Origin of the sequence: Faecalitalea cylindroides (genome assembly GCF_028321995.1) — a bacterium.
GTDB classification, from domain to species: Bacteria; Bacillota_I; Bacilli_A; order Erysipelotrichales; family Erysipelotrichaceae; genus Faecalitalea; species Faecalitalea cylindroides.
On record NZ_JAQLXG010000004.1, the window covers coordinates 1 to 57,671 of the forward strand.

A 57,671-nucleotide genomic window follows, 5' to 3' on the forward strand; every position below is an offset into this window, starting at 1 on the left:
ATATGGCAATCGATCCAGTCGCCGATCTTCATGCTCGGACAGGCACGGACAAAGCTGCACATACTGAATGGAAGGGTGGCTTCAAATAGATAAGCAGTGATTCTTTCACCGGTGTACCGATCATAAATGTACATACATGTTCCATTCCAATCCACCATCATCTTATCACCTGGCTTGTGATTGATATGCATGGTCAGGTTGTGCTTTTTCACGTGATCACGATATCTTTCACAAAAGTAACTGTACTGATAAAAAGGGACATTGATGGACCGACAAGCATCTGCATATTCTTCCCACAACAGTTTGATCGTCGTGCCGGGTTTCAACAATTCCTTATGAACATAGTCGAAATCCGGCTGCTTGATTGACAGATTGATTTTCACCTCTTCTTCGAACAATAATTTTTGGACATCGTATTCACTAAGATCTTGAATAGATGACCAACAGATTTTTTTAGAGTCAGCGGCATTGAATATTTTTCTAACTGTATCTCTTGATACTTTTGTGGCGCGCGCAATATCTCGCTGACTATGGTTTTGAGATCTCATTTCCAAAACCCTTTTAACATCTCGCATAAAAAAACACCTCCGATTCCACAAGATATTAAAATGCGATAAGCATCGCATACATATCTTATAGAACAAGAGGATAGAATAAAACCAGGCTACGCCACTTATAAATGATCATGATAAAAAATTTAATTTCTGATGGACTTGTATAACGAATCAAGTGGACTTCGTCACCGTAATACATGGACTTATTTTGCCGTATTGAGTGGACTTCTCACTCCGTAATAATCAAATAAATCAATGTTTTTGCGAAGTATATATACTGGAGGAAACCACCAATATGTTATTGTTAGAAAATTTACAAATTGTTTGATGTAGTAATCATGGTTTTCAATATGTTTGATTTCATGCATTAAAATGATTTGAAGCTTATCCTCTTCGAAATGTATGTTTGGAAGAATGATTACTTTTTTTGAACCAAGAACTTTTGGTGAATCACAATATGAGGTTATAAGCACATCATAATTATTGCCGTTATAGTCAGGTAATAAGTTTTTTATCTTACATATTTCAGATTGTTCTTCCAATTTCTTAAGCATTCTGTTTAGATACAATAATTCACGAATATATCGCACTAGATTAAAAAGTATACCTAAGATCCATAATGAAATCAGTATGACATAAATAGGAATATCTAATATCAGTGGATATGTTAGAAATGTCATTAAAGGATTCATTAAAAAGGGAATAGGAATAGTTTTTGTAAATCGATATTCAATAGGAAGACAAAGACGGGCAATAATAATGAATGATAAAGCGATAATGACATTGGATCGCACGAATCGATAATTCTTTTTTGTCGTAAGCAGAAAATTTAATAAAACGATCAATAGTGTTGAGACAATACAAGTAATAAGCAGAGAGGATATTGAAAAATTCATAAATTAATATCTTACTAATTCTTTTTGCTTTGTCTCTAATATATTGACTATATATAGATTAGTGCTTTTGTTGTATTGTCTTTCAAAGGTTTTTTTATTCTGCTTGGATTGGATGTTTTGAGATAATAAACGTAATAAGATTTGCTTAGTAGAATGTGTTCTTGAATCAGGGCTTGTCAAAAATTGGTCTATATGTTTAAGAACATTTATTTTATCATCTTGTTTTTTGTATAGTTTGATCATATTGTTCCCCTTTCTTGAAGATTATATCAAAAATAAAGAAAAAGATTAAATGATAGAAAATAAAAAAATACAGAAAGACATAAAAAAAACTTACCGATCATTAATCGATAAGTTCTATGTTATGTATAACTATAAATTATTGCGATTACGATTTTTACGTTCTTTAACAGCTTTGGTCAAGATATATTCAATTTGCGAGTTAATGCTTCGAAAGTCATCGTTTGCCCAGGTGGCAATATCTTGCCAAAGGCTTGGGGCTAATCGTAAGATAATTTGTTTCTTTTGTTTTTCTTTTTGTTTGAGTGCTTTTTCTTTTTCCTGGATCTCTTTTTCTAGTTCTTCAAGTCGTTTTGCACGTTCTTGTAAAGCTTTTTCTTTGATATCTAAATCATTCATTAGTAGATAGATCCACTATTTACAACAGGTTGTGTATCCTTATTGGAACATAAAACAACTAAAAGATTAGAGACCATAGTAGCTTTTCTTTCCTCATCTAATACCACTACTTCTTCTTCACCTAATTTATCGATAGCCATTTTAACCATGCCCACGGCCCCATCAACGATTTTTTGTCTAGCGGCAATAATGGCAGAAGCCTGCTGTCTTTGTAACATGGCAGCGGCAATTTCTTCAGCATAGGCTAGATGAGTGATTCGAACTTCTTCAATATCTAATCCAGCAATCTGCACACGTTTGATCAATTCATCTTTCATGTCGTTGGCAATTTCTAAAGAACTTGAACGCAGCGTTTTTTCGTTCATGTTTTCATCTTCACAGTCTAAATCATCATATGGATATTTTCTAGCGATGTTGCGAATAGTAGAATCAGTTTGGATTGATAAAAACTCAGCATAGTTATCAACATTAAAAACGGCTTTTGTTGGATCGGTAACTTTCCAAATCACAACTGCACCAATGATGATGGGATTTCCTAATACATCATTAACTTTTTGTGTTCCATTGTTTAAGGTAATACTTTTTAATGAGACAGTTTTTTTGGGCGTAATATCTGGAATTACGGTTGTTTTGTCATTGTTTTCGATCTTATTTCGATTTATATAAGCTTTATTAAAGATAGGGTTATTATAAGATACAAAAGGATTTACGTAGTAATAACCTGGTTTTAAAATAGTTCCATAATGGTTTCCAAATAAAGTTAAGACCAGGGCTTCATTTGGCCCTACGATTTTTAATCCACCATACATGATTGGGAAAATGACAACTAAAATGATACCTATCGCAAGAATGATTCCTCCTAAGACCGAATTGTTTTGTTCTAATAAAATAGAACCGAGTATAATCAAACCTACAGATAGAATCAATCCAATGGTAATTACGACTAGCATGATCATTCCATTTATTGGATGAATCTCTTTTTGTTCAATGTTTTGTAACATAGACAATCCTCCTTTGATATTTAAATGATATCAAAACGATATCATTACGTCAAAAATAAATTTAAAAAATTAAAAAAATAATAGTTAATGATGTAAACTATACTTGTTTTATGAAAATATAAGGTATATAGTAAAATTATAAGAAAGGAAGTATTCAAAATGGAAAAGTGGACACAAGAACAGTATGCAGCTCGTTTACAGGAAATGAAACAAGAAGCACACGATAAGATGTGGTTATACATTGAGCTTAATGCAAAAGAGTTTATGGAAGAATGTGAACCTGGCGTTAAGAATTTAACAGCTTGTTGCAAAGCAATGTTGGATGCAATGCTTGAAGGTGATGGATTCATTGTTGAACCTAAATCTCGTTCAAAAGTTGCAGGCGCATTGACTGTTAGATATTATGTAGATAATCTACATCCAGGACGTAGAAAATATTCAGAAGTAAATCAGTAAACGAAAAAGAGGTATTCCTTATTTTGTCGGAATACCTTTTTAGTCGATAAGACCAAAATGTTTAAATGCATTTTTTAATCCATCTTCGTCTATATTTGTTGTTATATAATCTGAAATCTTTTTTACATGATCATTTCCGTTGCCCATCGCAATACTGATGTCTGCTTCTTTTAACATCGTAATATCATTTTCGGAGTCGCCAACAGCCATTGTCTTTTCATCGCTTTGATAATATGATTTTACAAATTGAATGGCTGTAGCTTTATTATAAGTGCAGTTTGTAATTTCTCCGCCAGTGTTTTTAAATGGGGTAAACACCAAGCCTTCTGGTAAGTTATCAATTAAGTTGGAAATATCAGATTCTTCTGGATAATGAATTGAAACTTTCATGATTTGATGGTAATCTTCTTCGGTGATTTCACTTAAATGATGATGTACCATCATACCAGCACCGGTTCTATCATCTTTGGCGAATTTTTTGAATATTTCATAATTTACTTCGTTTTGAAAGGTTTTTTGGGATCCTTCTAAAGACATTCCAAGATTCATAGGTTCGATTCGTTCAATTAGTGCTTTTACAATTTGTGGACTCAAAGGTTTATATAAAACCTGTTTATTTTCAATCAATATTTCACTTCCAGCTGAAAAACAATATCCATCAATAGGGAGACCTTCTAAAGGTTTTAAAGGAACTTCGCATTTTGTCCTGCCTGTATTGATAAATATTTTGTGACCGTTTCTGTGTGCTTGAATAATGGACTCTTTGGCGCTGGAACATACTTGGTGCCATCTCCAAAGGGTGTCATCTAAATCTAAAAATACTATCATATCAAAAATCCTCCTTTCGCAAAAATGAGTTTATCATTTATTTTATTGGATTTCCATTGTAGAATATAAATAGAGGAAAAAGATTATGAAGAAAACAATCACGATAACAATTTCTCGTCAATTTGGATCAAATGGACGAGAAATTGGCAGAAAATTGGCAGAATACTTGGATATTGGTTACTATAATAAAGAAATTATGGAAAAGATTGCCAAGGATATGGGTGTTAGCTCAGATTTTTTTAATGAGGACAATCAAAATGAAGATGGTCTATATTCTATATCCAACCGTAAGCTTAGAAGTTTTGGTAGCATTGCAGAATTAAGTGTGAATTCACAAGTTTTTGAAAGAGCAACAGATTTAATTTGTGGTATAGCTCAAAGAGAGAGCTCTGTCATTGTAGGAAGATGTGCAGATTATATTTTAAAAGATAATCCAGATACGATATCTGTGTTCTGTTTTAGCGATCTCGAGGAGAGAATTCGATTTTCAATTAATGAATATGATGTTCCTGCTAAAAAAGCGAAGAAAATCGTTCAGGAAAAAGATATGAAACGTGCTCGCTTTTATGAGTTTCATACGAATCAAAAATGGGGCGATGCGAAAAACTATAGCTTATTGATCAATACTTCAAAAATGAGTACGGATGAAGTTGTAGAAACAATTGCTGCTCTCTATGATAAAAAAGCAGGACTTACTACATTTAAAGGCGCTTTTCAGGATCAATATATCGAGCATAAGAGCTTTAAAATATAAGAAAACCGGGTCAATCAATTTGATACCCGGCTTTTTTATTGATTTTATATCATGTAAGGAGTCGCGAAATATACCACAAATATGATCATTAATACCCAGACAGTAGGATGGATTGCTTTAGCTTTACCTGCTGCGATCATTGCGATTGTATAAACAATAAAACCACAAGCAATACCATTAGAGATAGAATACATCAAGATCATCATAACAATCGTAACAAATCCACTTGCCGCAAAAATCATATCGTCCCAATCAATGCCTTTAAGCTGCTGAGCCATCATAATGCCCACAACGATCAAAGCAGGGGCGGTCACGGCATTTGTAACAGCGCTTAAGATAATTGGAGAAATGAAGATCGATAACAAGAAACAAATACCTGTAGTAATAGCTGTAAGACCTGTACGACCGCCAACTCCTACACCGGAGCTGGATTCGACAAAGCTGGTAACTGTACTTGTACCAATAGCGGCACCAAATACTGTCCCAATCGCATCAGCTAGAAGAGCTCTTTCAGCATTTTCTAATTCCCCATCTTTGTTTACCAAACCGATACGATTGCCAATTGCAACTAACGTACCAGCTGTATCAAAGAAATCAACAAACAAGAAAGAAAAAATCGCAACGAATGCATTGAAAGGATTCGAAAATAATTCACCAAAACCATTCATGAATGCACCGACAGCCTCCATTTCAAAGCTGGTTGTGAAAAAAGTTTCGGGCAATGTAGGCATGCCTTCAATATGGCCCAAGCTTCCAGCAATGATGCCAATTATAGCAGTGATGACCATTCCAACAAATACGGCAGCAGGAATTTTTTTGATAACTAATGCAATTGTGATCAATAGTCCAAAAACCGCTAATAATACAGTAGGATCTGCAAGATTACCGATTCCTACAAATGTAGATTCATTGGCAACGATGATTCCAGCGTTTTTAAGTCCTACAAAAGCGATGAAGAATCCAATGCCGGAACCAATTGCAAGTTTGAGCTGAACAGGAATTGCGTTGATGATAGCTTTACGAATTCCTGTAACCGAAATGATCACAAAGATAACACCTGAAATAAATACAGCACATAATGCAGCGGCCCAGCTGAATCCCATAGCTCCGCAAATCGTATATGAAAATAAAGCATTGACTCCCATACCGGCTGCCAGGGCAACAGGATAGTTTGCGATAAGTCCCATTACGATAGAAGCGAAAGCAGCTGAAATTGCTGTAGCCATGAAGACAGAAGGTATATCCATTCCGGCATCTGCCAGGATAATTGGATTTACACCTAAGATATAGGCCATCGCAAGGAAAGTTGTGATTCCGGCAATGATTTCTGTCTTGACGGTTGTATGTTTTTCTTTTAGTTTAAATAATTTTTCCATATATTCTCTCCTCTTGTCTATAAAAAAGACCATTTCATTGTACACAATGAAACGGTCGGTTTCAAATGATTTACTGATCTAGATAAATGATTTTTCTTAAATGAAAAGAATAAATATATGTTTTAATTTTCTTGTCGGGCTCAATTGTATGAATAGCTTTTTTATATGCATCAAGTTGAGCATGGTATTTGTCAATCAGTTCTGTTTCGTTTTGAACAGTATCTGTTTTAAAATCTAATATACTGATATGCTCAGGATGCCATGCGATCAAGTCAATAAAACCATGATAGATCTTTTCGTTTTCTCTTATGATGTAGCTGCATTCAAATTCATGTTTATTTTGCATCATTTCTTTATATATGTGACACTCATTTAAACTTAACAGTTGTTTAATGTCTGTAGCTTGTAAAGTGAAGTTATGTTTATGTGCATAATTGATGCAATCTTCTTTCTGGTATGGAAATGCACGGTTGGCGACAATTTCGTGGAATAAAGTACCACGAGTTGTTGAAATTTTTTTGTTTAGATCTATGATAGGCCATTCTAAAGATTGCTTGGCAGCTGAAGCAGTTTGTCCACTTATACTTGAAATACTACCTTGATAGAATTGATTTGTTTCTATGTCATCATCTTTTTTTAGTGGCAATGGACGTTTGTATAACTGATTCTTTTTATCCAGTTTAAATAAAGATGAAGGTTTGTTTAAGTATGTGTGCAAAAGCCACCCTGTATAACTTGATTTTTCTAAAAGCGATGAAGTATTTAAACTTGAGGAGTAACTTTTGATATCATCGATGTAATCAACAATAACCAGCTCTTTTTCAGCACGGGTCGTTGCAACATAGAAGACGCGCATTTCTTCTTTTAGATCATCGTGATTTTTCTTGGTGACAAAGGCAAGATGACTTAAAGATGTTCTTTTAAATTTTAAGCTTGGATCTAATGCGTTTAAAGATATTCCTAAAACAGGATCAACCAGAACGGGATTGTTTGAATATTTATCTTTAGTTGCGTGAGAGGAAAGAATATATACGATAGGAAATTGAAGACCTTTAGAATGATGCATAGTTTTTATTTTTACGACATTGGCATCTTTTCCATAAGGGTATGCTTCTCCTACAGCATCCTGATTAGAGTCATTGATGATTTGTTCAAGGAATAAGTCTAAATCATTTTGTACTTCAAACTGACTGGCCATTTCTAAGAATTGATCAAGGTTGGTCTTGTCTTGATTGGTTGTATAATTAAAATAAAAATCATTATGACTGTAAATGTGACGTATTAAATCACTGATGGGTTCGTTTTTATATTGTCTAAGTTGTTGCCATGACTGCATAAATGGTTTGTCTTTAACTAAAGAATAAAGGGATGTATTTTTTTCTTTATTGATGCAGCAGCCGGCAATATCATTGTACAAAACATTACCTATTGGAGAACAAAGGCTTGCCATAAGAGCGATATCATCGTTTGGATCATTTAATGAAATAAGAGTAGATAATACAATCTGGATAGCATGATTTGTATAGAATCCATGATCAATTTCAGCAAGTACAGGTATTTCATATGCTTCAAGGACTTTTTTAAGTTCTTCTTGAGGGGAGTGTGTTCTAGTTAAGATGCATATGGAACTATACGGAATTCCCTGTTCATGTTTTGTCAGGATGTCATTGGCAATAAGGTCATAGACATTATTTTTATGAAGACTTTTTGCCTGAATCTTATTGAAACTTTCTTCCTGAGTTTCCATCCAGCTTAGATATTCGGTATAAAGAAAACGGACAGGATGCTGCTCTGCATCTTTTTGCCTGGCTGTTCCAACTTTGGCAATATCGTCTTGGCGAAAGTTTTTCCCTAATAAAGTTGTGTTCATTATATGATCGTAAAATTCATTATTAAATTCAACAATACTTTGGTTTGAGCGATAATTTTCATCTAGGACGATCAAACAAGAGTTTTCATCTTCTTTGTCCATGTGTCCTTGCATGATTTCTGGTCTAGCTTGGCGGAATCCATAAATAGATTGCTTGATGTCGCCAACACGGAAAACATTGTCTTTTCGTGCAAAACACTGAATGATGTTTTCCTGCAGTTCATTTGTGTCCTGAAATTCATCAACAAGGATCATCTGATATTTATTGCGAACTTCTTCCTGGATCATAGGCTGTTTTAATAGTTTGTAGGCAAAATGCTCCATGTCGGTAAAGTCAATGATTTCCATTTCTTTTTTCTTTTTCGCAAAGATATCCATTGTTAATAAGGATAGAGTACAGAAAGTGTTGATTCTCTCTATATTGTTGTTTAAATCTTGATCATATTCTTCTTTTTCATATAAGACGTTAAGAATATTTCCTTCAATCTTTTTAAATTCACCTTGTTCTTTTTCATAGCTCACTTTATTGATTGTTTTCTTGAAACCTGGGGTATTGTTGAAATAAATTTCGAATTGTTTTTTAAAAAAGGCATAGTCCTTTTTATACAAAAAATCTAAACATGTGTTTAAACTTTCTTCTTTTAAAGAAAACAGCTGTTCATCGGCTTCTTTCATATTTTTACATATTTCGATCATCGATTCGATTTGTTCAATAAAATATTGAAAGAACCAGTTAAATGTTTTTTCACTGCAAGGCTTGTTCATTAGTGAACGGATCCATTCATTAGAGTCTGGTTTTGACATTGCAACATTTATTAAATCTCGAATATTTGAAAGGATGTCATCTTCTGTTTTTCCCAATGAACTAAAGAAAAGTTTTAATTTGACAAAGTCATTTGTGTTTATGCTGTTACAAGCTTCATTATAGGCATCTAAAAAAGCTTTATTGGCTTGAGCGCTGCTTGCTACAGATTTAGACATTTTATAAGAAATAGGAATCTTATAATAGTAGTTTTTAACGATGGATAGACAGAATCCATCAATCGTGCATATGCTCGCCGTCTCTAGTAAAGCTAATTGCGATTGGATATAGTCTGTTTGTGTTTCAGCTTGTAGACGCTTTTTTAAGCGATTTTTCATTTCGTTAGCAGCATCTTCAGTAAATGTCATAGCTAAGATACGATCAATAGAGATCTTATCTACCAAAACAAGTTTACAGAGTCTTTCGACAAGTACGCTGGTTTTTCCGCTGCCGGCACTGGCACTGACAAGGATGTTCTTGTTGCGCAGATCGATGGCTTGTTGTTGAGCTTTAGAAAATGGCATTATTGATCCTCCTTGTTCGTTCTATTTGGCTTGATAACTTCATTGCGAGCGTTGCGGCAAATCATGCGATATGCACAATAATCACAGGCGTTAGTATCATGATCCGGACGGATATTTCCGGAAAGAATATCTTCAGTAAGGTTGGTTACGATTTCAGTGTGCTCATGTCTTAGTACTTCAAAAGAAGGATTCTCTTTTTTTGTGGTGAAAAGATTATCCTTGTCACAATATGTCGTAATATCCTGATAGGCCCATCCTTTAAGTTTCTTTTGTTGGGTGAAAGTATCCAATGTTTCCTTGATTTCAATTCTAGTGCTTTCAGGTATCTTTTTTCGATAATTTAAAGATAATGGTTTATGCAAGACAGGAGCACTTTTTAAAGAGATATAAAAACTACCTGTTGGAATCAAGTTGCTTTGTGCTTGCGTAGCAATTGTATAGGTTGCCAGTTGAAGCGATGTTCCGTTTTCAAAGTCAGCAACTCTAAGGTCTTTATCACTGGATTTATAGTCAAAGATACAAAATGAGGTCTTAGAAGTATCAATACGATCAATATAACCATATAATTCAATGCTCATATCATGCCATGGAATGGAATACGAAAATTTTTGTTCTTGTTTGAAAATATTCATATGCCAATTTTTTTCGAAATAAGCTAATTGTTCTAAAATAAGTTCTGTTTTAGCTTGAAGTTCCTGGATTTGAGCATCGATCCATTTTTCTTTATTTGGGAAAATCATTTTGGCGAATTGAAATTCGTTTTCGATAACTTCGTGTATTTGTTCAACATTCACTTTAACGTAATCTTTTTTATATTTTAATGTCAATGTTTCTAAAATGTGATGAAGGATTGTGCCTCTAATGCGAATATCCTGCCAATCTTGATTTTCTTTAAGATAGAGGCCATAACGAATGAAGTGCTTTAAAGGACATTTCGCAAAGGTTTCGAGTCGAGAAATTGAGCCGACAAATGTTTTATGTTTTAAATAGAGTTTGTCGGCAAACTCTTGGCTTAATTCAAATTGAGGTGTTTTAAATCGTGAATGTTCATGGACGGCTATAAATTCACAAGGCATGTTCATATAGGTTTCAATCTGCATGTTTTTTTCAAGTGTTTTAGATTGATATGTGGATTGAGGAGAGATGACATACAGTTCTGTTATCTGATCAAGCGTTTTGTAAAACTGTTCAATTTGAAAATCGATACGCTCTCTAAGACTAGGAAGTTTTGTGTCTTGAATGTATGCTTCATCAAAAATGCCTGTTTTTAAAGATAATACGTTTAGATCTTTAGCTTCTGCGCTCAAAATAAATATAGTCTTTTTTAAAGGTGTAATATCCTTTAGTGTGCCGATTAAAACACCTTGATAGGTTTCGGGGGATTCACATTCTTGGATTTTGTTTAGAGAATCAATTAATATATCAAGATCTTTGTCTTGTTTTAAAAAAGGTTTTGCCTGTGTGATCAAATCAATGCTTTGCTTTATCGTGGTAAGGTCTTTAGAAGATAGCTGCGGATACTGCTCTTTAAGCTCGTTGATCATGTCTAGAATGTTTTTGTGATTCCAGGTGAAGATTTGATTATGTTCATTCAGCCATTTTTTAGTATATACTTCTAGATTTTGATAGGTTTGATAAGTAAATTCATCAATCAAAGAGTTTTTGTGATATTCAATTTGATTGATTGGATATGTTTCTGGATAGGCAAAAGGAAAAAGATCAAAATATTTTTTGACTAGTTCTTCTTGATAGAATTTAAGGACAAAATCTTTAAAATTATCTAACGATTTGTCTTTTAACCAAGTCAAACCAAGAATTAGTTTTTGACTTAGGTTGGAAGGAGTTTTTTTGTTTAGTATGGTGTAAGGTATTTTGTGATGATCAAACATTTGGCACAATACCTGAGTATCGCTCAAAGAAGTAACGGCTATTTGAATATCATCGGCATTCATCTTGTTTTCAAGGATGACTTTTGCGACAATGGATGCCTGCGTTCTTGCGTTAGAACATGTGAAGTAGTGTTTGTTTGGTAATGAATCGTTTTCCAGCATATGGGCGTTATTTTCCAAAAGAAAACGAATCCAGATGTATTCGGTATCCGTGAACATTCTTCTTAAAATATATACATTAGAGAAATTCTGCTTTTTTAGTTCATTGATCGTTTTGGAGGTGTATGACTCTTTTAATGGAATATCTTTGATTAAATTGATAACCTCTTTGAGGTCTTTTTCTTTTTGGGTCTCATCTTTCAGTGTTGAAAAATCAAAATTGAACGAATAAGCCCATGCGATAAAACTTAAACACGCATTTAAAAAATCAGGCGCCTCTTTGCTAGAGAAAAAAGCATTTTTTTTAGATAGAGATTGCAACCTTTCTTTATACTGGTATAAGATTTCTATATGTGAAGGTAAATTATCTGGGTAATAGTTAGCTGTAAAAGCGTTCAAGCTCATAACTTTTATAGAAAGGGTATTACCTTTCATTTTAAGGATTTTATCGTATAAAGGAAGATGCAGGTTAGCATCGGCTAGAATAATAGAATTATCGACAATATCAAACATAGTAATCACCTTTACTCATTATAGCAGAAATAAGCTGTAATGACTTTAGTTAGTCGATAGTTTAAACTCTACTAAGATCGTGGCGAACAATACGATCAACATTATAAAGAGAGATGTATCTTTTTGGGTGATATATAATCGGCGTTTAGAATCTTGCGTATTATTTTTAAATACAATTATTGATTTTTTTTCATTGTATTACTTTATTTATAAATGTTGGTATCGGAATTAGAATAAAAAGTCAAGATAAGTTGATTAAATGGTATAAATTTATAAATTATAGGTAATTATCTTTCAAAAATGTTCGAAATTGTTTGTTAATTTTATTGATTTTGACTGAAATTTTTCTAAAAAAACAATTTTTTGACAGTTATAGTTATAAAATTCTTGTTTATGTTATAAATTTTTGTTAAATTAATAGTATATATTAGATTATAACGTTTTATATACCTAATATGGAAATCGGATTGGAGGTCCTAGATCATGGCAACAAAACATTTAACGGTTCGAGAAAACGAAATTATGGAGATTTTCTGGCATTCTGATAAGCCTTTAAGTGCTAATGACGTATATAATGTTCAACCCGAATTAAGTAAAAATACGATTCAGGCTGTGTTAAGAAAACTTCTTAAAATGAATTATCTAGAAGTAGCAGGCATTGGCTATAATAAAAATTCTTTAACCAGAGAATTTAAGGCTTCTATTTCTCAGAGTCAGTATTTCAGTAATTTCTTAGTAGAAAGTGAGTCTTTTCAATTGGCTTGTCAGTTTGTCAAGAAAACAAAAGACACAAAATCACTTGAAGAACTTGAGAACTTGATTCAGGAAAGAATTAAAAAATTATCTTAATTTATTAGGGTTTGATCTTAGTATCAGATCTTTTTTTGTCAAAAAAAAGCCATAGATTTCTATGACTTTTCGATTTTATAGGTTTTCGGCAATTGTTCTTGCGACATACACCCCAGAAGCACTTGCGTGACTTAATGAGTGTGTAACTCCTGAGCAGTCTCCAATAACATACAAACCTTTATGTTTTGTTTCAAGATGTTTATCTACTTTTACCTGCATGTTATAAAACTTAACTTCAACACCATACAATAAAGTATCATCGCTTGCCGTTGAAGGACATACTTTATCTAAAGCATAGATCATTTCGATGATGTCATCTAATTGACGTTTAGGGATAACTAAAGATAGATCTCCTGGTGTCGCTTTTAAAGTAGGAGTTACAAAGCCTGATTCAATACGACTAGGTGTTGATCTTTGACCTCGAATCAAATCGCCAAAACGTTGTACGATAACTCCGCCTCCTAACATATTAGAAAGACGAGCGATGCTTTCTCCATACTGGTTACTGCTGGAGAAAGGCTCTGTGAAATGATTTGATACCAATAAGGCAAAGTTTGTGTTATTGGTAAAACGCGCAGGATCTTCATAGCTGTGTCCATTTACTGTAACGATACCATTTGTATTTTCGTTAACGACAACACCTTTAGGGTTCATACAGAAAGTACGAACACGGTCTTGATATTTTTTAGAACGATATACGATCTTTGATTCATATAAAGAATCTGTTAATTCACTGAATGTATCAGCTGAAAGTTCAACGCGAACTCCAATATCAACACGATCACTTTTAGTCTCAATTCCTAGATTAGAGCAGATAGATTCCATCCACTTGCTGCCAGAACGACCGGTAGAGATGATACATTGTTTTGAGGTAAAGGATTTATTTTCACTTTTTACCTGATAGCCATCATCTAGTTTATCAACACTTTGGATTGCTGTATAGAAATGGAAATCAACACAATCTTTTAACTGGTTATAGAGATTTTCTAAAACAATGTAGTTGATATCCGTTCCTAAGTGACGGACTTTTGCTTTTAAAAGATGAAGATCATTTTGCAGACACTTTTTGGCAATGGTTGGATCCTGGTTGGCATAAAGTCGAGTTTTGGATCCTCCGTATTTGCAGTTGATCTCATCAACATATTCCATTAGATCAATGGCTTCTTGTTTTCCAACATAGGCATATAAATCACCACCGAATTCATTTGTGATGTTGTATTTTCCATCACTAAATGCTCCGGCTCCACCAAAACCATTCATGATGGCACAAGTCTTACAATTGATGCAGGACTTAATTTTTTTTCCGTCAATTGGGCATTTTCTTTTTTCTAATGGTCCTCCGGTTTCGAAGATACCAATTTTCAATTCTGGTTTTAGTTTGATAAGTTCATAAGCGGAAAAGATTCCACCGGGACCAGCCCCGATGATAATGATGTCATAATCGTGCATGTTTTTTCCTCCAAAAGGCCATGTTTTTAATTTTGATCAGTTAGCCGGAATAATTATACGGATGGTCAAACTATTTTACAAGCGAAAAACTATATTCTTAATGTTGTTTCTAATGCCAGTTTGATCATAGTATCAAAACTGTTTTCTCTTTGTTTGCTGGTGAGGTTTTCATCGTGGACAAAGGAATCAGAAACAGTACAGATGCAGGCTGCTTTTTTATTTAAGACATGGGCATTATGAAATAAGGCAAAGCTTTCCATTTCCACGGCTGCACATCCATTTTTAATGGCGATGTCTTGTGCTTGATTTGTTTCATGATAGAATACGTCACTAGAATGAAGGCGATATTCTTTTAGATCGATGTTCATGATTTTAGCAGTATCTTTGATTGCTTGGTTGATTGAAGGGGATGGATATTGAACATCACTTCCTTCACCGGATTGAACTTTGGCAAATGTGGATTCAGACCAGCAGGATTTAGCTAATAATACATCCATGGCATGAAGTTCTGGTATATATCCGCCACATGAACCAACGCGTATGATGGTATCTACATCATAGAATTTATACAGTTCATAGGAATAGATACCAATGCTTGGCATACCCATCCCAGATGCCATAACAGAAATTCTTTTGTTTTTGTATGCTCCCGTATAGCCTAAAACATTGCGTACAGTGTTAAAACAAATTGGATCATCTAAATAGTTTTCAGCAATGAATTTTGCACGTAAAGGATCGCCGGGCATTAATACGATTTTGGCAATTTCATCATTTTGTGCAGTATTGTGTGGTGTACTCATAAAGGACCTCCTCTTAATATAAGAATATCATATTCATTGGTTTTATTGACAGAAAAAGAAACAAAGGATATTATTCGTAATATAAAAGAGGATACCGATCATGGAGCGAAAACAAAACTATCTAAAAGATTTGATTTATATATTAATAGGAAACCTCATTGTCGCATGTGGTGTTTCATTTTTTGTATTACCTAATAATATATTAACAGGTGGGGTATCTGGTGTTGCGGTAGCTTTGGAACCTTTGATTCATACTGATCCAGTATGGATGATCAATGGGTTGACAATCGGTTTATATTTGTTGGGGGCTTTGCTGCTGGGTAAGACTTTTGCACTTAAATCACTGGTCTCTGCTATTTGTTATCCTGTGTTCATTACTTTAACTTCATATATCTCTAGTTTGTTGGAACCAGGAACCTTTATTATGGAAGAATACTTAGCTGCTATATATTCTGGATTAATCATGGGTGTAGGCGTTGGACTTGTTTTTCGTGTAAATGCATCTACAGGTGGGATGGATATTCCAGCACTGATTCTGCATAAGTATGCCAAGATTCCAAGTGGAGATGCAGTTATGATCATTGATTGTTTAACAGTCTTGCTGGGAGTTTATACATATGGCTTGAGTGCAGCTCTTGTTGGTGTGATTTCTGTTTTTGTTTCAGGTCAAGCCATAAATAAAACAGTAATGCTGGAGTCTCAATCGGCTAAGAATGTTTTGATTGTTTCAGAAAAATGGGAAGAGATTCGAGACTATCTATTGAATAAGATGGAAAGAGGCGTTACGGTCTTGAATGCAACCGGTGCTTATACTAAAAGTAATCGACCGGTATTGATGTGCGTTATTTCAACAAAACAATATCCTTTATTTGAAAAGGATGTAATGTGTTTTGATCCTAAAGCCTTTATTATCGTGCAGGATGTACATGAAGTAAGAGGTTATGGATTTACTTTTGAGGATGAGGATCTACAATGAAAGAACATATAAAAGAAGTAATTGTCGTGGAAGGTAAAAATGATACCAATGTTTTACAGAGTTATTTTGATTGTGATACGATCGAAACAAGCGGAGACAGTACAAACCCTTTGGTATTGGAAAGAATCAAAGAAGCTCAAAGAGTAAGAGGTGTAATCGTTTTTACAGATCCCGATAGGCCAGGAGAACATATTCGTCGCTGGATCCAGGACAATGTGCCGGGCATCAAGCATGCCTTTATTGCCAAAGATAAGGCAAAAACAGAGAAAAAAGTTGGTGTAGAGCATGCAAATAAAGAAGATTTATGGCAGGCACTAAATCAAATAGTGAGTTTTGAAAACAATGAAGAAAGCCTGTCTTGGCAGGATTATATAGATCTAGGTTTTGTGGGGAATGCAATATTTCGCAATCGCGTGTGTGAAATGGTTCATATTGGTCCGTGCAATGCCAAAACATGCTTTAAAAGATTAAATCAAATGCATATAACACGAGATGAAATTGAAAAATTATTAGAGGATGAAAAGAATGGATAGACCGATTGCGACGATCAAACGAACGAAAGAAATTCAGGAAAAATATAATGTTTTCACAAAAAAAAGCTATGGGCAAAACTTTATCATTGAACCACGGGTGGTTGAGAAAATTGCGGATGCGGCTATAAAATCTAAAGATGAACTGGTGTTCGAAATAGGGCCGGGTATTGGTGCTTTAACGCAATATCTAACGATGAAGTCGGATCAGGTCATCGCTTTTGAAATTGATGATCGCTTGCCTGAAGTGTTGGAAAATGAAATAGGGTATGATCACTTAAAAATCGTTTTAAAAGATATATTAAAAGTAGATATCAACGAAGAGATAAAAAAATATAGAAAACCGGATCAGAAGGTTGTATTTGCTTCAAATCTTCCTTATTATATTACAACGCCAATCTTGTTTAAGCTTTTTGAAGCAACCGAGCCTATTGAAAGAATTACGGTGATGATGCAAAAGGAAGTGGCGGATCGTTTTTTGGCAAGTCAAAACGATAAGGAATATAATGCGCTGAGCGTTATTACTCAATATCGATGCGATATCAAAAAAGTTATGGATGTATCTAGACATGTTTTCTGGCCAAGTCCTAATGTGGATTCGGCTGTCTTACAGTTTACATTTCATCACAAGTACAATTTAAAAGATGAAGAGCTTTTCTTTAAGATGGTAAAAGCTTGTTTTGTGCAACGTAGAAAGACGATCTACAATAATTTCCAGACTTTATTCAAAGATAAAGAAGAAGCTTTGCAGCTGCTTGAGAAGGCACAATTAAAAAGTTCAATCAGAGCGCAACAATGCACTCTAGAGGATTTTATTAGATTATATGAGGTAAGTTATGAAAATTTATGCACCGGCAAAAGTTAATTTGGGCCTGGATGTAGTCAGGACCATGGAAAATGGATATCATGAGTTGGATATGATCATGGCTCCAATTTCTTTATATGATGAATTAGATATCGAATATGCAGATCAAGATAAGATCGAAATTGAAAATATGGAACTTAGTGAAGATAATACGATTTCTAAAACACTTGGCTTATTAAGAGATTGTTATGATATTAAACATCACTATTTGATTCGTGTTAAAAAAAATATTCCTAGTCAAGCTGGACTTGCCGGAGGAAGTGCGGATGCGGCAGCGGTATTGAAAACTGTTTTAGAACTTGAAGGGATAGAGGTTGAAATGGAAGAAAAATTGAATTTGGCTAAGCAAATTGGTGCTGATGTCCCATTTTGTCTAGTTAATCAGTTTTCTAGAGTAAAAGGAATTGGTGAGAAGATTGAAATTTTGGATACCAATTGGAAATTCAACATCTTACTTGTAAAACCTGATTTTGGGGTTTCCACACCAGAAGCATTTCGGTTGTGGGAAAATCAGGAGAAATTCCATCCGGATATTGACTATGTTCAAATGGCTTGTGAGAATCAGATATTGGATTTATTGGTGCAGGCTATGGGGAATGCCTTAGAGCCCGTAGCATTTGAATTAAGGCCGGAACTTGCCAAAATTAAAGAAGAAATGTTGGATTTAGGTATGGTTCGCGTCATGATGTCTGGATCTGGTTCCAGCATGATGGGCTTTTGTATTGATGAAGATGTCTTACAAAAGGCAAAGAGTGTATTAGAAAAACGATATGATTTTGTTGATGTCGTAAGTGTGGGGGCGAAATTATGATAGCTTCTTTGATAAATTATATTGTTTTTTTTGCGTGTTTTGGTTTGAGTTTTTATGCGCTCAGTGTTATTAAGTTTGAAGATTTCTGTAAAATCAAACAGCCCGGAAAAGTTACCTTGTTGATGTTCTTATTGTCATTGGCTTTGGCATATCTTAGCTCACAGGCTATATTGAGCTTGACGATTTATAATGGGTTAGGGGTGTAGAGATGTTTGCTCACTGGATTGCGCTGGATCCTGGTTCGAATTCCTTACGTCTTTATGATTACTTCAATGATAGAGAAGTTTGTTTAAAGACTTGTATTGCGTATGATAAGCAAAAAATGATTGCCATGGCTGAACAGGCGCTTGCTTATGTTTACCAGAATAAAAAAGATATAAAAGTAAGATACCCGATCAAACAAGGTGATATATTAAATGATATTACTCCTTTGATTCGTCAAGCACTCAAAGAGCTAAAGGTCTCTCAAAATGTATTTAAACCGTGTTTTTTGGTGTGCTTGAATGAAGATGTTAGTGATGAACAAAAGTTAAAGTGGCAGCAACAACTTGCAGCTTGTAAGGTCCGTAAAGTTGAATTCATTACGCCAATGGAAGTTTTACAGACAGAGCAAGCTTGTTTTATCATCCATGCTGGTCATTCTTATACTGAGATGGGAATTTATGCTCATGGACATGAATTTGCCCATAAGATCATTTATTTTGGTGGTATGGGAATGGATGAAAAAATCAAGATGACCATCGCACAAAAACAGAATTGTCTTATTTCCAATGAAGATGCCAGCGCTTTAAAAGAAGCTGTTTCACAAGCTTTTAAGATGAATAAGAATCCTATGCTGCAGTGTATGGCAATGGATCGATATGGAAAACTTGTCAATATACAAATAAGGGCATCTGATTTATGGCCAGCCATGGAAGAGCAGATACTTCAAGTTGTTTTGTGGGCAAAACATTGCTACATGAATATGGGAAGCGAGATGAAGCAACGCTTGATGAATAATGGAATCATGTTAAGTGGTGGATTAGCAAACTGTTTTGGACTCAAGGAAGCTTTAAAACATGAGTTTGACTGCCCAATTATTTGCACAACTAAGCCTGAATGCGATATTATAGAACAAATGAAAGGATTGAAGTAATTTGTTTGATATCACAATGCTGATCGTGCCTTTTTTCATTTCTCTTGGATTGACACCACTTATAAAAAAATACTCAGTGATTGCCAAAACATATGCTAAGGAAAATGAAAGAACGATCCATCATGGAAAAATATCACGTATCGGAGGGGTTGCCATCTATGTTTCTTTTATCATCTCAATGGCTTTGTTTGTGAAGGCGGATATGGCTGTTAATGGAATGATCTTAGGTGGAAGTTTGATGTTTTTTGCAGGCTTGATCGACGATCTGATTGATATGAAACCTTTGGTAAAACTGGCATTTGAAGTATGTGCAGCTTTCATTTTGGTAGCTTTTGGTGTTGGTGTCGATGTTTTACGTTTGCCTTTTGGTATCACAATAGATTCTATTGCTCTTTCTATTGTGTTTACGATCATATGGATCGTGGGTATTACCAATGCGGTCAATTTGATTGATGGATTAGATGGTTTATGTGGCGGTATGAGCGTTGTGATCTTTGTGGTTATTGGTTGTATTGCCATTGTTGAAAGAAGAATGGATATTACGATCATTACTTTTCTTTTGGCAGCCAGTACATTTGGCTTTTTGGTTTATAATGCACATCCTGCCAGCATTTTCATGGGGGATTGCGGATCTTTGTTTTTAGGATTTATGATTTCGGCAATTAGCTTGTTAGGGTTCAAAAGTTCAACAATCGTAACTTTGGCTTTACCAATGCTTTTATTGATGCTGCCAATCATAGATACTTTATCAGCTATCTTACGAAGGACCTTAAAAGGAAGAAAGTTTTTAGAGGCAGATAAAAGTCATATTCACCATTTATTGATGAAGCAGTTCGGCCATAGAAACACGGTCATTATCATGTGTGGTATTACGACTTTATTTGGCTTTAGTGCTTTTGTCTATATGTTGAATGAGATGTTTGGCTTGTTGGCAATCATGATCATTTTGTTAGCCGTAGAAATATTTATTGAAAAATCAGCGATGATTTCAGAACATTTTCATCCTATCCTGGGGATTTGTCGAAGGGTTCTGAATAGGATAAAGTTGATCGCAAAAATAATAAAAGAACATAAAGAGAAGAAATCTGCAAAATAGCAGATTTTTCTTTATTTTGTCAGGATTTTGTCACTTTTTTTTGTTTCAATAAAATTATGGAACCAAAAAAATGGATGAGTGAAAAGGAAATCATATTGAAATCCAAACATCTTGGGCCGATGGTTGAAGATGCTTTCTATCAAGAAAGAATGATGATCCTAAAACTAACTGATAAAGAAAAATTTGATTATATGGTATCTAAGATGAATTACTGTAAACGTAAAGAGTATTCATCAGGGAAGGCTTTGGATCTTAATGTGAATAAGGGCGACCTTGCCTATATAGATTTCGGTCAAGCCTACCAGCATGAAATAGGATATTTGCATTTTGGCTTGGTCATGACAGTAAAAAGAGGGAAAGCCTTTGTAGTGCCGTTAAGTGGAAAATACAAAGCGTATTTAGAAGCTTATGATAATAAGGGAAATCCTACTGGAAAAAGACATTTGATGCGTTTAGGGTATATAGAAGGGTTGACTAAAGTATCTGTGTTGTTTATCAATGATTCAAAATGGATCAATACATCTCGTATTATAGAAATTAAGGCACATATTGATGTGAATGGAGAGATATTTAAAGAAGTTCAAAAACGTATTATAGAGATGATCATTGAATAAAAGATTTATAAGTTTCCTTTGATTTTTTGTTGGGGATGTGGTAAACACTTATCTGTGCAACGAGCAGATCAAAACGTAAGTCCAGTTGTTTTGAATCGGCTCGTTTTTTGTTTGATAGGAGGAGAAATATGCCAAAAACAAAATTTCAAGATTTGACTTTTACGGTAATCATGGTATTGATCTTTGTTTACGTCATGACTTTTTACAATGCTGGAATGGAAAATGGAGTTACTTTTTCTACATTTGGATATGCGCTAAAGAATATGTGGGTGGAAGTAATAGGGGCCTTTATTGCCCAGAGGTACATTGCTTCTAAAATTGTGAAAAAATTAGTTGCAAGAATCTTTGATGAAAATGATAAACCTGTTTTTAAGCTCCTGGCGACAGCGGGATTTACTGTATCTTTAATGGCTCCAATTATGACTTTTTATGTATCGTTTTATCGTTTGGGATTTTCGTCTGAATTTCTAGGCCATTGGCTAAGTAAGCTGGTACTTAATTTTCCTTTTGCCCTATGTGCTCAAGTATTTTATGTTGGACCTTTGGTGCGCTGGATATTTAGATCATTGTTTAAAAAGCAGTTGGCAACCAATTAGAAGATTTATTCAAAGGAGATGGATCATCCTAATATAAATGCTTCATCTTTTTTTCAAAAAGACTTGACTTAAAGTTAACTTTAGGGATTAGTATAAGGCCTGCGTTATGTAGGAGGTCAAATATGTATATAGAAAATCAAACATTTGATGAAGAAAGAGCTCTATATGGGATAAAAAATGCAACTGTTCGAAATTGTCTTTTCGATGGTCCTAAGGATGGGGAGAGTGCATTTAAGGAATGTGAAAATATAACAGTAGAACAAACAAAATTTAAGCTGCGTTATCCATTTTGGCATGATCATGGTTTAAAAATCAAAGAATGTGAATTAACAGAAAACTGTCGAGCTGCTTTATGGTATGGAGATCATATTGAAATTGAAAAGACAAAAATGCATGGAATCAAGGCATTAAGAGAATGTAATGATATAGTCATCAAAGATTGTCAAATTAATTCCAGTGAATTTGGCTGGATGTCAAGAAATATCCAGGTAAAAGATGCAAAAGCAATAAGTGAATATTTTATGATGCGAGCAGAAAATGTTCGGTTTGAAAATGTAGAGTTTACAGGGAAATATTCATTTCAATATTTGAAAGATGCATATTTTGAAAACTGTGTACTAGATACAAAAGATGCTTTTTGGCATAGCGAAAATGTATGGGTCAGAAACAGTGTGGTCAAAGGAGAGTATTTGGCATGGTATTCTCATGGTCTGGTTTTGGAAAACTGCAAGATCATTGGGACACAACCATTATGCTATTGTGAAAATCTAAAGTTGATCAATTGCGAAATGATCGATACGAATCTAGCCTTCGAAAAATCCACAGTAAAGGCAACAATTAAGAATTCTGTTCTCAGTATTAAGAATCCAAAAGAAGGGGAAATTATCGTGCCTGCAGTAAAAGAAATCATTATGGATGATCCATTCGCTAAGGCAAACATCATACAAAATAGATAGTATAAGGTTTAAAAATGATAAATTGACTGGAAAAGATAGACAGAGCTTCTTAAAATAAATACAGAAAGAATATTGTCAATATAGAAAGGGTCGTATGAATAATCAATATTTATTGAAATTACGCAATGGAGAAAAGTTATCTACCTCTCAACAAGTCAAGATGATATTGCTTCTGTCTTTGCCGGCAATTCTCTCACAGGTTTCTAGTACAGTGATGCAATATATTGATGCCAGTATGGTTGGAAGCCTGGGAGCTGATGCGTCAGCAAGTATTGGCTTGGTCTCTTCGACAACTTGGATGTTTGGCGGAGTAGCTTTTGCTGCAATAACAGGGTTTACGGTTCAAGTTGCTCATGCAATTGGGGCAAAAGATTTATTGCATGCTAGAAATATCATGAAACAAGGTTTTATCGTGGGAGAAATCTTTGTTTTTATCTTAATGATCATCGGGGTATCCATTTCTTTTCAGTTGCCAATCTGGCTAAAAGGAACAGAATCGATTCAATATTCAGCTTCAATGTATTTCTTGTTTTTTGCGCTGTTTCTTCCTTTTCAACAACTAAATTATTTGTCAACAGGAATGTTGCAGGCATCAGGGAATATGAAGATACCTAGTTTATTAAATATTTGTATGTGTTTTTTAGATGTAGTCTTTAATCTATTCTTTATTTTTTACATGGATTTAGGTGTTATGGGAGCAAGTATTGGAACAGGCTGTTCTCAATTGGTCATTTCACTATGTTTATGCGCATTTCTCTTCTTTAAAAGTGATTCCTTGTCACTGCATAAAAACGAGAAGATGTCGTGGGAACAAGATACGCTAAAGCAAGCATTAAGGATTGGTCTTCCTGTTGGTTTAGATCGACTTGTAACAAGTAGTGCTTATGTGGCTTTTACGCGTATTGTTTCTCCTTTAGGGACGATTGCCATAGCTGCCAATAGTTTTGGTATAACGGCAGAGAGTCTATGTTATATGCCGGGATATGGTGTACAAAGTGCTGCTGTAACTTTGATTGGGCAGAGCATTGGAGCAAAACGTCATGATCTTACATATCGACTTGGTGTTTTGACGACGATCCTAGGTATAGGATTGATGACATGTTCTGGATTGTTTATGTATTTTGGGTCTCCCTTAATGATGAGCTTATTATCACCAGATCCATCTATTGTTATCCTGGGCGTTCAAATTTTGCAAATTGAAGCTTTTGCCGAACCTATGTATGGGGCAAGTATTGTTGTTGCTGGTGTGCTGCAGGGAGCCGGCGACACATTATCATCTTCTTTGATGAATCTTATCAGTATGTGGTGTGTTCGTATTCCTTTAGCTGCTTTATTGGCAGGAAATTATGGTCTTACGGGTGTTTGGTTTGCGATGGCCTTGGAATTAAATGTTCGTGGAATTTTATTTTTGTATCGATTGTTTAAAAAGAAATGGATGTCAAAGTTGGCAAATTAAAAAAGAAGCTTGCGAGCTTCTTTATTTGTTTTCTTTGGTTTTTTCGTAAATGATCTTTAGACCTTTAAAAATCAAATTTGGATCGTATACATCAATGAGTTTTGTGTGGTTACATACGATCCTTCCTAGACCGCCTGTTGCAATGACTTTAAAGTCTTTTCCAACTTCTTTACGGAATTGCTTGATCGTATATTCAATGCCACCTAGATATTGATAGAAAATGCCGGCCTGCATTTCAGTTTGAGTGTTTTTAGCTAATATTGTCTTAGGCGGTTTGATCTCGATTTCAGGTAACTGAGCTGTTTGTCCCCAAAGAGCATTGGCGCCAGTTTCAATTCCAACACCAATTGTTCCTGCCTTAAAACATCCGTTTTCGTCTACATAATCATATGTAGTGGCAGTACCAAAATCTACGATTAGAACGGGACCTCCGTATTCATAAAAAGCTCCGGCACAATCCGCAATTCGATCAGATCCAACGCTTTTTGGGTTTTCTAATTGAACACTGATACCGCTCTTGATTCCAGGTGCTACCATAATTGGCTCGATTTCCATGAATTTTTTTATACCATTACGAAAGGAATGCATAACTTTAGGAACAACGCTTGAGACGATTACATCATCTACATCCGCTTTATGAATGTTGGAGTTATCCAAAAATGTTTTTAACATAAATCCATATTCATCGCTTGTACGTCTTACTTTTGTCGTTAATCGATAATTTCCAATCAATTCATCTTTATCAAAGATACCAATTGTAATGTTTGTATTTCCAATGTCGATTGCAACTAACATTTTGTTTTACCTTCTTCTATCTTCATCATTGTTTCTAATATTTTTTGTCCAAGCTCTTCTTTAGAAAGCTTAGGCAGGTGCTCAATCGAATCTTTTGTTAGTAAAGATACAATGTTTGTATCGGTTTGAAATCCTGCGCCAGAAACAAACAGATTATTTGCGATCAACATATCGCAGTTCTTCTTTTCTAGTTTTTCTTTGGCATTTTTATCAAGATCCTGTGTTTCCATTGCAAATCCGCAGATGATTTGTTTTTTTGTCTTGCATTGTCCTAAATAGGCTAGGATATCTGGATTTTTGACAAAAGTCATTTCAATTGTATCGTCACTTTTCTTGATTTTATGTTCTGCAATATTTTCTGGGCGATAGTCCGAAACAGCAGCAGCCATAATGATGTAATCGGCTTTATCTGCGTTTTGTTTGATGGCTTCAAACATATCTAAAGCACTGGTAACATCGATTGTTTGTATTCCTTCTATCTTTTCTAATTGAACTGGACCACTGACAAGAATTACATTTGCCCCCATGGCTTTAGCCGCTTTTGCGATTGCATATCCTTGCTTTCCGCTTGAGTGATTCGATATAAAGCGAACAGGATCCATGGCTTCCTGTGTCGGTCCGGCACTGATCAATACGGTTTTCCCGCTTAACTTATTTGATGTATTAAAGTAGTTGTCAATGGCTTCAACAATATCTGCAGGCTCTATCATCTTTCCTCTTCCGGTGTCGTTGCAGGCAAGGTGACCAACTACAGGATCAAGGATCTGATATCCAAGATCTTTACATGCCTGAATATTCTTTTGAGTAATTGGGTTTTCATACATCTGTGTGTTCATGGCTGGACAAATCATCTTGTGTTTGTTGCAGGCAAGAAATGTTGTACTTAAAAGGTCATCACTGATACCATGTGTTACCTTGGCAATGATATTTGCAGTTGCCGGCACGATGATCATGAGATCGGCCCACTTGGCAAGTGTAATATGTGCAATTGGATCTTCATTTGATTCATCAAATAAATCGGTCTCTACATAATTATGGCATAACGCTTCAAAAGTGAGTTTTGAAACAAACTTTTCGGCGTGTTTTGTGAGGATCACTTTAACTTCATAATCTTTCTTGGAAAGTTTGCTGACAAGATCGCAGGCTTTATAGGCAGCGATTCCACCGCTAACTCCCACTACTATTCTTTTTTTTGACATAGAATCTTTCCTTTCAGTGCTTTTAATATTATATATTAACTAGTTTTTGAACTCAATAAGGATAAATGTTAAAATATGTACATGAAATTCGTTGTTGCATGCGATTCGTTTAAAGGCTGTATGACATCAAAAGAAGTCGGTCAAACGATCGAAAAAGGCATATTAAAAGCTAATTTCCAACACCGAGTCAAAGTATTTTCCATGGCGGATGGAGGAGAAGGCACGGCTCAGGCTTTTTGTGATGTAATCAATGGTAAGATGGTTGATGTAAATACTTTAGATGCTTATCACAGAAAGATTCGTGCTGGAATCTGTCTTTCACAAGAGGAAGATATTGCGATCATAGATGTTGCCAGCTGTATTGGTTTAAGCATGGTAGATAAAAAAGATCGCAATCCCATGATTACTTCCAGTAAAGGTGTTGGCATATTAATCAAACAGGCACTGTCTTTTGGTGTGTCAAAAATCATCATTGGTCTTGGCGGCAGCAGTACCAATGATGGAGGTATGGGACTTTTGAGTGAGTTTGGAGTGCGGTTTTATGATTCCAATCGAGAATTGCTGCGTCCCAATACATATGCTTTAGGAAAGATTGCTTTCATTGACAAACGTGCTTTCTCGATTCCAAGTAATGTAGAGTTTATCGTTGCCTGTGATGTAAAAAATCATCTTTTAGGTCAAGAAGGCGCTACCTATATCTTTGGGAAACAAAAAGGTATTTACGAGAATCAAATGGAAGAAATTGATAGTTGGTTAAGACACTATCGCGATAAACTGGATCAGACCTTTCATGTGGATGTCAATGAGTTTGAAGCTTCTGGCGCTGCAGGTGGGATTGGTGCTGTGCTTTTAGGCATGTTTCATGCAAGAATGGTCCCGGGAATTCAACTTTTGACAGAATATGCCCATTTAGAAGACGAAATTTCAAAATGTGATATAGTCATTACAGGAGAAGGACAAACGGACCGGCAGACTGTATATGGCAAGGTTCCTTATGGAATTGCTCAATTAGCAAAAAAATATGATAAACCGGTTATTTGTTTGAGTGGGGCTCTAGGGCTTGGTTATGAAGAACTTTACAAAGAAGGCGTAATTGGAATTTTTTCAAGTGCAGATAGAGCAATGAGTTTTCAAACTGCTTTGAAGACAGCTTCTGCAAAGTTGGAAGCTTTGGCGTTTTCTGTTGTACGACTGATAGAAGGAGTAATTAAATATGAAGAAAATAAGTAAAATGATCCTGGCATTTTTTGTAGGGATAAGTTTGGTGGCTTGTTCTGTGCCGCAAGATGATTTTAAAGAAGTGGATATCACTGTTGCCGAAATTCAAGAAAAAATTGATAACAAAGAAGATTTTGTAATGATCGTTGAAAGGGATGAGTGTTCTTTTTGTGAAGCGATTGAGGAATATATTAATCAAACAGAAGGTGAACACCCAGGAATTACCTTATATAAATTAGATTCAACAGATTTTGGTTTTACATCTAAGGATGATGGTTCACAGACATTGGATTCGTCTACAGATGAAGGTAAGGCTTTCTTAGAAATTGCCCCATATTTTTATTACACACCAACGATGTATGTATTTAAAGATGGCAAGATTACCAGTTCAGCTGTTGGATTTGGTGATACAAATAAAACTGTTAGCTTAGGTGGCTTAGATGCTCCGATTGATTTTGATACGGCTGAAACACAGGATTTATGGGAGTTTATATCACAATGAAAAACATTGTGATAATTGCAACTGGTGGAACAATTGCAGGGAGTGGCAAAATTGGCGAAAGTGCCTCATATCAGGCCGGTACAATCAATGTAAAACAAATTGTTGATTCAATTCCTCAAATTGATACCCTTGCCAATTTAACAATGATCCAATTGTGTAATTTGGATTCTAATGACATAGGAATATCACATTGGAAAAAGCTTAGAGAATATTGTGAACGTTATGATAAAGATGATTCGATTGACGGAATCGTAATCACGCACGGAACGGATACATTGGAAGAGACAGCTTTCTTTTTGAATTTGACTTTAAATTGTCATAAACCGGTTGTTTTAACAGGATCGATGCGTCCGGCAACATCAACAAGTGCTGATGGGCCGATGAATCTTTATCAGGCTGTAGCATTAGCTTGTTCAACTGATGCCTATGATGCTGGTGTATTGGCTTTATTTTCAGATACTATATATTCAGGAAGAGATCTACAGAAAACAAACAGTTATAAAACGGATGCTTTTAAGATGGGGGAATTTGGAAGTTTAGGTTATATGCGAGATGATCAAGTATATTTGTTGAGTGAACCACATAAAAAACATACCCATCAGACGATATTTGCAAATTTATCTATTGATATTCTTCCTAAAGTTGGTATTTATTATGTGCACAGCGATTGTGATCCTCAGCTTTTAGAAGACATGATGAAACGTTATGATGGAGTTGTTATTGCGGGAACTGGTTCAGGGAACTATCCTTCTGCGATAAAAGATGTAATCGAGAAAAATGATGATTGTATACTTGTTCGTTCATCGAGAGTTATAGAGGGTGCAGTCTTTGATTCAAAGTATTTTGACCCGGAACTAAAAACCATACCGGCTCTAAAATTTTCTCCTCAGAAAGCAAGGATATTATTACAATTATCGCTTTTGGTCACGAAGGAGCCTAAAAAAATAAAAGAGATTTTCTCAATATATTGAAAATTGTTTCACAGATTTGAAAAATATTTCTTAAATGGTATAATAGTTACATGCTGGGAGGTTTTTCTATGAAAGAATTAGAAAACAATGCGTTTTTTTGGCAGAAACTAGATACGCTGATGTTTTCAAGTGATTGCACGATCGACAGACCGAAAGGCTCGACACATTTCAAATATTCAAATTTAGTATATCCAGTTGATTATGGATTCTTGTCTGATACAACAGCAGGATCTGATCAAGATCCAATTGATCTTTTTAAGGGATCTATTCCAACACATACTGTTGATGCGATTGCGGTTTCTGCAGATATCTTGAAAAAAGATTGTGAAGTTAAACTGCTTGTTGGATGTACAGAAGAAGAAATACTGGATATTTTGAGATTCTTAAACCAAACAGAGTTTCAGAAAGCAATTTTGATCCGAAGAGGTGATGAAACACCTATTTGGTCTACTAATGATTAATTAGTAGATCTTTTTTGTATGGATTATCGTTTGTGTTATCAAACGTTTTGTCAGAAGTTAATTCTAACAAAGTACTTTAATTAAAAAGAGCTGTAAACTTTTTTGTTTATAGCTCTTTAAAATATTTTCGGATAATTCTTTTTATCCAAAGATATCCTATTATGTAAAAAAGAAAGAATAAAAGTAAGATCCATATTGTATATTCTTTGAAAAGATCATAAAAAACTTGATAGTTAAATGGAGTGTATCGTGTAATAAAAGGTGTTAATGTAAACAAAATAATGGCAGGAAAATATGCCTGTCTTCTCCAATATTCACTTTTTGAAAAGCGTAAGAACAAGCAGAAACTATAGAGTAAGATAGAGAGTGAACTGGATAACCAATACATAAGACTGGCAGGCAATATCATCACAGGTGTGTGATTAAATATACTATGTAGTATCCAAATGAAAAGAAGAACAATGTAGAGAATGAAGGTCTTAAATAGGAAAAGCATTAGCAAGGTTATTGGAATATTATTTGTTTCTTCGAGTATTTGAATCGTTGATTTGTTCTTTGTAGGAGTACAAAGTGGTAGAATGTTTATCCATGTTATGGCAAAAAGAGAAAAAATAAGGAATCCATATCCATTATTCATCGGATTTGTGGCATCTCCAGAGACTGAAAAGACATAGAGAATCCATAAGGCAAAAATAAATAAAAGTATGTTCCATTTTGAGTCATTTTTGACCCATAGAGAGATAGTTTTTATCATAAAACTCACCTCCTGTTTATATATCTATGTTGTATATTTCTACTTTAATCATATTATGAATGGAGACTTGAATCAATTTAAACATGTAAATGATTTTAAAATTCAAATTTCTTTTATCTTGTTCGCTCTATGATATAATTAGACGCATAGAGAGGCAAATTCATGAAAAATAAGTTTTACGGAAAAAGATTAACTGTAGTTTTGTGGATCGTTTTGATTTTGATCATCGCGATTTTATGGTCTTTATTTATAAGTGGACCTAGTCGTGTTCATGAAGTTACGCTTCAAAATGATCTTGATCAGATTACAGAAGAAAATAAAGGAATTACAGGATTAACTGTACATCAATTTGACTATACAACTTATCAGGGATATACAGAGACAACGTTATATTGGTTTGACGAGAATTGCGAAGTTATTACTACTAGAGAAATTGCAACATTGGATTATGAAGCTGCTAAAGAAAAGGCTTCTACAGATTATGGAATCGAATGTGATACGATTGAGCTTGGATATGGTTATGATAATCCAGTTTATGAAATTCGTGGCAGCAATAAGATAATTCTTTTAGACTATGATACATTGGAACGAGTTTATCAGCGAGAGGTATAAAATATGGAAAAGATTTCTTGGGATGCACCGTATTTGGATCGAAAAGTATGGCTTCTAGAACATTTAGAAACACTTCATTTAGATGCTAAGGAAGCTTTAGTGTTGTTGTTAATCGATCACTTTAATACGATTCATGTCAATATTCATCATGAGTTATTGGCAACAAAACTAAAAATCAATGAAGAAGAAGTGGAAGATATCTTTAATGCTTTAGCAGAAAAAGGATATTTAAATTTAGATTTTAAAGATGGAAATATGGTTTTTGACATCAGTGGAGTTTATGCATTAGAAAATACATCTGAAGTGAATTATGCGAAATCTTTATTGGAAGAATTTGAAGATGAATTTAAACGTTCTTTAAGTCCTTCGGAAATGGATAGGATCTTAAATTTGGCATCAATTTATAGTGAACGAATGGTTATCGTGGCTTTGAATGAGGCAGCTTCTTATGATAAGCGAGATCTTAACTATATTGAAAGAATCTTGATTTCATGGACGGATAAGGGATTAAGTGTGGAAGATGTGGAGAATGGTAAACGATGAATGCGAATGAAATCTTGGATGAAATGGAAAAACTATATCCAAATGCAGAGTGTGAATTAAAGCACGAAACACCTTTTCAGCTTTTGGTTGCGGTTGTATTAAGTGCACAGACCACAGATGAATCCGTTAATAAAGTAACCCCTGCTCTATTTGCGGCATATCCAACTTCAAAAGCGATGGCTCAAGCATCTTTAAGTGATATTGAGTCTTATATTCGACGAATTGGTTTATATCGCAATAAAGCACGTTCTATTCTTAAACTTTCTCAAGATCTAGAAGAAAAATTTCATGGAGAGGTCCCTAGCTCTTACAAAGATTTGATGTCTTTGGCAGGAGTAGGAAGAAAGACGGCGAATGTAGTCCGCAGTGTGGCCTTTGATATTCCAAGTTTTGCGGTCGATACGCACGTGGATCGTATCAGTAAACGTCTAGGTCTTGCCAAGCCATACGATTCAGTTGAAAAAGTGGAAGAAAAATTAAAAAGAAAGATCGATCGAGATCGGTGGAATCGAGGACATCATGAATTTATCTTTTTTGGGCGATATCTCTGTCATTCAAGAAATCCTGAATGTTATCGATGCCCGTTTATAGACATTTGTAAAAAGGATAAGGTAGATGCTTATTTAAAGAAGAAGGCATAATATGAGAATTACAGTATTGGTGGAAAATACAGGACCCAGCGAATTCAAAATTGAACATGGGCTAAGCTTATATATTGAATTTAATGATAAAAAGTATTTACTGGATGCTGGTCCGAGTGATAGCTTTTTTAAAAATGCTCATGCTTTGAGTATAGATTTAGGTCGTGTTGATAAAGCAGTTCTTTCGCATGGGCATTATGATCACGGAGATGGCTTTATGGTATTTCTAAATCAATATAAAGATAAAGTGGTTTATGGGGCTAAAAATATTTTTGATGATTATTATTCAGGTTCAGGTGGAAGTGTTCATTATATTGGTTTAAGTTCGAAACTAAAACAAATGAAAAATCGTTTTAATACTATTTCAAAGGATACAAAAATTGATGAAAAAATATATTTGATACTTGATGATGTATCAAACACAAAAGAAATAGGTGTGCAGAAAAAATTATATAAAAAAGTAGATGACGTACTTCAGCCAGATAATTTTAATCATGAATTGAGCTTAGTATTTGATACCCCAAAGGGACTTGTGATTTGTAACAGTTGTTCTCATGCGGGACTGGAATCGATTGTAGACAATATAAAGAAAAGATTGAACAAGCCAGTTTATGCATATGTTGGTGGTCTGCATATGAAATCCACTAAAAACCATATTGAAACATCAAGTTTTACTGAGGAACAGATTCAAAATTTATGTATCTTTATCGAGAAGAATATACAATATGTTCTTACAGGTCATTGTACGGGGAATGTATCGTATGATTTATTAAAAAAATATCTAAAAGATCGTATTGATTTTTTGACAACAGGGAAAACAATTGAAATTTAAATCGTATAGAATTGTATGATAAAAGTGAAGTATATATCGCTTTTTTGTATATCGTGATGAAACGTGACAAAAAAGCTTTTTTTACGTCTTTTTTTAGCTTTATAGTTAAATGACAAGTACTTTCTTTTAACATATAATGAAAGCATAAAACAAATCAAAAATACCGCGGATCGATTTGTTTAAAGAAGGAGATGAATTTGCATGTACCCAAGGGTCGATAAGATCGAAACAGGAAAAAGAATTCGAAACTTAATGAAAGTTCGTGGACTGAAACCAACAGATATTCAAGACAAACTTTCATTATGCTGTGTGCAAACGGTTTATAAATGGATGCGTGGGGAAAGTATTCCGTCTATAGATATTTTGTATTCTTTGTGCGCCTTGTTACGTGTTAATATGGATTCTCTTCTTGTAGGAAATAAGGAACAGATCGTATTGGAAAATATGAATCGAGGCTTATGAGGAGAATAGCAGAATGGAAAACAAACTTTTAATTACACAAGCTTTGGATGAGCGGGATTTATTGGTGAAAAAAATTAATTCTAAAATAGAAAGAATTGATTTTGTGGATGGTAAGAAACGAAATGAAGAAAAAGTGATTCAACAAGTAATTACCAAAGAAGAATTTTGTAAGAAAGTTAAGACAAGTTATCAACAGATTCAGGATTTGATCAAACGATATCAAAAGATTGATGAAGCTATCATTACTTCAAATGCCAATACATATATTGAAACGTCATTTGGTACTTATTCTGTTGCGGTTGCTTTATCTATGCGTAATCGTTTACGAGAATTAAATGCTATGGATTTTGAAACCATACTTCGAAATAAAATGGAAGAAAATTATTATGAAGTCCTTGAGTTGAAAGATCTAAGAAATCGACGGTTGGAAGAAGATGCCGAGAAAATGCGACTTTCCATTTTAGGAAAAGATGGGAAATATAAAGATGATAAACCATTAAGTGTTGTTGATGCTTATATTAGCGAAAACACGGTCGAGTTGATTGATCCTTTAAATGTTTTAGACGAGATTGAATCTCTAAAAGATAAGCATACAACCTTGTTGAGTGAATTAGAGACTAAGATCAAAATCTCTAATGCGACAACCTTTATTGAAATCCACTAAGTGTCGCGCCTGTTATACGAAAACGTGAACTCAGCTTTTCCCGTAAAGGGGAGTTTAAAAGCGATTCAAAGTAGCTCAATGGTAGAGCACATAATTGATAATTATGTGGTTTAAGGTTCGATTCCTTACTTTGAATGAATGTGTTTTGTCATTGTTTGTTGAGTTACATGCTAGATAAATATTAATTTGGTTATTTGAATCTTTACCCTCCATATTTATTTAACGAATTTAAAAATCCATGATCAAGGTTTGGTGATAAGCTGATTGACCATCGGGTTCCCTCATGGCTGTATAACAGGCTTTTTGTTTAAAATGTTTTTTCTTTTCTTTACTAACGTTTTTTCAAAGACTAAAATAAACGATAGTGGAGGAATAAGATATGAATTCATTTGATTTACATATGCATTCTATGTATAGCGGGGACGGTCAGTTCTCACCAAAAGAATTGATTGACATTGCGGATAAAAAAGGTTTAAAGATTATTTCCTTAACAGACCATGATGCTGTAAAAGGTGTTAAAGAAATCACTGAACTTGGAAAAGAAAAAGGGATTCGAGTGATTCCAGGTATTGAGTGTTCAACAATTTTGGAGGGAAATGATGTTCATTTGTTAGGGTATGGAATTGATATTGAAAACTCATATTTTGTGAATTTAGCAGATCGATTGAATAAGTTAATGTATGATGCGTTTTATCTACGTGTTGAAAAGATCCAAAATAAATACGGAATCGAATTGGACGCTGATGAGTTGATTGAGGCAAGTTGTGGTAAGAATCCGTGGTTTTTGATGTGGACGAGAATTTTTAATGATCCTCGTTATCAGGGTATTGAAGATTTCAAAGATTATATTCCTGGAGGAAAAAGAAGTGATCCTGCTCCAGTAAACTTTTTCTGGGATAAATGCCAGGCCGGCAGCGATTTGTATGTTTATGTTGAGAATCCTAGCTTTGAAGATTCTGTCAAAAAAATTCATGAAGCTGGAGGAATTGCCGTAGTTGCACATCCTTTTAAAACTTTTTATCATAAGAAAGATTTGTTACAAAAAGCTCTTGACGCAGGCATCGATGGAGTAGAGGTTTTCAGCAATTATCATGCGCCAGAACACATTGAATATTATGAAGAATTTGCGAAAAAACATAATTTGTTGATAACATGTGGAAGTGATTTTCATGGTGAAAAGAAACCTAGTATTGAAATGGGTTCATATGGTTTAGAAAAAGATGGAAGTGAGTATATTAACCGATTCTTAAAAGCTTTGGAAGAATAATTCTTCCTTTTTTTTGAATTTGAAAATAAATTAGGCGCTGTCAGTTAATTGCTAAAAAATATGTGAAGTGTTAAACAAGTTAAAATCTAGAAGAAGTAGAATATTACTTTTAGAAATGATCCAGATAACTATATAGTTGTCTGGATTTCTTTCTATTTATATAGGTGCAGAATTTTTAGCTTTTTATGAATAAACTATCGTGATGTGGCTTTAAAAAGTCTAAATTCAAATGAATTTGTAAGTTAAAGTTATCCTATTTTCATCAAGCGTAAACAATAAAGATGACTTATTTTAACAACAAGCCATCCTTATCTATGTTGGAATTTTTTTATGATTTTAATTTAATCCTTGTTTAGCTTTTATCAATAGTTCAGAAGAAACACCGGTTATCTCTAAGATATAAGAATCCGATATTCCTTTCTTTAATAAGTTTTTTAAAATCATTAAAATACCATCTTCTTTTCCAATTTGTATACCTTCGGTTTTACCTTGGATTAATCCATCTCTTCTGCCTAAGATCATGCCCTCTGCTCTTGCTTCCTCTCTCATTCTGTCTAATGATTCACACATTACAATAACCTCCTTTTCTTCTTCCTTGATCTGTTGATACAGTTCTTCATCTTTTGCCATGCTGGCAATAACCAGTGCTACCTGCTTGGGTATGCCTTGTTTATATTTATTCCTTATCGTATTAAAATTGGCATTCAATATGTCTCTTGTGATGGAAAAGACCAGATCCAATTCCTTGTCCTTGTATTGATGTGTATCACTATGCACTTCAAGTAAATTCATCTTGTATTCGTTCAAGTGTTCTACATCTTTCACATCGAACATATCTTTCATGCTGAAATTGGTCTGCCATGGTCTTGTTCCATAATAGATCACGATGGTGATGCATGGGATCAATCTATCACTTGCCTTGATCCCGGATAGAAACTCCTCGCTGCTTCTTAGATCCTTCTTTTTCCTGTGTTCCTTTTCAAGTATATCCATCTGATCCTTATACACCAGGCAGTCATACTGCAGGATACGGTATGGCATAGGATAGTTCTCGATCAGTTGATTTTCGATGCCCAGATAATAGGAACCATATCTTCCATTCCACAACATCAGCACATCTCTTGTATAGGCCTGTATCTTTGGATCCACCAGCATCAGATTTTCTGGTTTGACGATCTCCTGTCCCTGATAGAGACAGGTATTGATCAAAGAGGCAAAGTGATGTGCATCCTTGAAGAAGGCATTGATTTCCTGATCAAACGTACCATAGCTGTTTTCTTTTTGTATCATTTTTTCACACCTCCAATATATCATGAGAGAACAGGATTGTCATTGAACCATGCATTTACGTTTTTTCAATACTCTCTCACTTATCTATCACACCGGAAATGTCCAAAATGACAAAAAAAATGAAATAAAATAATTATTTTTTTATATTTTATAAGAATGCAAAACAATGAGGGTGATCATTATAAAGATTCTGATATCTTTATGCATATATGTGTCATTCAATAGGGAATAGTGATATGATGGCTCTATAAGGAGGTATCTATATGTGTACCAGTTTTACGTATTATAACAACGATTTTTATTTAGGAAGGAATTTAGATCTAGATTGTGGCTTTGGTGAAGAAGTAGTCATAACGCCACGTGAATATAGATTTCAATTTAGACATGAACCAACAATAGAGAAACATTCTGCAATGATTGGAATGGCAACAATTGTCGAAGGATATCCTTTGTATGCCGAGGCGATCAATGAACATGGTTTGGGAATATGTGGTTTGGAGTTTAAAGGAAATGCCAAATACTTTGATTTAATGGATGGCAAAGATAACATTGCTCCTTTTGAAATTATTCCGTGGATCCTATCGAATTGTGTGACTGCCAAGGAGGCAAGAAGTTATTTTGAAAAGATGAATATAATTGACGAAGATTTTGCTCCTAACTTGCCATTATCACCTTTACATTGGATCATTGCGGATAAAGATGATTGTTTTGTGGTTGAGTCAACAAAAGATGGTTTGATGATCTATGATAATATTTTTGGAACTTTGACTAATAATCCGCCATTTCCATATCATCTTTCAAATATGATGAATTATTTGAATTTGACTCCAAAGTATCCAGAGAATCGTTTCAGCAAACGTTTGGATCTAGAACCATTTGCCAATGGAATGGGAGCTTTAGGTTTGCCAGGAGATGCATCAAGTCCTTCAAGGTTTGTAAAGACTGTATTTTTAAAAGAGAATATGACATCATCTGGAACAGAAGAAGTAAATGTTCAACAATATTTTAGAGTATTGAACCAGGTGTCTATGATCAAAGGTTCTGTTATCACAAAAGAAAATAGAGAAGATTACACTGTCTACTCGGCATGTATGAACGCTACAAAAGGAATTTATTATTATCAGACATATGAAAATATGCATATCAACAGTGTATGCATGCATGATGAAAATTTGGATTCTTCTGTGTTAATTGCTTATAAATTAGACAAAACTATAAATTTTTTAAAGTCTAATTCAAAAACTTAAGAGTTGATTTTAGTTATGTTATACTTTCTTTAATCAAGACAGGAGATCAGTTTATGAAGGATTTAAAATTAGTTATTTGTGATATTGATAGTACGTTGGTTGATTCAAAAAGGAATCTTATGCCTACGACAAGAGAAACGATAGAGAAATTACATGAAAATGGAGTTTATTTTGGAATTGCCTCAGGTAGACCTTTAGATGAACTACAAAGATATGCTAAAATATGGGGATTAAGTTTTGAATTTGATTTTGTGATTGGGATGAATGGATCTGAGTTATGGGATAATATTCATCAAAAGGAATATAGCTATTTCAAGTTAAAGAAAGAATGGATCAAGGAAATTATTGAATTTATGCGACCTTTTAAATCAAATTATTTTATCTATTACCATGATAAATTACTTGCCAAAGGAATCGACGATATGATGATCAAATCAGCTCATACAAGTGACAAGGAGATTGTTGTTGCTAAATCAGATGCCGATTTTTATCAGGAGGAAAACGCAAAGATCATGTTTAGGGTCACTGAGGATATCATGCCTGAAATAGAAGCCTATGTTGAAGCTCATCCTAATGAAAATTACAATGGATTTAAAACACAGACTACATTAATGGAATTTGCGGATAAACGTATTAATAAATCGTATGCGCTTAAAAAGATTTGTGAGATGAATGATTTTGAATTGGAAAATGTGGCTGCCTTTGGGGATACGACCAATGATAATGAGATGCTTGAGGTAAGTGGCTTGGGCGTATGTATGATCAATGGAAGTGATGATACCAAGGCAGTTGCAGATGATATTACGCTTAAATCAAATAATGAAGATGGTGTCGGAGACTATTTAAGGACACACTTTTTAGATAAACTTCAATAATTTTAAGATATTTTTGTTTTTTTACTTAAAATAAAGGAAATAACTAATAATGATTCTTAATTTTAATGGTTGTTTTACTTGAGTGTTATAGTAAATAGTTGTACAATGTAAGTGTTAGGAGGTTCGTTAACATGGAACTAAAAGGATCAAAAACAGAACAGAATTTATTAAATGCATTTGCAGGGGAAAGTCAAGCTTGTGTTAAATACCAATATTATGCTTCTCAGGCAAAAAAAGACGGGTATGTAAAAATCCAGAACATCTTTGAAGAAACTTCAAAAAATGAAAAAGAACATGCAAAATTATGGTTTAAAGCTTTACATGGAGGTAAAGTTCCAACAACAACAGAAAACTTAAAAGATGCTGCTGCCGGTGAAAACTATGAATGGACAGATATGTATGTAGAAATGGCAAAAGATGCCCGTGAAGAAGGATTTATCGATATTGCAGAAAAAATGGAAGGTGTAGCCGCTATCGAAAAGCATCATGAAGCTCGTTATAAGGCAATGTTAAAAGAAATTGAAGAAAATACTTTCTTCAACAAAGGTGAAGATACAGTTTGGATCTGCTTGAACTGTGGACACATTCATGTAGGAGCTCAGGCACCAGAAGAATGTCCAGTATGTGCACATGCTCGTGCTTACTTCCAGGAATTAAAAGATCATTACGAATAATTAAAAAATCTCGCTTCGGCGAGTTTTTTTTAGGAAAGGTTTTATTTTTAATCTGACTTTTCTTATAATAGATTATATGAAGAAAAAAATAACATCGATCATAGAGGCAAATAATTTATTGAAAGCAGGCTATGTATTAGTCATTGTTGAAAATAAAACAGCTGTATGCATTAAGGGAAGTGCATACTTTTTAATGAATGAGAATTGGCATACGAAAATCAAAGAAGATGATTTTATGGAGATGTTTGAAAATAACACATTCATGATCTGGGAGAATTCATTAGGTGAAGGAATATCTTTGCAAAAAGATGAGGAATATTATGCATGGAGACATAAATATCTTTAAATCGTTTGAAACGTTATGTTTTCAATGATATTATTCAGTTAAAGTTAAGAAGGTGTATTTGATGTCGATAATATCGTTTGCGTTAATTATTGTAATTTCATTTATAGCAGGAATCGAAGGGATCCTTGATGAGTTTCAATTTCATCAGCCTTTGGTGGCATGTACTTTGATTGGATTGGTAACCAATCATTTGCAAGAAGGACTCATTTTAGGGGGATTTTTACAGATGATGGCTTTAGGTTGGGCCAATGTAGGAGCCAGTGTTGCACCAGATGTTACTTTAGCTTCGGTGGCATCTTCAATTTTTATGGTACAGGGATTGAATGGAAGTGTTGCTGGTGAATATGTAATCTCAGCTTCTATTGCGATTGCAATTCCTCTGTCCGTAATAGGGTTATCTTTAACAAAGATATGTCGAACAAAAGCTATAGGACTTGTCCATAAAATGGATGTTGCCAGCGAAACGGCTGATTTTGGCAAGATTGAAAGACTTCAAATGGCAGGCATTTGTATGCAGGGACTACGTGTTGCTATCCCGGCAGCAATTTTGCTGGTGATTCCTTCTCATCTTTATGTAGTTCTTTTTGAGGCTATGCCGCAATGGTTGTTAGAAGGATTAAGTGTAGGAAGTGGTTTGATTCCAGCGTTAGGCTTTGCGATCGTAATCAATGTATTAGCTTCAAAGAAAACATGGTTGTTCTTAGCGTTAGGTTTTGTACTAGCGGCTTTACCAAATCTTACAACAATTGGTTTGGCAGTTATTGGAATCTCGATCACATTGATTTATATGGCTTTGGATAAAGAAGATTATTCAGAAAAAGAATCCTGATCAAATGAATGACCAGGATTTATTTTTTTGTTTCTTTGTCCTTTTTTGCTTTGTATTTATCTGAATCTAAGAAGAACATCGTAAATGTTGCTCTTGATAAAAGTGTGTTCTTGTCATTAAAGATAAATACTTCATAAACGCCTGTTGTTCTACCTCGCGAAATCTCTTGCGCGATACCGATGAGTTTTCCTCCTGTTCCAGGTTTGATATAGTTGATCGTTCCGGTAAGAGTTACACTATCTCTACCTGTTGCAAAAGAAGCTGCACCGGCTACTGTATCCGCCAGCGAGAATAGAGCTCCACCATGAACAAAACCATGAACGTTCAAGATTTGTTCATCAATGATCATTTCCACTTTTGCATATCCTTCCCTAACTTCTGTGACGCGCATGTCATTGGATTGAAGATATTGTGAACTACTGTTTAAGCGTTTCATTAAATCGTTATTGTTTTGAACTGTTTCCATCCCATTTTCTCCTGCTTTTTTTTAGATATTGTATCACGAAATGTGTTTGGAACAAGTCTTAGTTGGTGTTATAATAATGCCATTAAATTAGAAAGAGGGATATTCGTGTTTGATAATATAGTTGTGCAGATTGCGGTTGCGGTATTAATATTAGGATATGTTGGGTATACGACGTTTAAAAGTATTAAGCTTTATACGGAATATAAAAAAAATTTACCAAATTTTTTAAACACACATAAAGATGCTAAACTGTTCACAGATAATCCGATTTGGTGGATTGGTACAAGTGTCTTGGCTGTTTTTGCCTTTGTGATGATCTTTGTTACAGGGCAATTGGAAACAGAACAGGTATTCTATTTCCGCTTAGCTTATCTAGCAATTGCGGTTATTTTTGTTGGCCTTGCCTTAGAAACCTATGTTCGAAAAAGAGTGTATTTGATTGATGAAGGAATTTATTACATTGGGAAAATTTATCGTTTTCGTATGATGGCTAATTTTGAGGTTCGCAGTGGCATTGTTCAAAACATTCGTATTTTAATGAATGATAAGGAAAAATTGGAAGTTTCTAAAAAAATGGGCGTTTATATCAACGATGCTTATGATGAATGGAAAAAACAAAAGAAAGGAAAAAGAAAATGATTCCTTTATTTTTGTCAGATCTGGATGGGACTTTGATTCATGAAGAAAGCGCAATGATTTCTTCAGATGATGTGCAGGAAATAAAAAATTGGCAAAAACAAGGATATTTATTTGGCTTGGTAACAGGACGAGATCGGGTTTTCTGTATGAATCTTTTAAATCGTTATGAGATTGTTCCGGATTGTTTGATCACGTGCAATGGAGCAATGACGTTTTGGAAAGACCATCGGATTGATGCGTCTTTAATTGATTTATCTGTTGCTAAAAATATATTAAAAGAACTAGAGACGTATCTCGATACAATAGATCCTTTTTTTACAGCAGAGGATGGTTCAAATTATTTTCTTCGAGAGGATGATCCAAAACGTATACAGAAAGAATTTGCTTATCTTGGGTGGGTTCGAGAAGAATCTTTGAAAACATACTTGAAAAGCCGAACAGAAGGATTGGCAAAAATTAGTATTGCGGCTAAGAGCCTAGAGAATGTACAGCGTTTGCTTCCCGAATTTCAAGAGAAATTCACAAATGTGGAAGTGATGACTACTTCAAAAGATTATATTGAGATTACTCGAAAGGCAACCAATAAAGCACATGCGATGACAAAATTGATCGATCATCAAAATCTAAATTTAAAAGAGATTATATTTATAGGGGATGGATCGAATGATATTCCTCTATTTGATATGTTAGAATGTACATATGTAATGCGACATGCATCTGATGCGATACGAAAACATGCTCAATGGGAAGTTTCCAACGTAGCAGAGGCAATAAGGAAAGAAAGAGAGAGTCGATAATATGTCAAGAAAAAGAAAAAAGGGAGCAAAGGCTACGGCAGCTTCAATGGTCTTGGAAGTATTAAAGAAAAAGAATGCGGTAAATAAGGAAACAGCACTTCCGGTTGATGCATTCAAAGATTTAAAACTTACAACAACTACGTTGAGTTATACAATTGCCAATCTGGTAGAAGAAGGTGTTGTAGGACAAACAGAGGATGGAAAATTTTACTATGATGATGCAGGTTTTAAAGCCTTGGAAACAAAGTTTGTTCGCGGTTATGCGATGATTTTTATCATCCCTATTGCAGCAGTGATCTTAATTTATTTTATTCAATTTTTAATGAGATAGATGTCGCAAGTTGCGGCATTTTTTAGAAAGGGGCCCATGTATGAATAAAAAGAGTGTTTTTCGTATCGTTATCACATTTATAGTTGTAAGTGCCCTTTTTATTGCGGGGTATTTTGCAATCGATGCCTATACACAAAAGGTCCCAATTATGTCAATTCGGCAATCTAAAAAGATTGGTGCCACATATATGACATTAAACAATCCGTTTTTTGAGATTATTGATGAACAGTTACAAAATATTCTTTCGACAGAAGGATATACGTTGATGTCTTTAGATCCTGTGTTGGACCTAAAGACGCAAAGAGAACAAATTGAATATCTAATTGATCAGAAAGTTGATGCGATCGTGGTCAATCCAGTTGATTATAAAGGATTAAGAACTGTGTTAAATAAAGCATATAAAGCCGATATTCCTATATTTACTGTGGATACAGAAGTAATAGATGAAGATCTTGTGACATATAACATTGTTTCAGATAATTATGATGCAGGTGTGCAGTGTGCAAAAGACATGATGCAACGTCAAGATAAAGCGAATATCGTGTTACTTGAACATAATACAGCCAATTCGGCTTGTTTGCGTATTCAGGGGTTTGTTGACACGATTGAAGGGAATGCGAATTACCAAATTATCAAACGAATCGAATGTCAAGGGCAACTGGAAGTGGCGATGCCTTTGATGGAAGAATACTTACAGGAAAATGAAAATATTGATGTAGTAATGGCCTTGAACGATCCAAGTGCTCTGGGAGCTCTTGCGGCATTGGAATCGCAAAATAAGCTGCAAGATGTGCTGGTTTATGGTGTGGATGGAACACCGGAAGCCAAAAGGTTGATCAACGAAGGACGCATGCAGGCAACAGTTGCACAGTCTCCAGAAACGATGGGTAAAAAAGCAGGGCAGGCGATTCTTGATTATTTTAATGGTAAAAAGATTCAAAAGAATGTAGTTGAAGCGGTGACGATCATTACCCAAGACAATATTCAAGATTATTCACTGGAGGGGTGGCAGTGATGAAGGTGTTTTTAAAAAATCGGTTAGATTATATCTATCTGTTGATGTGCATATTAAATTATGCTTTGATCTTTTTTATAGGGGCAATCGTTACGATCTCAATTCAAAGAATCATAGATATAGCGAGGGCAAGAAGTTTTATGGATATGTTGGATTATCTTCCCGGAGATGGATTGACTAATTTTATCTTTTCTATGATTTGTTTCTTTGTGTTGCTCTTTATCATGATAATTCCGCGAATGCGTAAGTTAAATGGGAAAGAAATCATTATTTACTATGCTTTTGAAATTTGTCTTTGTTTATTGATCATAAAAAATACATACTTTACCAGCAATGTGATCTTATTATTAGTGATGGCAGATGCGATGACATATACGCCAAGTAATAAGTATCGTATTTTGATATTGGTTGTATTGTTTGTGTTGTATATGGGTGCAATTCGTGATTTTATTTCACCTTTTTATTCTGTTGCGAGTTTTGAAAATTTTACTTCTATTTATTCATCGCAGACGATAGCTGTTCTTTTAGGGACCAAGAATACTTTGGTTAGTTTAAATATTGTGGCATTTATGCTATATCTGTTTTTTCTGGTACAAGATAAGATTGAAGAAAATCAACGATTTATCAGTTTGAATAAGCAACTACAAGAGGCCAATAAGCAGTTACGGGATTATGCGGATATCAGCGAAAAAATGGGTGAAACAAAAGAAAGGAATCGTTTGGCAAGAGAAATTCATGATACACTGGGTCACACTTTGACAGGAATTTCAGTAGGTCTGGAAGCTTGCCAGGTTATTTTGGATAAGGATCGTGATATGGCAAAGCAGCAGTTAAAATTATTGAGTGAAAATGCCAGAAGAGGGTTGGATGATGTCAGACGTTCAGTGGATAAGTTAAAGCCTGACGCATTGGAACGCTATACCTTAAAAGAGGCTTTGGATATTTTAATGTTTGATTTTCAGAAAATGACGGATGTTTCGATTCGATATATGTGCCATATTCCTTCATTGGAATTAGAGCAGGATGAACAGGAAGTAGTGTATCGAATCGTTCAGGAAGGAATCACAAATGCCGTAAGACACGGTCATGCGAGTATAATCTATGTTACTATTGCTAAAGAAGGGAACACTTTAATTTTGATCATTGAGGATAATGGAAAAGGCTGTAAAGATATAAAAAAAGGATTTGGACTAAACCATATGCAGGATAGGATCGATTTATTGCATGGGGATATTCGATTCTATGGACAAAACGGATTTACAATAATTGCCGAAATTCCAATACGGCAGGGAGAATAAGATGACTAAAATATTGATAGCGGATGATCAGCAATTGATTCGGGAGAGTTTAAGAATTATTTTAGATACAGATAAAGATTTTGATGTAATTGATGTTGTGGGAAATGGCAAGGATGCCCTCGAAAGTATTGAAGCCAATAAACCTGATGTAGTATTGATGGATGTGCGTATGCCACAGATGGATGGAGTGGAATGTACGCGAATTATCAAACAAAAGTATCCGGAAATCAGTGTTATTATACTGACGACATTTGATGATGATGAATACATTTACGATGCGATCAAAAATGGAGCAAGCGGATATCTGTTAAAAGGATGTTCTTTTGATGAATTGTCCAAATCCATTCGCTCGGTATTGAATGGAGGAGCCATCTTTAATCCAAATGTAGCTAAAAAATTGACTTCTTTCTTTTCACAAATGGCCAATAATCCAGAACATCTGTTATGGGATAAAGATGGATTGCCAGATTTAAGCGAGAACGAATGGAAGATCATTGAACAAATTGGGCACGGATTATCCAACAAGGAAATAGCTTCTTTGCTGCAGTTTAGCGAAGGTACGATACGTAATTATTTAAGCGTAATTCTAGATAAGCTAGGTCTTCGTGATCGCACTCAGCTGGCGATTTGGTATTTGAAGAAAGGACGAAAATGATGAGAAGATGGCAGATACGAACTATTTTTGCCTTGATAATACTTTGCCTGATCTTATCCTTGTTTTACGTGAATTCGAATAAAACATTAAAAATAGGTGTCATTACAGGAAGCAATTGGGATGTTCCAAGCCCAGATGCTTTAAAAATTGTGGATAATGCAATTGAACGGTTTGAAAAGGAGCATGTCAATGTTCAGATAGAGTATATTTCTGGGATTCGCAAAGAAGATTATTCAGAATGGTTGTCACAACAAGCCCTTTCGGGAGATGTGTGTGATGTCTTTATGGTGCTTTCTAATGATCTGGCAACTTTCGCAGATGTAGGAATCTTAGAAAATCTGAGTAGTTTTATCGAAAATGATCCAGATTTTGATGAATCAGTATATTTCTTTAGTTCTTATCAATCCGGACAAGTGAATCATGTTCAATATGCTCTTCCTTACGAGAGTGTTCCTACACTGATGTATGTGAATCGGACTTTGTTGGAGAGTGAAGGTATTGAAGTGCCTAAACAAGACTGGACGTGGGAAGATTTTTATGAGATATGTGCCAGAATGACCCAAGATACAAATGAAGATGGGATACTGGATCAATTTGGACAATTTGGTTATACTTGGCAAAATGCTATTTTTTCCAATGGGGCAAAAATATTTAATGACGAAGGGTCCAATGCTTTATTGGAGAATGATAGAGTATATGATGCAATCGAATTTATGAGAAGATTAGAAAAATTAAATCGAGGGCAGAGCGTGACAAGTGAGATGTTTGATAAAGGCCAGGTCGTATTTTGTCCGATGAGTTTTAGCGAATATCGTGCGTATAAACCTTATCCTTGGAGTGTAAAAAAATATTCCAGTTTTGAATGGGATTGTATTCCAATGCCTGCAGGACCGGATGGAAGCAATGTATCACAGTTAGACACACTTTTAATTGGAATGTCAAAGAATTCCAAATACAAAGATCTTGCCTGGGAGTTTTTAAAAGAACTTTCCTTTAATGAAGAGACACAGAAAGATATTTTTAGATATTCACAAGGGGTTTCGGTACTAAATACAATTACAGACACAAAAATGATCATTGATTCTTTACAAGATGAAACACCTGGGGGCAGTGATTATGATTTAGGTTTTTTTAATTCTATGATGGAAAATGCAATCCCAGTCAAAGAATTTAATGGGTATGAGCAGGCAATGGCACTTATTGATGGAGAAATCAAATTATTGAGCATTAATGAAGATGACATTGAAGCAGCTATCGGTCGTGTTGAGGATCAAGTGGACGCTCTGTTGGAAAGTGTAAAATGACAAATGTAATTCGAAATCCAGTTACATTTGCAAGTTGAAAACAGTTTCATAAGAACCTATAATTACCTTAAGCGAAGAATATGTGATGCAAGCGCTAAACAACTTAAAAAAAATAACCAAAATATGTGAATATTGTGTGAAAAGCGCTTGCAATGTCATAACATTTCGTTTATACTCATAGTATAGTAAAAAATATAAAACGGAGGGAAAAATAATGAAATACGTTGTAATGGTAAGTCATGGTGAATTTGCACCAGGTTTGCATTCAGCTGTTAAGATGATGACAGGGGATCGTGAAGATGTTCTATCTACAAGTCTTAAATCAGATATGAGTGCAGATGAGTTTGCAGCAAATTTTGAAGAATTGGTTAAGGATTTTACAACTGATGATCAGGTTATCTTATTGGCAGATATCTTGAGCGGATCTCCATTTACAAATGCATTAAATGTATTAGATCAAAAAGGAATGCTGCCAAACACATTGATTATTGCCGGAATGAACATGCCTTTAGCAATTACTGCAGTGTTGATGAAAGATAATTTTGACAACGTTCAAGATTTAAAGGATACGTTGTTGAGCGAAGGACGTTCAGGATTGACTGACTTTGTCGTTGCTTCGGATGACGAAGACGAAGATTTATAATAGGCTAAAACGCAATCGCGTATAGGCATAAACAGATAATAAAAGGAGGACGTAGAAATGATTAGTTTCATTCGTGTGGATGACAGAATCATCCATGGACAGATCGTTACAAGATGGTCTAAAGAATTCCCTTGTGACGGGATCGTTGCGGTAAACGATAAAGCTGCAACTACTCCTGTATTAGCTCAATCATTTAAAGCTAGTACAGATAAGAAAGTCTTTGTTTGGACAAAAGAACACTGGAGAGAAAAAGCAGAGACAGTTAAAAATTCTAACAAGAAATATTTCTTAATTACTAAGAACCCTATCGATATGAAGGAAATCTTAGTAGATGATGGCTTTGTTCCTAATGATGTTAAACGTGTTGTTATTGGGCCATGTAATGATCGCCCAGGTGCAACTAAATTAGGAAATAACCAAAGTATTACTCAGGAAGAAGCCGACGCTTGCGAAGCAATGACAAAAGCAGGATATGAAGTATACTTCGCATTGTTAAAAGAAACTGCTATCGGTGACTGGAGCAAATTTAGATCTAAATTCGGTTACTAAGCAACCGGTCTAGATATACAAATTCATAATAATTTTTAGAAAAGGAGAGAGATGAATTATGAGTTTATTTCAAGCAATTTTGATTGGTATCATGAGTTGTACAGCAGCTTCTACAATCGCTTGTTTGGGAACAACTGTCGGTAACTACACATTGAACCGTCCGTTGGTTGCATCATTATTCGTTGGTCTTATCTTAGGCGACGTTCAAGGATGTATCTTAATTGGTATCCCAATGCAGGTTATGTGGATCGCTCTTGTTACACCTGGTGGTACAGTAGCATCTGACTTGCGTGCCGTAAGTTATATCGGTATTCCTTTGGCATATGTTGGTGCTAAAACAGCAGGTATGGATTTTGGTGGAGACGAAGCTTATGCATTAGCTTCAAGTATCTCAGCAATGACTGGTGTAATCGGTATCTCATTGTTCTACGGAACAGCAATGATGAACTTGATTTGGCAGCACATTGGTTGGGCTCAGTTGGATAAAGGTAACTTAGATTGCTTAGGAAGAGTTACAGCTATTTATCCATTGATTTCACACTTTGTACTTTCTTTCTTGCCAGTTACATTACTTTGCTACTATGGATCAACTGCAGTAGAATCTTTGTTCGCTCAGTTGAATACAGATGTATGGTATGTAAAAGCTATGTTGGCAGTTGGTGCAGTACTTCCAGCTGTAGGTATCGCAATTCTGTTGAAATCAGTAGTTTCTAAACCAACAGATTTGATCTACTTCTTATTAGGTTTCGCTTTGGCAAAATCAATGAGATTAACATTGATCGCTGCTACAGTAGTTGGTGCTGTATTCGCGTTAATTAACTTTAATATGACTATGATGAAACTTTCTGGTGTGTCTGGTGGAGGCGCAGCTATCGATGATGATGAGGAGGATATTTAATTATGAAAAAGATTTCTAAAAAAACATTAAATTCTTCTTTCTGGCGTTGGTGGTATGGTAACCTGACTTGCTTCTCTCAGGAGCACATGCAGACATTTGGATACATGTGGTCAATGCTTCCTATTATCAAGGAATTGTATGATACACATGAAGAACAGTGCGAAAAAATGACTGCTTACTATCCATTCTTTAACACTGAACCTCAGATTGGTGCTATCGTTGTTGGTATCACTGCAGGTTTGGAAGAAGCTCGTGCAAATGGTGCTGAAGGTATCGATGATGAAATGATCAATGGTATCCGTGCTGGTTTGATGGGTCCATTGGCAGGTATCGGTGACTCTTTGATCGTAGGTACTTATATTCCTATCTTGTTAGGTATCGCATTAGGACTTGCAGAAGGTGGATCTGTTTTAGGACCATTGTTCTATATCGTCGTATGGAATGTTACTTCTACTTGGTTCCAATATTTCGTTTATATGAAAGGTTATGAACTAGGTGGATCTGCAGTTGAATTGTTGGTTGGTGAAAAAGCTACAGCCTTCCGTGAATCTGTAATCGTTATGGGTCAGGTTATCGTAGGTGCTATGGCTGCTTCTTGGGTAAATATCAGTACTCCACTTCAGATTGCTACTGACTCTGAAGGTAACCCAGTAATGTTGATTGACAAATTGAATGGTGCTTTCCCTGGCGTATTAACTTGCTTGTTCGTATTATTCGCTTGGTGGTTAATGGCTAAAAAGAACATTACTCCAATCAAAGTATTGTTACTATTCGTTGTTATCGGATTCGTTGGTTCTGTAGTTGGCGTAATCGGATAATAAAAGTATTAGTTTATTAGGCGAAGGCTTTGCCTTCGCTTCTTTTTTAACTTAGAGGAGGAAATAGTATGAGTATGGTAAAAAATCACATGTCAAAAAAAGAAAGAAACGAATTAGCTAAGATCATCGAAAAAGAGAATGAATTGATATTACGTTTAGGAAGAATGATCAGAAATAGTGCGCTTATCTTTTTAGCCTGCGTCATCTTATGTATTTGGGGTTGGTCAGGAATGATTGATCCTATGCTTCCAAATATTAGTGAAGGGGTTCGTACAGTAGTGAAATGGGTTGCCTTGATTGGTGCCATTATTTCTGGTGTATTTACCATTCTTGCTTTTTTATCACATAGAAATGGTAAAAAAAGTTTGTTGGCTAAAATTGATCGTTTTCAAGGAAAAGATTAATTTAACACAATTGAGATGATTATCACAAAAATTCACATACTCAATCCATTATTATTTTAATATTTATTTGTATTATATAGCCGAGCCGAGGATAGAGGCTCACTTCATAATCAAATTCCCTTTCTCTAATTTTCTTTAGGCAACAAGATCTATGTAAGATAGATCTTGTTGTTTTTTTTGATAAGATTTCTTTTAGATTTATAAACTTCGTGATATTTATAAGTAATAATACTCAAATATAATAAATGCAATCAAATTTTCTTATTTGAAAAATTTAAACATCGATAATATGTTTGAACCAAAGCTTTCTTTTCTTTTTTTAGCAAATTCAAAAAATATTTCTTTTATTTTTCATGCAAAGCAAGATAATAAAAACATCTTAAATTGAATAGATAAAAGTTCATTAAGAAAGTGGAAGTTTTAAGAATGTTTGCTGATTATCATGTACATACTGCATTTAGTGATGATTCAATCTACCCTATGGAACAAGTGGTTCAAGATGCAATTTCAAAAAAGATAGATGAAATTTGTTTTACAGAACATGTCGATTATGGGATTAAGGTGGATTGGGATAGTGGAAAGGAAATTGTGTACCGAAATGGAGAACCTTGTGCGAATTGCAATTATCCACTATACATGAAAACTATCAAACAAATGAAAAAAGATATGGTAACAAAATAACAATAAAGACAGGATTGGAATTTGGTATGCAGATGCATACAATTAAGCTGTATGAAAAACTATTTTCTCAATATGATTTAGATTTTGTACTTTTGTCTATTCACCAAGTAAATGATTTAGAGTTTTGGAATCAAGATTATCAAAGAGGTAAAACGCAAAAAGAATACAATGAGGGGTATTATGATGAAATGTTACAATTAGTAAAATCTTATAAAAATTACAGTGTACTTGCTCATATGGATTTGATTACACGTTATGATAATGATGGTGTTTATTCATTTGAAAAGATTAAGAATAAAATTACTGAAATTCTTAAAATTGTTATAAGCGATGGAAAAGGGATAGAACTAAATACCTCTAGTAAACGATATGGGTTATCTGATTCTACACCATGTCGTGATATTTTAACGTTATATTATAATTTAGGTGGAAATATTATAACAATAGGTTCTGATTCACATAAACCTGAGCATTTAGAAGCTTATATTCAAGAGGGAAAAGAATTGTTAAGATCAATTGGATTTACACAATATTGCACTTTTGAAAAAATGAAGCCAATATTTCATACTCTTTAGAATTTGATGAAAATTTAAAAATAGCATTTATTAATGGGGAAATGACAATAAATTAAAGTCTTATTCCTCTTTTTCTTTTTAGATTTTCATTTTAAAGCACAATATATTATATGGGTTGCCTGTCATGGACATAAAATAAGTATATTGATATAATATTGACGAAAGATGGGATTTATATGCGTGAAAAAATTAGAATTATTATGTATTCAAGTGCTGACAAGATTGATGGTCAAGGGGTTGGAAGTGCTTATCTTGAACAAGTAAATTTAATCAAAGAGGGAGCTTCCGATTTATTTGATGTAGAAATCAATGACTGGATCAAAACACCAGATATTCAGCATTTTCATACTTTGGATCCATTTTATTTCTTAAAAATGCAAGATCCTAAAGCTGCATGTATCGTATATTGTCATTTTTTGCCTGATACATTAGATGGCAGTATCAATATACCTGCTCCTTTTATGAAAACTTTCCAAAGCTATGTTATTTCTTTTTATAAAGCTGCAGATCGTTTAGTTGTTGTTAATCCAATTTTTATCGATGAATTGGTTCAATATGGAATAGAGAGAGAGAAGATTTACTATATTCCTAATTATGTTTCAAAAGATAAGTTTTATAAAAAAAGCAATGAAGAAAGGGTCGCAATTCGTGCTAAGTATGGCTTAAAAGAAGATGATTTTGTCGTGTTAGGAGCCGGACAGGTACAAACTCGAAAAGGCGTTCTTGATTTTGTCGATGTAGCGAAAAAGAGTCCAGATGTTCAATTTGTATGGGCTGGAGGATTTAGTTTTGGTCGTATTACGGATGGATATGAGGAATTAAAGAAAATCCAGGAGAATCATCCCGATAATGTACATTTTATTGGAATCATACCGCGTGAAGAGATGATTGATATATATAATATGTCTGATGTATTGTTTATGCCAAGTTATAATGAGTTGTTTCCAATGACGATTCTTGAAGCTGTCAACATTCATATTCCACTTGTTTTACGTGATTTGGATCTTTATAAGAATATATTGTTTGATCATTATATGAAAGATATTAGCAATGATGGATTTGCTCAATGTATAAAAACACTAAAAGAAGATTCATCTGTATATGAAACCTATGCTAAAGAAAGTGAAAAAATAAGTGAATTTTATTCGAAAGAAAATGTTTTATCTATGTGGATCGACTTTTATTTAGATGCATATAAAGAAAAGCAGGATAAATTATTGAAGAAAAAGAGTAAATAATAGAAATGTAGGTTAAAAATGAAAAAGCAAAAAATGTTATTGAACTTTCTTGTAATTTTTCTTTTGACAATAGTGGTTTTATGGTTTGCGCTCAAAGATAATTATAAGGAAATTCTAGACGCAATTTCACAAATGAATTGGATGTCTTTGGTAATCATATTGCTGTGGGGCGTTTTGTATACGGTAGTATGGGGGTTTGTATACCTGGTTTTAGGACGAAAATACAATAAGCAGTACTCTTTGTTTAATGGTATTGTTATATCGTTTGTGGGAACATTTTTCTCTGGCATCACACCAAGTAGTACAGGAGGACAATTTGCCCAAGCATATATAATGAAAAAACAAGGCATTAAGGTCAGCGATGGTGCAAGCTTGTTATGGGCAGATTTTATCATTTATCAAACAACGATGATGATTTATGTGACCATATTGTTCTTGTTACGCTTTTCTTATTATAGTGCGCAGTCTGGCTGGTTTATGATTATTCTAGTCGGATATCTAATTAATGCAATTGTGATTCTGGCTCTATATACTATGGCTTTGTTTCCAAAGGTATACATCCGTCTTTCAAGAACTTTGGTTAAGATCCTGGCAAAGATAAAACTTATTAAAGATCCAGAAAAAACATTGGAGTCCTGGACGTTGCAAATGACAAGTTTTACCACGGAAATTCGCAATATCTCTAAAGATAAAAAGAGTATTCTTACATGTTCTTTGGTAAATGTGATCCGTTTAACTTTGTTATATTCTTTACCATTTTTTATTGGGAAAGCTTTAAATATTCCTTTGAGACCTGAACAAATGATTGATGTAATTGCACTTTCCAGCTTTGTTACAATGGCTAATAGTTTTATCCCGATCCCCGGTGCCAGTGGTGGAACAGAAGTTGTGTTTACACTGTTGTTTGGATCGTTGATGGGTTCTGTTACGGGTGCAGTTATGATCTTATGGCGTTTTTCTACATATCATATTGTCCTGTTGATTGGTGGAATCACATTTGCTTTGGCAAAGAATTATTATGAAAAAAAGAGCAAAGGAATATCAAATATAGATTTAGAACAATATAAGGAGTGAAAGAATGCGAATTGGATTGTTTACGGATGCTTATTTACCAGATATAAATGGTGTGGTTTCCAGTGTTGTCACATTAAAAAAGGCGTTAGAAGAACTGGGACACACCGTCTTTGTTATTTCAAATCATAAAAGTTCTAAAATCAGTTTAGAAGACCATGTATTACGTCTTCCTGGATTAGAATTAAAAAAGTTTTACGGATATAAAATGAGTAGTCCTTTTCAGTTTGAAGCGTTTGAATATGTACGCAATATGGACTTAGATGTTGTCCATGTACAAACAGAGTTTGGAGTTGGTATGTTTGCCAGACAATGCGCAAAGAACTTTAATATACCGCTTGTTTATACATATCACACAACTTATGAAGACTATACACACTATATCAATCCAATGGATTTGGAAACTGTGGAGCACATGGGGAAGCTTGCAATCCGTTCTTTATCAAAGATATTGGGGAATGGAGCACAGGCTGTGATAGCGCCAAGTGAGAAAACTCGTAACACCTTGATAAGCTATGGGGTTAATACACCGATTTATGTGGTTCCAACGGGATTGGATCTATCTAGTTTTGATCGTAATAATTTGGATGCAAAGAAAGTAATGGAGATTCGTTCTTCATTAGGATTAACTGAAGAAGACCATGTTGTAGTATTTGTAGGGCGTATCGCAAAAGAAAAATCAATCGATATTCCAATTCGTGCGGTTGCCAAGAGCAAAGATGAGCATTTACATCTTGTAATCGTAGGGGGCGGCACAGATGAAGGTTATTACAAAGAAATTGTGGATGAACAAAATTGCAATGATCGTGTTCACTTTGTAGGAAGAGTTCCTAAAGAAAAAATACCGTATTATTATGCAGCATTTGATTGCTTTGTTTCTGCTTCGATGACAGAAACTCAAGGAATGACATATATTGAAGCTTTGGCCAGTGGTCTTTGTGTATTTGGTCGTCGTGATGAGGTCTTAAACGATCTCGTGTTTGAAGATAAAACAGGATATTATTTTGATGATGAGAATGAACTGGTTGAAAAGTTTGATTTGTTTTTTTCTAAATCAAAAGAACAAAGAGAAATGATGGTGAATGAGTGTATTGCCAAGACAGAACCATTTGATACTGAATTGTTCGCCCATAAAGCTTTGGCTGTGTATGAACAGGCAATTGATGATTTTTCGCAGGCATTTGTGGTTGAAAAAATCAAAATGGTTGATGATTATGTACGTTTAACAGTTCAAAGAGATAGCGATAGAGAACCTATCAAATTTTTAATTCCATTAGATGATTTCTTTGATTTAAAGATTTCTGTCAATACGATTCTAGATGCGTATCTTGTTGAAAATTATTTAGAACTTCAAGATTTCTATAAGGCTTTAAAAATGGCACAAACAAGGGCTTTGTCTGTGGATTGTACAGCACATGAAATAGAAGAATATTGCTTAAGAAGATTGGATGTTTCATCTGAAGATGCACAAACGATCGTGCAGGAATTGGAACAAAAAGGTTTGATCAATGATCGACAATATGCTATGGAAAAAGCACAAGTTTGGCATTCATACGGACAAAATAGTGCTCAGATACGCAATAAATTGTATAAAGCAGGAGTAGATAAAGACTTGATTGAAGAAGCAATTTCTACTTTAGAAGAGACAACGGAAATCAAAAATGCCTATGCAGTTGCTAAAAGACTCGTACATAATTTAAAAGAACAGTCAAATCGAATGAAACGTCAAACCTTAACGAATAAACTGGTTACAAAAGGATATTCTTTGGATGTTGCTAAACAAGTATCTGAATCTTTTGAATTTGATGAAGATGATTCAAAATCATTAGAGTTAACGATTAAAAAGGCGAGAAGATTGTATGCGTCTTTTGAAGAACCAAAGCGTAGCAATAAGATTCGTATATATTGTTTAAGAAAAGGCTATACTTCAAGCCAAATAGATGAAATATTGGAAGGTGAATTAGTTGAAAATCAATGAAATTAACAGTGAAGGCAAGATTTCTATCAAAGCTTTGATCACAAAGTGTGATAAAGGAAAGACCCAGAAAAATACACCTTATCTTTCATTGACGTTAGAAGATAATACAGGGGTTCTTGATACGAAATATTGGAATTTGACAGATGAACAAGTAAATAAATATAAGGTAGGAATGGTTGTAGCCGTTGAAGGTGATGTAATATTGCATCGAAATGCATACCAGTTGCGTGTGCATAAAATGGAAATTGTAGAAGAAAATGATTTGAGTGCTTATGTAAGGAGTGCTCCAATGACTAGAAACGCGATGGAAGCAAAAGTCAATGAATATATTACCATGATCAAAGATGAAGATATAAAGACTTTGACAAAAACGATATTGCAGGAATCGAAAGATGACTTTTTTAATTATCCTGCAGCGGTAAGAAATCACCATAATTTTGTAGGTGGTTTGGCTTTTCACTCCATTTCTATGGTTGAACTTTGTTTGATGATTGCCAAACAGTATCCATGGCTGGATAAGGATCTTTTGATTTCAGGTACTCTATTGCATGACATTGGGAAAATTGAAGAGTTATCCAGTGCTGTCTTGCCAGAATATACGATAGAAGGAAATTTGTTGGGACATATTTCAATAATGTCTGCTCGAGTGGATCGAGTAGCGCATCAATTGAATATTCAAGATAAAGAATCGGTGATATTGATAAAACATATGATCTTGTCACACCACGGAAAAATGGAATTTGGATCTCCAGTTCTTCCGATGATTCCTGAAGCAGAAGTTCTTTCTTTGGTCGACAATCTAGATGCACGTATTGTCATGATGAAAAACAGTCTTGATCAAACTGTGCCAGGAGAATTTGGTCCTCGTGTTTTTGCGTTGGAAAATAGAATGATTTATCACAGAAAGGGTTCAAAATGAAAGTAGGATTTGTTTCATTAGGATGTTGTAAGAATTTAGTTGATTCAGAGATGATCATGGGAATGTTGAAAGAAAATCATCATCAGATTGTTTCGAATCCAAGACAGGCGGAAGCTATAATCATTAATACATGTGGATTTATTGAATCGGCAAAAGAAGAATCTATAAATACGATTTTTGAAATGGCAAAATATAAAGAAGATAAACTAAAAAAACTAATTGTTTGTGGATGTCTTGCTCAGCGTTATACTTCACAATTGACTGAAGAAATTCCTGAAATTGATGCGGTTATTCCAATTCGTGATTATAGCGAATTGGCAAATCGTTTACAGGAACTTTTACATGATGAAGGAAAAGGAAATTTTTATAAGAGCGAACGTTTACTGAGTGGAAAACCATGGCATGCGTATTTAAAAATCAGTGATGGCTGTTCTAATCGTTGTGCTTATTGTGCTATTCCTTTGATTCGTGGAGATCAAAAAAGTCGCGAAATCTCTGATATTCTAGAAGAAGCAAAATATCTTGCATCAATTGGGGTAAAAGAACTAACTTTAATTGCTCAGGACACCACAAAGTATGGGTTGGATAACTACAATGAGTTAAAGTTGGCTGAACTTATCAAAGAGGTGGATAAGATCGAAGATTTCCACTGGATTCGTATTTTATATATGTATCCAGATGAAATCGAAGATAAGGTCTTGGAAGCTATGCGTGAAAGCAAGCGTGTTCTGCCATATTTTGATATTCCTATGCAGCATGCCAATAATCGCTTACTTAAAAGCATGAATCGAAGAGGAACGAAAGAGGATGTATTGG

The 57,671-nt window shown here is 34.5% G+C and carries 64 protein-coding genes and 1 tRNA gene (1 of these 65 running past the window's edge); 50 read left to right on the top strand and 15 right to left on the bottom strand.

The genetic code is table 11. The annotated features are described in order from the left end of the window. The 4 genes from PND65_RS03285 to PND65_RS03300 form a co-directional block, all read right to left on the bottom strand. Positions 1 to 575 (bottom strand): helix-turn-helix domain-containing protein (locus tag PND65_RS03285; protein ID WP_271992484.1); only part of this gene is annotated, 575 nt, incomplete at its 3' end. Positions 576 to 757: 182 nt separating this feature from the next. Further along, complete coding sequence (locus PND65_RS03290) at positions 758 to 1,450, bottom strand: M56 family metallopeptidase (protein WP_271990525.1); 693 nt, start codon at positions 1,448 to 1,450, stop codon at positions 758 to 760. A 372-nt stretch (positions 1,451 to 1,822) separates the two neighbouring features. Then, entirely contained in the window at positions 1,823 to 2,089 is a 267-nt protein-coding gene (locus PND65_RS03295) for a hypothetical protein (protein WP_015535660.1), read from the bottom strand. Then, on the bottom strand, positions 2,089 to 3,090 hold the full coding sequence (locus PND65_RS03300; RefSeq protein WP_271990529.1) for an SPFH domain-containing protein: 1,002 nt from the start codon (positions 3,088 to 3,090) through the stop codon (positions 2,089 to 2,091). Before PND65_RS03300 ends, PND65_RS03295 begins: the two co-directional genes overlap by 1 nt. Before the next feature lie 159 nt (positions 3,091 to 3,249). Here PND65_RS03300 and PND65_RS03305 point away from each other — a divergent pair, with 159 nt between their 5' ends. Next, entirely contained in the window at positions 3,250 to 3,546 is a 297-nt protein-coding gene (locus PND65_RS03305; RefSeq protein ID WP_015535658.1) for a hypothetical protein, read from the top strand. A 39-nt stretch (positions 3,547 to 3,585) separates the two neighbouring features. Here the strand turns inward: PND65_RS03305 and PND65_RS03310 are convergent, their stop codons facing one another. Next, the gene (locus PND65_RS03310) at positions 3,586 to 4,374 is read right to left on the bottom strand and encodes an HAD-IIB family hydrolase (RefSeq protein ID WP_271990532.1); all 789 of its coding nucleotides are present in this window, start codon (positions 4,372 to 4,374) and stop codon (positions 3,586 to 3,588) included. An 85-nt stretch (positions 4,375 to 4,459) separates the two neighbouring features. Here PND65_RS03310 and PND65_RS03315 point away from each other — a divergent pair, with 85 nt between their 5' ends. Then, positions 4,460 to 5,128, top strand: a complete 669-nt coding sequence (locus PND65_RS03315) for a cytidylate kinase-like family protein (protein WP_271990535.1) — start codon at positions 4,460 to 4,462, stop codon at positions 5,126 to 5,128. 44 nt (positions 5,129 to 5,172) lie between these two features. Here PND65_RS03315 and PND65_RS03320 read toward each other — a convergent pair whose 3' ends face one another. The 3 genes from PND65_RS03320 to PND65_RS03330 all read right to left on the bottom strand — a co-directional run bounded on the left by PND65_RS03320 (position 5,173) and on the right by PND65_RS03330 (position 12,261). Beyond that, the gene (locus tag PND65_RS03320) at positions 5,173 to 6,504 is read right to left on the bottom strand and encodes an NCS2 family permease (protein ID WP_271990537.1); all 1,332 of its coding nucleotides are present in this window, start codon (positions 6,502 to 6,504) and stop codon (positions 5,173 to 5,175) included. A gap of 70 nt (positions 6,505 to 6,574) precedes the next feature. Then, positions 6,575 to 9,700, bottom strand: coding sequence for a UvrD-helicase domain-containing protein (locus tag PND65_RS03325; RefSeq protein WP_271990540.1), 3,126 nt, complete (start codon positions 9,698 to 9,700; stop codon positions 6,575 to 6,577). Next, entirely contained in the window at positions 9,700 to 12,261 is a 2,562-nt protein-coding gene (locus PND65_RS03330; RefSeq protein WP_271990544.1) for a PD-(D/E)XK nuclease family protein, read from the bottom strand. The genes PND65_RS03325 and PND65_RS03330 overlap by 1 nt, the downstream gene beginning before the upstream one ends. 483 nt (positions 12,262 to 12,744) lie before the next feature. Here PND65_RS03330 and PND65_RS03335 point away from each other — a divergent pair, with 483 nt between their 5' ends. Next, the gene (locus tag PND65_RS03335) at positions 12,745 to 13,110 is read left to right on the top strand and encodes a BlaI/MecI/CopY family transcriptional regulator (protein ID WP_022355747.1); all 366 of its coding nucleotides are present in this window, start codon (positions 12,745 to 12,747) and stop codon (positions 13,108 to 13,110) included. 75 nt (positions 13,111 to 13,185) lie between these two features. Here the strand turns inward: PND65_RS03335 and PND65_RS03340 are convergent, their stop codons facing one another. Then, positions 13,186 to 14,559 (bottom strand): NAD(P)/FAD-dependent oxidoreductase, encoded by a 1,374-nt coding sequence (locus PND65_RS03340; RefSeq protein ID WP_035402861.1) that lies wholly within the window; start codon positions 14,557 to 14,559, stop codon positions 13,186 to 13,188. An 89-nt stretch (positions 14,560 to 14,648) separates the two neighbouring features. Continuing rightward, positions 14,649 to 15,359, bottom strand: a complete 711-nt coding sequence (deoD, locus tag PND65_RS03345; protein ID WP_022355748.1) for a purine-nucleoside phosphorylase — start codon at positions 15,357 to 15,359, stop codon at positions 14,649 to 14,651. 100 nt (positions 15,360 to 15,459) lie between these two features. Between deoD and PND65_RS03350 the strand changes: the two genes are divergently transcribed. The 11 genes from PND65_RS03350 to PND65_RS03400 all read left to right on the top strand — a co-directional run bounded on the left by PND65_RS03350 (position 15,460) and on the right by PND65_RS03400 (position 24,394). Beyond that, a complete protein-coding gene (locus tag PND65_RS03350; RefSeq protein WP_271990545.1) occupies positions 15,460 to 16,335 on the top strand; it encodes a YitT family protein in 876 nt (291 codons plus the stop codon). Beyond that, the gene (gene rnmV / locus PND65_RS03355; RefSeq protein WP_022355750.1) at positions 16,332 to 16,868 is read left to right on the top strand and encodes a ribonuclease M5; all 537 of its coding nucleotides are present in this window, start codon (positions 16,332 to 16,334) and stop codon (positions 16,866 to 16,868) included. Before PND65_RS03350 ends, rnmV begins: the two co-directional genes overlap by 4 nt. After that, positions 16,861 to 17,730, top strand: coding sequence for a 16S rRNA (adenine(1518)-N(6)/adenine(1519)-N(6))-dimethyltransferase RsmA (gene rsmA / locus PND65_RS03360; protein ID WP_087320745.1), 870 nt, complete (start codon positions 16,861 to 16,863; stop codon positions 17,728 to 17,730). Before rnmV ends, rsmA begins: the two co-directional genes overlap by 8 nt. Beyond that, a complete protein-coding gene (gene ispE / locus PND65_RS03365; protein WP_271990547.1) occupies positions 17,702 to 18,541 on the top strand; it encodes a 4-(cytidine 5'-diphospho)-2-C-methyl-D-erythritol kinase in 840 nt (279 codons plus the stop codon). The genes rsmA and ispE overlap by 29 nt, the downstream gene beginning before the upstream one ends. Beyond that, positions 18,538 to 18,747, top strand: a complete 210-nt coding sequence (locus PND65_RS03370) for a DUF1146 family protein (protein ID WP_271990550.1) — start codon at positions 18,538 to 18,540, stop codon at positions 18,745 to 18,747. The genes ispE and PND65_RS03370 overlap by 4 nt, the downstream gene beginning before the upstream one ends. A gap of 2 nt (positions 18,748 to 18,749) precedes the next feature. Continuing rightward, entirely contained in the window at positions 18,750 to 19,676 is a 927-nt protein-coding gene (locus PND65_RS03375; RefSeq protein WP_271990552.1) for a rod shape-determining protein, read from the top strand. Between the two features lies 1 nt (position 19,677). Then, a complete protein-coding gene (locus PND65_RS03380; protein ID WP_239414228.1) occupies positions 19,678 to 20,772 on the top strand; it encodes an MraY family glycosyltransferase in 1,095 nt (364 codons plus the stop codon). Between the two features lie 74 nt (positions 20,773 to 20,846). Then, positions 20,847 to 21,386, top strand: coding sequence for a hypothetical protein (locus PND65_RS03385; protein ID WP_015535647.1), 540 nt, complete (start codon positions 20,847 to 20,849; stop codon positions 21,384 to 21,386). Positions 21,387 to 21,514: 128 nt separating this feature from the next. Continuing rightward, a complete protein-coding gene (locus tag PND65_RS03390; RefSeq protein ID WP_271990554.1) occupies positions 21,515 to 21,982 on the top strand; it encodes a DUF2798 domain-containing protein in 468 nt (155 codons plus the stop codon). 122 nt (positions 21,983 to 22,104) lie between these two features. Continuing rightward, the gene (locus PND65_RS03395; protein WP_271990557.1) at positions 22,105 to 22,938 is read left to right on the top strand and encodes a DUF3737 family protein; all 834 of its coding nucleotides are present in this window, start codon (positions 22,105 to 22,107) and stop codon (positions 22,936 to 22,938) included. A 94-nt stretch (positions 22,939 to 23,032) separates the two neighbouring features. Continuing rightward, positions 23,033 to 24,394 (top strand): MATE family efflux transporter, encoded by a 1,362-nt coding sequence (locus PND65_RS03400; protein WP_271990559.1) that lies wholly within the window; start codon positions 23,033 to 23,035, stop codon positions 24,392 to 24,394. 21 nt (positions 24,395 to 24,415) lie between these two features. Here the strand turns inward: PND65_RS03400 and PND65_RS03405 are convergent, their stop codons facing one another. Next, the gene (locus PND65_RS03405; protein WP_015535642.1) at positions 24,416 to 25,189 is read right to left on the bottom strand and encodes a type III pantothenate kinase; all 774 of its coding nucleotides are present in this window, start codon (positions 25,187 to 25,189) and stop codon (positions 24,416 to 24,418) included. Continuing rightward, positions 25,183 to 26,388, bottom strand: coding sequence for a bifunctional phosphopantothenoylcysteine decarboxylase/phosphopantothenate--cysteine ligase CoaBC (coaBC, locus tag PND65_RS03410; RefSeq protein ID WP_087320730.1), 1,206 nt, complete (start codon positions 26,386 to 26,388; stop codon positions 25,183 to 25,185). Before coaBC ends, PND65_RS03405 begins: the two co-directional genes overlap by 7 nt. A gap of 75 nt (positions 26,389 to 26,463) precedes the next feature. On the opposite strand from coaBC, the gene PND65_RS03415 reads away from it, so the two are divergent. The 4 genes from PND65_RS03415 to PND65_RS03430 all read left to right on the top strand — a co-directional run bounded on the left by PND65_RS03415 (position 26,464) and on the right by PND65_RS03430 (position 29,540). Next, positions 26,464 to 27,618 (top strand): glycerate kinase family protein, encoded by a 1,155-nt coding sequence (locus tag PND65_RS03415; protein ID WP_271990562.1) that lies wholly within the window; start codon positions 26,464 to 26,466, stop codon positions 27,616 to 27,618. Beyond that, on the top strand, positions 27,602 to 28,108 hold the full coding sequence (locus PND65_RS03420; RefSeq protein WP_022355761.1) for a thioredoxin family protein: 507 nt from the start codon (positions 27,602 to 27,604) through the stop codon (positions 28,106 to 28,108). Before PND65_RS03415 ends, PND65_RS03420 begins: the two co-directional genes overlap by 17 nt. Further along, a complete protein-coding gene (locus PND65_RS03425; RefSeq protein WP_015535639.1) occupies positions 28,105 to 29,079 on the top strand; it encodes an asparaginase in 975 nt (324 codons plus the stop codon). The genes PND65_RS03420 and PND65_RS03425 overlap by 4 nt, the downstream gene beginning before the upstream one ends. Positions 29,080 to 29,147: 68 nt before the next feature. Then, positions 29,148 to 29,540 (top strand): inorganic pyrophosphatase, encoded by a 393-nt coding sequence (locus PND65_RS03430; RefSeq protein ID WP_015535638.1) that lies wholly within the window; start codon positions 29,148 to 29,150, stop codon positions 29,538 to 29,540. 106 nt (positions 29,541 to 29,646) lie between these two features. Here the strand turns inward: PND65_RS03430 and PND65_RS03435 are convergent, their stop codons facing one another. Next, positions 29,647 to 30,294, bottom strand: coding sequence for a hypothetical protein (locus tag PND65_RS03435; protein ID WP_271990564.1), 648 nt, complete (start codon positions 30,292 to 30,294; stop codon positions 29,647 to 29,649). A gap of 162 nt (positions 30,295 to 30,456) precedes the next feature. Between PND65_RS03435 and PND65_RS03440 the strand changes: the two genes are divergently transcribed. From PND65_RS03440 to PND65_RS03475, 8 genes are all read left to right on the top strand, one after another. Next, on the top strand, positions 30,457 to 30,906 hold the full coding sequence (locus PND65_RS03440; RefSeq protein ID WP_087158000.1) for a hypothetical protein: 450 nt from the start codon (positions 30,457 to 30,459) through the stop codon (positions 30,904 to 30,906). A 3-nt stretch (positions 30,907 to 30,909) separates the two neighbouring features. Further along, positions 30,910 to 31,449, top strand: a complete 540-nt coding sequence (locus tag PND65_RS03445) for a DnaD domain-containing protein (RefSeq protein WP_022355376.1) — start codon at positions 30,910 to 30,912, stop codon at positions 31,447 to 31,449. After that, positions 31,446 to 32,090, top strand: a complete 645-nt coding sequence (nth, locus tag PND65_RS03450) for an endonuclease III (protein WP_022355375.1) — start codon at positions 31,446 to 31,448, stop codon at positions 32,088 to 32,090. Before PND65_RS03445 ends, nth begins: the two co-directional genes overlap by 4 nt. A gap of 1 nt (position 32,091) precedes the next feature. Then, complete coding sequence (locus tag PND65_RS03455) at positions 32,092 to 32,922, top strand: MBL fold metallo-hydrolase (protein ID WP_195191661.1); 831 nt, start codon at positions 32,092 to 32,094, stop codon at positions 32,920 to 32,922. 201 nt (positions 32,923 to 33,123) lie between these two features. Further along, the gene (locus PND65_RS03460) at positions 33,124 to 33,384 is read left to right on the top strand and encodes a helix-turn-helix domain-containing protein (protein WP_195191662.1); all 261 of its coding nucleotides are present in this window, start codon (positions 33,124 to 33,126) and stop codon (positions 33,382 to 33,384) included. Positions 33,385 to 33,397: 13 nt separating this feature from the next. Beyond that, on the top strand, positions 33,398 to 34,048 hold the full coding sequence (locus PND65_RS03465) for a hypothetical protein (RefSeq protein WP_022355373.1): 651 nt from the start codon (positions 33,398 to 33,400) through the stop codon (positions 34,046 to 34,048). 64 nt (positions 34,049 to 34,112) lie between these two features. Further along, a tRNA-Ile gene (locus PND65_RS03470) sits at positions 34,113 to 34,184 on the top strand. Positions 34,185 to 34,427: 243 nt separating this feature from the next. After that, positions 34,428 to 35,315 carry a PHP domain-containing protein gene (locus PND65_RS03475; protein ID WP_271990566.1) on the top strand — a complete coding sequence of 296 codons (888 nt, stop codon included), beginning with the start codon at positions 34,428 to 34,430 and terminating at the stop codon, positions 35,313 to 35,315. Between the two features lie 336 nt (positions 35,316 to 35,651). Here the strand turns inward: PND65_RS03475 and PND65_RS03480 are convergent, their stop codons facing one another. After that, entirely contained in the window at positions 35,652 to 36,605 is a 954-nt protein-coding gene (locus PND65_RS03480) for an Rpn family recombination-promoting nuclease/putative transposase (protein ID WP_271990567.1), read from the bottom strand. 263 nt (positions 36,606 to 36,868) lie between these two features. Between PND65_RS03480 and bsh the strand changes: the two genes are divergently transcribed. The 5 genes from bsh to PND65_RS03505 all read left to right on the top strand — a co-directional run bounded on the left by bsh (position 36,869) and on the right by PND65_RS03505 (position 40,576). Then, positions 36,869 to 37,852, top strand: coding sequence for a choloylglycine hydrolase (gene bsh / locus PND65_RS03485; RefSeq protein WP_271990568.1), 984 nt, complete (start codon positions 36,869 to 36,871; stop codon positions 37,850 to 37,852). 53 nt (positions 37,853 to 37,905) lie between these two features. Next, positions 37,906 to 38,727: an HAD family hydrolase gene (locus tag PND65_RS03490; protein WP_087157995.1), complete on the top strand. Its 822-nt coding sequence runs from the start codon at positions 37,906 to 37,908 to the stop codon at positions 38,725 to 38,727. A gap of 131 nt (positions 38,728 to 38,858) precedes the next feature. Further along, the gene (gene rbr / locus PND65_RS03495) at positions 38,859 to 39,401 is read left to right on the top strand and encodes a rubrerythrin (protein WP_015536279.1); all 543 of its coding nucleotides are present in this window, start codon (positions 38,859 to 38,861) and stop codon (positions 39,399 to 39,401) included. A gap of 76 nt (positions 39,402 to 39,477) precedes the next feature. Next, a complete protein-coding gene (locus PND65_RS03500) occupies positions 39,478 to 39,747 on the top strand; it encodes a hypothetical protein (protein WP_271990569.1) in 270 nt (89 codons plus the stop codon). Positions 39,748 to 39,808: 61 nt separating this feature from the next. After that, entirely contained in the window at positions 39,809 to 40,576 is a 768-nt protein-coding gene (locus tag PND65_RS03505) for a PTS mannose/fructose/sorbose transporter subunit IIC (protein ID WP_271990570.1), read from the top strand. 19 nt (positions 40,577 to 40,595) lie between these two features. On the opposite strand, the gene PND65_RS03510 is transcribed toward PND65_RS03505, so the two are convergent. Continuing rightward, complete coding sequence (locus PND65_RS03510; RefSeq protein WP_015536277.1) at positions 40,596 to 41,042, bottom strand: PaaI family thioesterase; 447 nt, start codon at positions 41,040 to 41,042, stop codon at positions 40,596 to 40,598. Between the two features lie 105 nt (positions 41,043 to 41,147). Between PND65_RS03510 and PND65_RS03515 the strand changes: the two genes are divergently transcribed. From PND65_RS03515 to rimO, 19 genes are all read left to right on the top strand, one after another. Beyond that, positions 41,148 to 41,681, top strand: coding sequence for a hypothetical protein (locus tag PND65_RS03515; protein WP_022356071.1), 534 nt, complete (start codon positions 41,148 to 41,150; stop codon positions 41,679 to 41,681). Next, a complete protein-coding gene (locus tag PND65_RS03520; protein WP_195376392.1) occupies positions 41,678 to 42,478 on the top strand; it encodes an HAD-IIB family hydrolase in 801 nt (266 codons plus the stop codon). The genes PND65_RS03515 and PND65_RS03520 overlap by 4 nt, the downstream gene beginning before the upstream one ends. 1 nt (position 42,479) lies before the next feature. Beyond that, positions 42,480 to 42,809, top strand: a complete 330-nt coding sequence (locus PND65_RS03525) for a hypothetical protein (protein ID WP_015536275.1) — start codon at positions 42,480 to 42,482, stop codon at positions 42,807 to 42,809. A 40-nt stretch (positions 42,810 to 42,849) separates the two neighbouring features. Then, positions 42,850 to 43,824 carry a sugar ABC transporter substrate-binding protein gene (locus tag PND65_RS03530; protein ID WP_087157993.1) on the top strand — a complete coding sequence of 325 codons (975 nt, stop codon included), beginning with the start codon at positions 42,850 to 42,852 and terminating at the stop codon, positions 43,822 to 43,824. After that, entirely contained in the window at positions 43,824 to 45,122 is a 1,299-nt protein-coding gene (locus PND65_RS03535; protein WP_271990571.1) for a sensor histidine kinase, read from the top strand. The genes PND65_RS03530 and PND65_RS03535 overlap by 1 nt, the downstream gene beginning before the upstream one ends. A 1-nt stretch (position 45,123) precedes the next feature. After that, positions 45,124 to 45,777, top strand: coding sequence for a response regulator transcription factor (locus PND65_RS03540; RefSeq protein WP_271990573.1), 654 nt, complete (start codon positions 45,124 to 45,126; stop codon positions 45,775 to 45,777). Beyond that, a complete protein-coding gene (locus PND65_RS03545) occupies positions 45,777 to 47,081 on the top strand; it encodes an ABC transporter substrate-binding protein (protein ID WP_229038859.1) in 1,305 nt (434 codons plus the stop codon). Before PND65_RS03540 ends, PND65_RS03545 begins: the two co-directional genes overlap by 1 nt. Positions 47,082 to 47,295: 214 nt before the next feature. Next, positions 47,296 to 47,724: a PTS sugar transporter subunit IIA gene (locus tag PND65_RS03550; RefSeq protein ID WP_015536271.1), complete on the top strand. Its 429-nt coding sequence runs from the start codon at positions 47,296 to 47,298 to the stop codon at positions 47,722 to 47,724. 57 nt (positions 47,725 to 47,781) lie between these two features. Beyond that, positions 47,782 to 48,273, top strand: coding sequence for a PTS system mannose/fructose/N-acetylgalactosamine-transporter subunit IIB (locus PND65_RS03555; RefSeq protein ID WP_015536270.1), 492 nt, complete (start codon positions 47,782 to 47,784; stop codon positions 48,271 to 48,273). 58 nt (positions 48,274 to 48,331) lie between these two features. Next, on the top strand, positions 48,332 to 49,171 hold the full coding sequence (locus PND65_RS03560; protein ID WP_271990575.1) for a PTS sugar transporter subunit IIC: 840 nt from the start codon (positions 48,332 to 48,334) through the stop codon (positions 49,169 to 49,171). 2 nt (positions 49,172 to 49,173) lie between these two features. Beyond that, positions 49,174 to 49,989, top strand: a complete 816-nt coding sequence (locus PND65_RS03565) for a PTS system mannose/fructose/sorbose family transporter subunit IID (protein ID WP_015536267.1) — start codon at positions 49,174 to 49,176, stop codon at positions 49,987 to 49,989. 68 nt (positions 49,990 to 50,057) lie between these two features. Continuing rightward, positions 50,058 to 50,393: a hypothetical protein gene (locus tag PND65_RS03570; RefSeq protein WP_015536266.1), complete on the top strand. Its 336-nt coding sequence runs from the start codon at positions 50,058 to 50,060 to the stop codon at positions 50,391 to 50,393. Between the two features lie 426 nt (positions 50,394 to 50,819). Beyond that, complete coding sequence (locus tag PND65_RS03575; protein WP_239455872.1) at positions 50,820 to 51,074, top strand: PHP domain-containing protein; 255 nt, start codon at positions 50,820 to 50,822, stop codon at positions 51,072 to 51,074. Beyond that, positions 51,011 to 51,649 (top strand): histidinol-phosphatase HisJ family protein, encoded by a 639-nt coding sequence (locus tag PND65_RS03580; RefSeq protein WP_271990577.1) that lies wholly within the window; start codon positions 51,011 to 51,013, stop codon positions 51,647 to 51,649. The genes PND65_RS03575 and PND65_RS03580 overlap by 64 nt, the downstream gene beginning before the upstream one ends. Positions 51,650 to 51,825: 176 nt before the next feature. Next, entirely contained in the window at positions 51,826 to 52,887 is a 1,062-nt protein-coding gene (locus PND65_RS03585; protein WP_035402225.1) for a glycosyltransferase family 4 protein, read from the top strand. A gap of 18 nt (positions 52,888 to 52,905) precedes the next feature. Then, a complete protein-coding gene (locus PND65_RS03590) occupies positions 52,906 to 53,961 on the top strand; it encodes a lysylphosphatidylglycerol synthase transmembrane domain-containing protein (protein WP_271990579.1) in 1,056 nt (351 codons plus the stop codon). 4 nt (positions 53,962 to 53,965) lie between these two features. Further along, positions 53,966 to 55,936, top strand: coding sequence for a glycosyltransferase (locus PND65_RS03595; RefSeq protein WP_271990581.1), 1,971 nt, complete (start codon positions 53,966 to 53,968; stop codon positions 55,934 to 55,936). Next, positions 55,923 to 56,855 (top strand): 3'-5' exoribonuclease YhaM family protein, encoded by a 933-nt coding sequence (locus PND65_RS03600; RefSeq protein WP_035402219.1) that lies wholly within the window; start codon positions 55,923 to 55,925, stop codon positions 56,853 to 56,855. The genes PND65_RS03595 and PND65_RS03600 overlap by 14 nt, the downstream gene beginning before the upstream one ends. After that, positions 56,852 to 57,671, top strand: partial view of a 30S ribosomal protein S12 methylthiotransferase RimO gene (rimO, locus tag PND65_RS03605; protein ID WP_022356085.1) — the 5' portion only. The gene runs 485 nt beyond the window's last position; the window shows 820 of its 1,305 coding nt (coding positions 1-820); the start codon lies at positions 56,852 to 56,854; the stop codon falls past the right edge of the window. Before PND65_RS03600 ends, rimO begins: the two co-directional genes overlap by 4 nt.

Coding starts and splice junctions, on each gene's coding strand:
- PND65_RS03500 (WP_271990569.1), top strand. CDS start 39,478: ATGAAGAAAAAAATAACATCGATCATAGAGGCAAATAATTTATTGAAA.
- PND65_RS03435 (WP_271990564.1), bottom strand. CDS start 30,294: ATGATAAAAACTATCTCTCTATGGGTCAAAAATGACTCAAAATGGAAC.
- PND65_RS03390 (WP_271990554.1), top strand. CDS start 21,515: ATGCCAAAAACAAAATTTCAAGATTTGACTTTTACGGTAATCATGGTA.
- PND65_RS03300 (WP_271990529.1), bottom strand. CDS start 3,090: ATGTTACAAAACATTGAACAAAAAGAGATTCATCCAATAAATGGAATG.
- PND65_RS03535 (WP_271990571.1), top strand. CDS start 43,824: ATGAAGGTGTTTTTAAAAAATCGGTTAGATTATATCTATCTGTTGATG.
- PND65_RS03525 (WP_015536275.1), top strand. CDS start 42,480: ATGTCAAGAAAAAGAAAAAAGGGAGCAAAGGCTACGGCAGCTTCAATG.
- PND65_RS03385 (WP_015535647.1), top strand. CDS start 20,847: ATGAGTGAAAAGGAAATCATATTGAAATCCAAACATCTTGGGCCGATG.
- bsh (WP_271990568.1), top strand. CDS start 36,869: ATGTGTACCAGTTTTACGTATTATAACAACGATTTTTATTTAGGAAGG.
- PND65_RS03510 (WP_015536277.1), bottom strand. CDS start 41,042: ATGGAAACAGTTCAAAACAATAACGATTTAATGAAACGCTTAAACAGT.
- PND65_RS03440 (WP_087158000.1), top strand. CDS start 30,457: ATGAAAAATAAGTTTTACGGAAAAAGATTAACTGTAGTTTTGTGGATC.
- PND65_RS03340 (WP_035402861.1), bottom strand. CDS start 14,559: ATGCACGATTATGACATCATTATCATCGGGGCTGGTCCCGGTGGAATC.
- rsmA (WP_087320745.1), top strand. CDS start 16,861: ATGGATAGACCGATTGCGACGATCAAACGAACGAAAGAAATTCAGGAA.
- PND65_RS03565 (WP_015536267.1), top strand. CDS start 49,174: ATGAAAAAGATTTCTAAAAAAACATTAAATTCTTCTTTCTGGCGTTGG.
- PND65_RS03570 (WP_015536266.1), top strand. CDS start 50,058: ATGAGTATGGTAAAAAATCACATGTCAAAAAAAGAAAGAAACGAATTA.
- PND65_RS03590 (WP_271990579.1), top strand. CDS start 52,906: ATGAAAAAGCAAAAAATGTTATTGAACTTTCTTGTAATTTTTCTTTTG.
- PND65_RS03560 (WP_271990575.1), top strand. CDS start 48,332: ATGAGTTTATTTCAAGCAATTTTGATTGGTATCATGAGTTGTACAGCA.
- PND65_RS03465 (WP_022355373.1), top strand. CDS start 33,398: ATGGAAAACAAACTTTTAATTACACAAGCTTTGGATGAGCGGGATTTA.
- PND65_RS03530 (WP_087157993.1), top strand. CDS start 42,850: ATGAATAAAAAGAGTGTTTTTCGTATCGTTATCACATTTATAGTTGTA.
- PND65_RS03490 (WP_087157995.1), top strand. CDS start 37,906: ATGAAGGATTTAAAATTAGTTATTTGTGATATTGATAGTACGTTGGTT.
- PND65_RS03375 (WP_271990552.1), top strand. CDS start 18,750: ATGTTTGCTCACTGGATTGCGCTGGATCCTGGTTCGAATTCCTTACGT.
- PND65_RS03585 (WP_035402225.1), top strand. CDS start 51,826: ATGCGTGAAAAAATTAGAATTATTATGTATTCAAGTGCTGACAAGATT.
- PND65_RS03445 (WP_022355376.1), top strand. CDS start 30,910: ATGGAAAAGATTTCTTGGGATGCACCGTATTTGGATCGAAAAGTATGG.
- PND65_RS03505 (WP_271990570.1), top strand. CDS start 39,809: ATGTCGATAATATCGTTTGCGTTAATTATTGTAATTTCATTTATAGCA.
- PND65_RS03320 (WP_271990537.1), bottom strand. CDS start 6,504: ATGGAAAAATTATTTAAACTAAAAGAAAAACATACAACCGTCAAGACA.
- PND65_RS03550 (WP_015536271.1), top strand. CDS start 47,296: ATGAAATACGTTGTAATGGTAAGTCATGGTGAATTTGCACCAGGTTTG.
- coaBC (WP_087320730.1), bottom strand. CDS start 26,388: ATGTCAAAAAAAAGAATAGTAGTGGGAGTTAGCGGTGGAATCGCTGCC.
- PND65_RS03595 (WP_271990581.1), top strand. CDS start 53,966: ATGCGAATTGGATTGTTTACGGATGCTTATTTACCAGATATAAATGGT.
- PND65_RS03415 (WP_271990562.1), top strand. CDS start 26,464: ATGTACATGAAATTCGTTGTTGCATGCGATTCGTTTAAAGGCTGTATG.
- PND65_RS03455 (WP_195191661.1), top strand. CDS start 32,092: ATGAGAATTACAGTATTGGTGGAAAATACAGGACCCAGCGAATTCAAA.
- PND65_RS03400 (WP_271990559.1), top strand. CDS start 23,033: ATGAATAATCAATATTTATTGAAATTACGCAATGGAGAAAAGTTATCT.
- PND65_RS03555 (WP_015536270.1), top strand. CDS start 47,782: ATGATTAGTTTCATTCGTGTGGATGACAGAATCATCCATGGACAGATC.
- deoD (WP_022355748.1), bottom strand. CDS start 15,359: ATGAGTACACCACACAATACTGCACAAAATGATGAAATTGCCAAAATC.
- PND65_RS03350 (WP_271990545.1), top strand. CDS start 15,460: ATGGAGCGAAAACAAAACTATCTAAAAGATTTGATTTATATATTAATA.
- nth (WP_022355375.1), top strand. CDS start 31,446: ATGAATGCGAATGAAATCTTGGATGAAATGGAAAAACTATATCCAAAT.
- PND65_RS03520 (WP_195376392.1), top strand. CDS start 41,678: ATGATTCCTTTATTTTTGTCAGATCTGGATGGGACTTTGATTCATGAA.
- PND65_RS03325 (WP_271990540.1), bottom strand. CDS start 9,700: ATGCCATTTTCTAAAGCTCAACAACAAGCCATCGATCTGCGCAACAAG.
- PND65_RS03330 (WP_271990544.1), bottom strand. CDS start 12,261: ATGTTTGATATTGTCGATAATTCTATTATTCTAGCCGATGCTAACCTG.
- ispE (WP_271990547.1), top strand. CDS start 17,702: ATGAAAATTTATGCACCGGCAAAAGTTAATTTGGGCCTGGATGTAGTC.
- rnmV (WP_022355750.1), top strand. CDS start 16,332: ATGAAAGAACATATAAAAGAAGTAATTGTCGTGGAAGGTAAAAATGAT.
- PND65_RS03475 (WP_271990566.1), top strand. CDS start 34,428: ATGAATTCATTTGATTTACATATGCATTCTATGTATAGCGGGGACGGT.
- PND65_RS03335 (WP_022355747.1), top strand. CDS start 12,745: ATGGCAACAAAACATTTAACGGTTCGAGAAAACGAAATTATGGAGATT.
- PND65_RS03425 (WP_015535639.1), top strand. CDS start 28,105: ATGAAAAACATTGTGATAATTGCAACTGGTGGAACAATTGCAGGGAGT.
- PND65_RS03420 (WP_022355761.1), top strand. CDS start 27,602: ATGAAGAAAATAAGTAAAATGATCCTGGCATTTTTTGTAGGGATAAGT.
- PND65_RS03545 (WP_229038859.1), top strand. CDS start 45,777: ATGAGAAGATGGCAGATACGAACTATTTTTGCCTTGATAATACTTTGC.
- PND65_RS03305 (WP_015535658.1), top strand. CDS start 3,250: ATGGAAAAGTGGACACAAGAACAGTATGCAGCTCGTTTACAGGAAATG.
- PND65_RS03540 (WP_271990573.1), top strand. CDS start 45,124: ATGACTAAAATATTGATAGCGGATGATCAGCAATTGATTCGGGAGAGT.
- PND65_RS03480 (WP_271990567.1), bottom strand. CDS start 36,605: ATGATACAAAAAGAAAACAGCTATGGTACGTTTGATCAGGAAATCAAT.
- PND65_RS03395 (WP_271990557.1), top strand. CDS start 22,105: ATGTATATAGAAAATCAAACATTTGATGAAGAAAGAGCTCTATATGGG.
- PND65_RS03370 (WP_271990550.1), top strand. CDS start 18,538: ATGATAGCTTCTTTGATAAATTATATTGTTTTTTTTGCGTGTTTTGGT.
- PND65_RS03290 (WP_271990525.1), bottom strand. CDS start 1,450: ATGAATTTTTCAATATCCTCTCTGCTTATTACTTGTATTGTCTCAACA.
- PND65_RS03405 (WP_015535642.1), bottom strand. CDS start 25,189: ATGTTAGTTGCAATCGACATTGGAAATACAAACATTACAATTGGTATC.
- PND65_RS03575 (WP_239455872.1), top strand. CDS start 50,820: ATGTTTGCTGATTATCATGTACATACTGCATTTAGTGATGATTCAATC.
- PND65_RS03295 (WP_015535660.1), bottom strand. CDS start 2,089: ATGAATGATTTAGATATCAAAGAAAAAGCTTTACAAGAACGTGCAAAA.
- PND65_RS03310 (WP_271990532.1), bottom strand. CDS start 4,374: ATGATAGTATTTTTAGATTTAGATGACACCCTTTGGAGATGGCACCAA.
- PND65_RS03430 (WP_015535638.1), top strand. CDS start 29,148: ATGAAAGAATTAGAAAACAATGCGTTTTTTTGGCAGAAACTAGATACG.
- rbr (WP_015536279.1), top strand. CDS start 38,859: ATGGAACTAAAAGGATCAAAAACAGAACAGAATTTATTAAATGCATTT.
- PND65_RS03460 (WP_195191662.1), top strand. CDS start 33,124: ATGTACCCAAGGGTCGATAAGATCGAAACAGGAAAAAGAATTCGAAAC.
- PND65_RS03315 (WP_271990535.1), top strand. CDS start 4,460: ATGAAGAAAACAATCACGATAACAATTTCTCGTCAATTTGGATCAAAT.